The sequence below is a fragment of the Azospirillum humicireducens genome (assembly GCF_001639105.2).
Taxonomy (GTDB): domain Bacteria; phylum Pseudomonadota; class Alphaproteobacteria; order Azospirillales; family Azospirillaceae; genus Azospirillum; species Azospirillum humicireducens.
This window is the reverse complement of the sequence record NZ_CP015285.1, coordinates 1,544,693-1,601,134: the sequence shown is the minus strand read 5'-3', so window position 1 is coordinate 1,601,134 and position 56,442 is coordinate 1,544,693. Positions and strand designations below refer to the sequence as shown.

Genomic DNA, 56,442 nt, shown 5'->3' with positions numbered 1-56,442 from the left:
GCAGGGGAAAGGCCAGCAGAAGCACGATGTAGAGCGGCAGCACGTCCAGGTTGGCCGGGCGGAACTTCAGCAGAAGGGCCTGGGTCAGGGCGGTGACGGGATCCTGGAAATAGCTGGCGATGCCCATCTCTTCCGCGAACAGCGGACTGTCGAAGGCGCGGGCGGTGTAGGCGATCTGCGCGGTGAAGGCGAAGAACAGGATGATGTAGGTGGCATAGAGCGTCCAGCAGCGGTGCAGAACCTGCGCCGCCGTCATCGGCAAGCCCTGACGGTCCAGCGTCCGGCCATAGACCAGCGCCGCGGTGTAGCCGGAGATGAAGACGAAGATTTCCGTGGCGTCGCTGAGCCCGAAGTTGCGCGGCGTCAGCCAGGAGATCTGGTTGGCCGGGATGTGGTTCACGAAGATGAACCACAGGGCCAGCCCGCGGAAGAAATCCAGCCGCAGGTCACGCGCCGCGGCAGCCTCCGCCCCGCGTTCCGTCACAGTCACGTCCTTCATGGCCACTGCACCCGCAAATTCCCGATCTCCCCCATCAACACTCCTGCGCAGTCAAAAGCTCCGCCGCCCGGCATATCCAGGGACCTCTCGTACAGGTGCCGGCCCTGCCTGCAACAGATGGGGACGGCAGCGGCGGTTTCGAGACGCGATGTCGCCGGACCTTGGTCCGACGCCATCCGGCGGGCTTGCGGCCGGGTGGGTTGAAGGGGACCCGCGGCTTCCCGCCGCACCGTTAAACCTCTGAAATACGGTCGTCAATTCCGCTTCGCGCTTGATCCCGACCATTTGCTTCCTGCATAATCCGGTCAGCGAAAGAAAGCTGGGACGGACCGGCTGAAAGGCCGGCGGCAAACCCGGATGGATGGGAGGACGCGCAAGGGACATGGCGGTGCTCCGCGGGATCGGTCGGCTGCCCACGCGCTGGCGCATCCGGTTCCGTGACGGTCCGTTCCGTGACGCCCAACCTCATGGCGCCCCGTCCCGGCCATACCGGGCCGGCCGGTCGTGAATCCCAACCACTCCCACTTTTCCCGCTCAGCCGGTGGCCTTCGGTCCCGTCAAGGGGCCGGCAGCTTCGGTTGCAGGCCGGCTGACCCCGGTCCGGCCACAAGAGCACATAAAACAACGCATAACAGAGAACGGACAAAGGGAGCTTCTGGATGAAACGTCGTGCATTTCTGACCTCGGCCGGTGTGGGCGTCGCCGCCAGCACGCTTGCCGCCCCCGCCATCGCCCAGTCCTCGCCCGAGATCAAGTGGCGGTGCGCCTCCAGCTTCCCGAAGAGCCTCGACACCATCTACGGTGGTGCGGAGTTCGTGTCCAAGCGCGTGGCCGAGCTGACCGACGGCAAGTTCCAGATCCGTGTCTTCGCAGCCGGCGAGATCGTTCCGGCGCTGCAGGTTCTGGATGCGGTCAAGGACAACACCATCGAGTGCGGCCACACCGTCTCCTATTACTACGTCGGCAAGGATCCGACCTTCGCCTTCGACGCGGCGATGCCGTTCGGCCTGAACGCGCGCCAGCAGAACGCCTGGATGAGCCATGGCGGCGGCAAGGAGCTGATGGCGGAGTTCTTCGCCGGCCATAACCTCGTCGCCATCGGCGCCGGCAACACCGGCACCCAGATGGGCGGCTGGTTCCGCAAGGAAATCAAGACGGTCGAAGACCTGAAGGGCCTGAAGTTCCGCATCGGCGGCTATGCCGGCACCATCATGGCCCGTCTGGGCGTCGTTCCGCAGCAGATCGGCGGCGGCGACATCTATCCGGCGCTGGAGAAGGGAACCATCGACGGCGCCGAGTTCGTCGGCCCCTACGACGACGAGAAGCTCGGCTTCAACAAGGTCGCCAAATACTACTACTATCCCGGCTGGTGGGAAGGCGGCCCGCAGGTCTCCATGCTGTTCGGCAAGGAGAAGTTCGACTCGCTGCCGCCGGCCTACAAGGCGGCGCTGCAGGCGGCCTGCGCCGACGCGACGCTGGACATGCTGGGCAAGTACGACGTCCAGAACATGACCGCGCTGAAGCGTCTGGTCGCCGCCGGCACCCAGCTGCGCCCCTTCCCCAACGAGGTGATGCAGGCCTGCTATCAGGCCGCCATCGAGGTGTACGAGGAAGAGGCCGCGAAGAACGAGAAGTTCCGCAAGATCTATGAGGCGTGGAAGAAGTTCCGCGAGGAAGAGTATCTGTGGTTCCGCGTCGCCGAATACAGCTTCGACCGCTTCGTCTACGCGGCCCCGCCGCTTGAGAAGAAGAAGTAAGGGGAAGTTTGGGTGGGGAGGTTCAGGCTATTGCCCCCTCCCTAACCCTCCCCCTCTTCGAGGGAGAGGGGACTGCCGCCACTTCGGCAGTTAAGTCACGCCGACAAGCATTCTACCCCCTCTCCCGCGAAGCGGGGGAGGGATGGGGAGGGGGCACCCCCTAGCCACCCTCAAACCTCGATCACCATCCCGTCATACGCCGGTTCGACCCCCTCCGGCAGGATCCGCCGCAGGCTGTCGTAATCCATCGTGTTGTCCATGTGGGTGAGAAAGGCCCGCCGAGGCTGCACCCGCTCGATCCATTCCAGCGTCAGCGCCAGATGCGCGTGCACCGGATGCGGCGGTTCGATCCGGCCGCAATCGACCATCCAGGTGTCGATCCCCGCCAGCGCCGCGAAGGCCCGCTCGTCCAGCCGCACCACATCGGTCGAATAGGCGAAGCGCCCGAAGCGGTAGCCCACCGTCCGCATATAGCCGTGGTCCTGCTCGAACGGCGTCACCTCCAGGCCCTTCACGCTGAACGGACCGTCGATGCGGTGCGACCTCAGCACCGGGCGGTAGAAGGGATAGCCCTCTGGCAACGGAGCGAAGCAGTAGGGGAAGCGGATTTCGATATCGCGCAGATGCTCGTCCCAGCCATAGGCGTCGATCGGCGCATGCATCTGCCGGCAGATCTCGCGCAGCTCGTCGATGCCGTGGCAATGGTCGGCATGCTGGTGCGTCCACAACACGGCATCCAGCCGCGAACAGCCGCTGTCGAGGAACTGCTGCCGCAGGTCGGGCGAGGTGTCGACCAGAACCGACACGCCGCCATGCTCCACCAGCACCGACGGGCGCATGCGGCGGTTCTTGGGGTTGGCGGGATCGCAGCGCCCCCACTGCCCGCCCGGCACGCCGGCGATCACCGGAACGCCGCGCGACCCGCCGCAGCCCAGCACGGTCACGCGCATCGCGCCCGGTGAAGCGCCGGCTGATGCGCCGTCCACACTCATGCAACCGCCTTGTCTTGGGCGGCCTTAGCGAACAGGCGGAAGAAGTTGTCGGTGGTGACGCGCGCAAGCTCCTCGGCCGACACGCCCTTCACCTCCGCCACGCAAGCCGCGGTGTGGGCGACATAGGCCGGCTCGTTGCGCTTTCCGCGGAAGGGGATCGGCGCCAGATAAGGCGCGTCGGTCTCCACCAGGATGCGGTCGAGCGGCACGTCCTTGACGATGGCGCGCAGGTCTTCCGACTTCTTGAAGGTGACGATCCCCGACAGCGACAGGGTGAAGCCGTACTCCACCGCCTCTTCCGCCAGCGCCCGGCCGGAGCTGAAGCAATGCAGCAGCCCCTTCACCGGTTGCCCGGCGGCTTCCTCCTTGACGATGCGCATGGTGTCGTCGTCGGCGTCGCGGGTGTGGATGATCAGCGGCAGGCCGGTCTCCAGGCTGGCGCGGATGTGCCGGCGGAAACACTCCTGCTGCTGGTCGCGCGGGCTCTTGTCGTAGAAGTAGTCCAGTCCGGTCTCGCCCAGCCCGATCACCTTGGGATGGCGCGACAGCTCCACCAGCTTGTCGACGGTGGTGATGGCGAACTCCTCCGCCGCCTGATGGGGATGGACCCCCACTGTGCAGAGGATGTCGTCATAGCGTTCGGCCACCGCCAGGATGCGGTCGAAGCGGCTGATGTAGGTGCAGATCGTGACCATCCGCCCGATGCCGGCCTGCCGGGCGCGGTCGACGACCGCGTCCAGCTCCTCGGCGAAATCGGGGAAGTCGAGATGGCAATGGCTGTCGACGAGCATCAGCGGAACTCAGGCCTTCGGTTCTTCGACGTAACGCGGGAAGACGCCCTGCGGCGTCGGCAGCGGGGTGCCGGCCACCAGCGCCCCCGCCGGACCCAGCGTGCCGAAACCGCGCGCGTCCGGACCCAGAGCCAACAGGTCGAGGATCTTGGCGGAGCTGTCCGGCATCACCGGCTGGGTCAGGATGGCGAGATGGCGGATCGTCTCGGCCAGCACATAGAGCACGGTCGCCATCCGCGCCGGATCGGTCTTCTTCAGCGCCCAGGGGGCCTGTTCGTCGACATAGCGGTTGGCGTCGCCGACCACGGCCCAGATGGCGTCCAGCGCCTTGTGGAAGGCCTGCGCCCTGATCTCCGCCCGGACGATGTCGAGCATGCCGTAGGCCGAGCCAAGGAGCGTGTTGTCGGCTTCGGTGAAGGCGCCCGGCGTCGGCACGGCGGCGCCGCAGTTCTTGCCGATCATCGACAGGACGCGCTGCACCAGATTGCCGTAATCGTTGGCGAGGTTGCCGTTGATCCGGTTCACCATCTGCTTGTGCGAGAAGTCGCCGTCATTGCCGAACGGCACTTCGCGCAGCAGGAAATAGCGGGTCTGGTCGAGGCCGTAGGTGTTGACCAGCGTGTCCGGCGCGATCACGTTGCCCAGCGACTTGGACATCTTCTGGCCTTCGATGGTCCACCAGCCGTGGGCGAAGACACGGCGGGGCGGCTGCAGGCCGGCGGCCATCAGGAAGGCCGGCCAATAGACGGCATGGAAGCGCAGGATGTCCTTGCCGACCATGTGCAGGTCGGCCGGCCAGTATTTGGCATAGTCGCCCGTGGTGTCGGGATAGCCGACGGCGGTGATGTAGTTTGCCAGCGCGTCGAGCCAGACATACATGATGTGGGCGTCGTCGCCCGGCACCGGGATGCCCCACTTGAAGGTGGTGCGGCTGACCGACAGGTCCTTCAGTCCCGACTTGACGAAGGACATCACCTCGTTGCGCTTGCCGGCCGGCGCGATGAAATCCGGGTTCTGTTCATAGAACTCGATCAGCCGGTCCTGCCAGGCCGAGAGCTTGAAGAAGTAGGACGGCTCCTCCACCCACTCGCATTCGGCGCCGGTCGGGGCGATCTTCTTGCCGGTCGGGCTGGTGGTCAGCTCGTCCTCGCCATAGAAGGCCTCGTCGCGGACCGAATACCAGCCGGCGTAGGAACCGAGGTAAATCTCGCCCTTCTCCTTCAGCACCGTCCACAGCGCCTGAACCGACTTGACGTGGCGCGGCTCGGTGGTGCGGATGAAGTCGTCGTTGGAATAGTTCATCAGCGACACGAGATCGCGGAAGTTCTGCGACACCCGGTCGGTGAAGTCCTGCGGCGCGATGCCGGCCTTCTCCGCCGACTTCTCCACCTTCTGGCCATGCTCGTCGGTGCCGGTCAGGAACTTCACGTCATAGCCGTCGAGGCGCATGAACCGGGCGAGGACGTCGCAGGCAAGCGTCGTGTAGGCGTGGCCGATGTGCGGCACGTCGTTCACGTAATAGATCGGCGTCGTCAGGTAGAAGGTCTTCGGCCCGGCCATTTGCGGCACTTTCTTCCAAAAAGGTTTGTCGGCTCGTCTCGAAAAACGCTAGGCGGCGGCCGTTTCCAGCGCCGACAGGGCGTTCAGGACCACCTGCTTGCGGTCCAGGTTTGCGGATTCCGCGCGCGCGAAAAGACGCTGAACCTTTTCCCACACCTCCACCCAACGTTCAAGACCACGAACATTGGGGTTGGGGGCATTCGCCAGCCGCGCCATCAGGGCGGTCTCTCCCGGCACCACCTCCGCCGGCCAGGACCCGCGGGCGAGCGAGCGGGCGAAGCGGGCCAGCCACCAGACCAGCAGTTCGGTCGCCGTCTCGAACATCCCGTCATCCTGTTTGCGGGTCAGCTTGTCGCCGAAGGCGTGGGCCGCGACGATGTCGATGCGCGGCAGGTCGGACAGCAGCCCGATCATCTCGCGGTACAGCGCCAGTCCGCCGGCATCGGCAAGGTCGATGGCGCGGCCGACGCTGCCCTCCGACAGCCGGGCCAATGCCGGGCGGTCGGCTGCGGCGATGTCGGGCCGGTGCTGTCCCAGCAGGTCGATCACCGTCTCTTCGGCCAGCGGCTTCAGCGTCAGCTTGCGGCAGCGCGAGCGGATGGTCGGCAGCATGCCGCCGGGATTGTCGCTGACCAGCAGCAGCAGGGCGCCGGGCGGCGGTTCCTCCAGGATCTTCAGGATGGCGTTCAGGCCGCTCAGGTTCATGCGGTCGGCGCCGTCGATCACCGCGACGCGCCAGCCGCCTTCCGCCGAGGTGCGGCGCAGGAAGGGACCGATCTTGCGCACGTCGTCCACCGCGATGTCGCGCTTCAGCCGGCCCTTCTTCTCGTCGCGCTGGCGCTCGATGGTCAGCATGTCGGCATGTCCGCCCGACGCCACCCGCCGGAACACCGGATGGTCCGGCCCGATGTGCAGGGACGTGACCGGCGCGGCACCGCCCAAGAGACTGTTGCCGAACAGGCTGTCGCCCGGCTGCTCCTGCGCCAGGACGAAGCGGGCGAAGCGGAAGGCCAGCGTCGCCTTGCCGATCCCCGGCGTGCCGCCGATCAGCCAGGCATGCGGCAGCCGGCCGGAATTCCACGCCTCCAGCAGCAGCCGTTCCGCCTCCTCATGCCCGACGAGGTCCGGGTTGCGCCGGGGGGCGAGCGCCTCTTCGGCGGCGGGTGCCGCCGGGGCAGGGGGGCGCGCCTTGCTCACGACACCAGCCCCAGCCGGCTTGTCACCGCGTCCCGGATGCGGGCCTGCACGGTGTCGAGGTCGGCGTCGGCATCGACCACGGCGCAGCGCTCCGGTTCCCGCCGGGCGATGTCGAGGAAGCCGTCGCGCAGCCGCTGGTGAAAGCCGATGTCCATCCGCTCATAGCGGTCCTCGCCGCCATGGCGTGCCACCGCCCGGCGCAGGCCCGTCTCCACGTCGATGTCGAGGATCAGGGTCAGGTCGGGGCGGAAGCCGCCCAGCGCCGCCGTCTGCAGGGTCTCCACCAGCCCGCGCCCCAGCCCCAGCCCATAGCCCTGATAGGCCATGGTGCTGTCGAAGAAGCGGTCGCACAGCACCCAGGTCCCGGCCTCCAGCGCCGGCCAAACGGTGCGTTCCAGATGGTCGCGGCGGGCGGCGGTGTGCAGCAGCGCCTCGGTGGTCGGACTCCAGCGCCCGGTCTCGCCGGTCACCAGCAGGCCGCGGATCTCCTCGGCTCCCGGCGACCCGCCCGGCTCGCGCGTCGTCACCAACTCAACGCCGCGGGCGCGCAGGGCCTCGCGCAGGGTCTCGGCCAGCCGGCGCAGCTGCGTCGACTTGCCGGCCCCTTCGCCGCCTTCCAGCGTGATGAAGCGCCCGCGATTGCCGGGAACTGAGGCGGTCGGCATGGTGGTCACGGTCACAGGCTGTTGCCGAAGACGAGATACTTGGCGGCGGCGAAGGCGCGGCCGAAGATGCCGGCCTTCGGCACGTCCTGGGCGGCCACCACCGGCACCTCCTTGCCAGGGAAGCCGGGGGCGGTGATCACCAGCTTGCCCACCGTGTCGCCCTTCTTGATCGGTGCCGCGACCGGGGCGCTGCTGACCAGCGACACCTTCATGCCGGGACGGTCTGCCCGGCCCATGGTGACGCTCAGGTTCTGCGGCACGGTGACGGGAACCGTTTCCTGCTCGCCCAGCCAGACCGGCACCTGCTCGATGGTCTCGCCGCCCTTGTAGAGCGTGTAGGTGGCGAATTCGCGGAAGCCCCATTCGATCAGGCGGGCCGATTCGTCGGCGCGCGCCTGCATGCTGGGCAGGCCGTTGACCACCAGCAGCAGGCGGCGCCCCTCGCGCTCGCCCGATGCGGTCAGGCCGTAGCCGCCGGCCTCGGTGTGGCCGGTCTTCATGCCGTCCACGTCCATGCCGCGGTACAGCAGCGGGTTGCGGTTGCCCTGGTTGATGCCGTGATACTTGAACTCCCGGATCGAATAGTAATGGTAGTATTCCGGATAATCCTTGATCAGATGCTCCGCCAGCAGCGCCATGTCGCGGGCGGTCATGTAGTGGTTGGGGTCGGGCCAGCCGGTGGAGTTGACGAAGTTGCTGCCCTTCAGCCCCAGCTCGCGCGCCTTGCGGTTGGCCTGCTCGGCGAAGGAGCCCTCGGATCCGGCCAGCCCCTCGGCCAGCACGATGCAGGCGTCGTTGCCCGACTGGACGATCATGCCCTTGATCAGGTCGTCGACCTTGATGTTGTTGTGAAGCTCCACGAACATCTTGGAGCCCTGCATCCGCCACGCCCGCTCGCTGACCGGCAGCGTGCTGTCCAGCGTCAGGCGGCCGGCCTTGATCGCCTCGAAGGTCAGGTAGGCGGTCATGATCTTGCTCATCGACGACGGCGCCATGCGCTCGTCGGCGTTCTTCTCGAACAGCACGGTGTTCGAGGTCAGGTCGAGCAGGATCGCCTGCTTGGCGATGGTGTCGATGGTCGCGGCCTGGACGGAGACCGCGGTCATGCCGGCGCCTATCGTGGCCCCGGCCATCGCGATTCCGGCCGCCATCCCAACGGAAAGGGCGACGGAACGGCCGAAAACGGCGCACAGGCGGACGACAACAGCGTTCATGGCAACAATCCTCCAAGGGCACTCGGTCACAGGCGCTCGGCAGAGCGGTCGAGGTGGGCGGTCACAGTGGATATCGGCTGGCCGGGATCAATCCACCACGATTTTGGCCTCCGTAAGGCCGGCCTGTATGATCTGGTTGAGCAGGGTGTCGGCACGATCGACGCTGTCCAGCGGCCCGACCCTGACGCGATGCAGGGACAGGCCGCCCGACCGCGTCAGGCTGACGCTGGCGCGCTGGCCCATGGCGGACAGCCGGGCGCGGGCCTTCGCCACATTCTCTTCGCTGCCGAAGGCGCCGACCTGGACATAGATCGCCTCCCGCGGCTTCACCGGCATCTGCGCCACCACCGGCGCCGGGACGAAGCGGCCTTCCGCCATGCTGCCGGCGACGGTGGCGGGCGGCGGCACCGGGGCGCCGACCACCGCAGGGCGTGGCGCTCCGGTGGAGGCCGACACCGTCGTCACCGGTCCGGACGGCCCGGACACCTCGATCCGGCCGCGTGGGGCGGCCTTGGGCGGCGGGCCGTCGGTCTCAGCCAGCAGCGGGGCGGGAGTCCCCTGGCGCGCGGCGGCGGCGATGGCCCGGCTTTCCTCCGCCAGGATCTGGACGCGCACCTTCGCCGTGCCGGGACCGTCGAATCCCAGCAGCTGGGCGCCGCGGCGCGACATGTCGATGATGCGGCCATTGGCGTAGGGGCCGCGGTCGTTGACCCGAACCACGATGGAGCGGCCATTGTCCAGATTGGTCACCCGCACCAGGCTCGGCATCGGCAGGGTGCGGTGCGCGGCGGTCAGTTCGTCCTGGTCGTAGATCTCGCCGTTGGCGGTGGTCTTCTCATGGAAGCCGGGCCCGTACCAGGAGGCGATTCCGGTCTCGTCATAGCCGTAGTCTTCCTTGGGATAATACCAGACGCCGCCGATCTGATAGGGCTTGCCGACCTTGTAGATGCCGCTGGTCGGCAGGCCCGAGCCGGTGCCGGCGGGATTCTGCGCACAGGCGGCGAGCGTTGCCACGCCGACCAGCACGACGATCCTGCCCACCCCGCGCCTGCGACGCATCCGCCAAACCCCTCGATCTCCCGGTCGCCTCGAACCGCCAAGGCGGCGGCACTCTAGCGGAGTGGCACGGCCACGCCAATGGCTGGAAATGCCGGGAAACACGATGACACAGGTGAGGAATGATCCTGAAGATCAGGGCGCCGGGAACAGCGCCTCGGTGCGGCCCATCAGCCAATAGGCGGTCAGTCCGATCCATTCCCGCACCGCATCGTCCAGGATCACCAGATTCTGGCCGAACTCGAAACGCAGATAGGGCCTGGCGCCGGTCCGGGTGCGGTAATCGACGGGGTAGGGGATCACCTCCCAGCCGATTTCGCGGAAGATGCCGACCGACCGCGGCATGTGCATGGCGGAGGTGACGAGGATCCAGCGCTCTCCCGGCGCCGGCTTCACCAGCTCCTTGCTGAACACGGCATTCTCCCAGGTGTTGCGGGAGTCCGCCTCGTAGATCACGCGGTCGGCCGGGATGCCGGCCTGCGCCAGGGCGGCACGGGCGGTCACATCCTCCTTGAATTCCTGCCCCAGCAGCCGGCCGGACCCGCCGGTGAAGACCGCCTTGGCGTCCGCATGGCGGCGGACGAGGTCGGCGAAGCCCAGGACCCGCTCCGCCGCGTCGTTGAGGGAGGGATCGCCGCGGTCGGCGGTGATCGGCGGGTTGAGCGCGCCGCCCAGCATGATGATGCCGTCGATGCGCCCCTCCGGCTCGGCCTTTGGAAAGCGGTTCTCCAGCGGCAGCGCCACCAGCGCACCCAGGCCGGTGTATGTCACCAGCAGCAGCAGGACCGCCGCCAGCGTGACCATCCGCTTGCCCGCCCGCTGCCAGCGCCGCGTCCGCAGCAGCAGCGCCCCCAGCGCCACCGCCAGAACCAGCGCGTTGCCCGGCGCCACGATGCCCCAAAGCAGCTTCGACAGGATGAAGGACAGCACCGGACAGTCCTTGGCCGTGAAAGGAGGGCCACCATAAGCGCGGCGGTCGTCAACAGGCAACAGCATGGCGGCTCCGGCGCGGGGCCGCTGCGTTTGACCGCGCCCTGACGACGCGTGCGGTCACGCCGTCAGGTTCATCACCGCGCCGCGCTTGGCCTCGGCGCCGGTCAGCTTCCGCTTCAATTCCTCGGCGATCTCCTTCTCGATGGCTTCCCGCTTTTCGGGTGACATCGCCTGGAGGTCTTTCTCGGTCATCTTGTTACGGGCAAGCCAATCGTCGCGGATTCGCTCCGCCGGCGTCTTCTTCGCTTCGGCCAGGAACGCATCCGCCGCGCTGGTCGGGCTGGCCGCGACCGTGCCGGTGCCTCCCGCGGCGTCGGACGAGCCGCTGCTGCGCGCCGCGCGGGTCGGACTGGAGTTCTGCAGGCCGTATCCATAGGCCCGATAGCCGTCGATCTGCATCTTGGGATCGTCCGTCTGGTTGCGGCGCCCGGTCAGGGCTGCCCGTCCGATCCAAAAAGCAAAAACCGTGCCATCGGTTGACCGATCGATCTTGCGGAATGGCCGCGGCGGCACCCGGTGGAACTTGCCCGGCGGGCAATTTCTGCCGGCCCGTTCCTGCCGGCCGGCTCGTCACGCCGCCGCCATCACCGCCACCCGCCGCTCCACCATCCGCAAGCCATGGGTCCGATACTGCGCCTGGACGATGGACGCCCAGCCCATGCGGATCAGCGTCAGCTTGACGGCGTCCGACACGTCGTCGCCGGTGACGAGGTCGGTGACCTGCCACATCAGCGTGTCGTCCACCGACCGCGGATGCATCGCCGCCACCCTCAGCAGCCGCGCCATCAGCGCCGCCGTCGACTGACGGCCCAGGCCCCGTTCGGCCAGCGTCAGCGCATCGTTCAACGCCGCCAGTTCCCGCCGCGCCTTGGCAGAGGATTCGCCCGCCGCGCGACCCGTGCTCTTCCCGCCGGTCATGGTTCGTGTCCCCGATTGCGATCCATGCCGGACAGTCTGTCGCCGCAATCCGAGGATCGCTGTGACGGCCGTCACTCCCCCATGGCGGCGCTACGGCATTCACGCATTTTTGGTCATCGCTAAATCTCGGGGACAAAAGAAACTTCGCGTCATCCCCGCGAAGGCGGGGATCCAGAGTTTCCAGGGCAGCGGCTTGCAAAGTCTGGATTCCCGCCTTCGCGGGAATGACGACCGAAAAAAGTAACTTTGTTCCAATAGCTTACATGACGCTGAGACGTGTGAATGTCATAGCATGGCCGCGGGACTGGTTTTCCAGTGCGGGCGTGCTACCTGAAGGCTTTACCGCTATAGTGCGGATGCCGCGGCCTGTCCGGATCGCCCGAAAGCCGCCAGAATGCCGAGGTTTTCCCCGACCGATGCTGTCCGCCCGCTCCAAGACGCCGACGCCGCCCGAAACCCACGCGCCGGCCATCCCCAACAAGCGCGCCATCATCTCCCGCCGCAAGTTGTCGGGGGAGCTTGAGGATCTGGTCGCCGAGCATGGCACCGGCGACAAGCTGCGCCCGGCGCTGATCGCCTGTCTGCGCAAGGCGCTGGCCGAAGGGCGGGCGGAGGTTCGGCGCCGCTTCGACGACGGCGGGTCCGGCGAACAGTGCGTGCGGGAGAACTGCTATCTTGCCGACCGGTTGGTGGGCACCCTGGCCGACTTCACCGTCCGCCACATCTTCCCCACCGCGAACCCGACCTCCGGCGAGGTCTTCGACGTGGCGGCCACCGGCGGCTATGGCCGTGGCGAGCTGGCTCCCTTCTCCGACATCGACCTCCTCTTCCTGCTGCCCTACAAGCGGACGCCGCGGGTCGAGCAGGTGGTCGAGTACATGCTCTATATCCTGTGGGATCTGGGGTTGAAGGTCGGCCATGCCGTGCGCAGCGTCGACGACTGCATCCGCCAGTCCAAGGCCGACATCACAATCCGCACCGCCATTCTCGAATCGCGCTATCTCTGGGGTCCGGGAAAGCTGTTCGCCGAGCTGCGCAAGCGCTACGACAAGGAGGTCGTCGCCGGATCCGGCCCCGAATTCGTCGAGGCCAAGCTGGCCGAGCGCGACAACCGCCACCTGAAGATGGGCGACAGCCGCTATGTGCTGGAGCCCAACCTGAAGGACGGCAAGGGGGGCTTGCGCGACCTGCAGACCCTGTTCTGGATCGCCAAGTACCTCTACCGCGTCGAGGGCGTCGCCGAGCTGGTCGGCAAGAAGGTGCTGACGCCGGAGGAGGCGCAGCGCTTCGCCAAGGCGCAGAACTTCCTGTGGACCGCGCGCTGCCACCTGCATTACCTGACCGGCCGGCTGGAAGACCGCCTGACCTTCGACGTCCAGACCAGCATCGGCGCCGCCATGGGCTATACCGACCATGCCGGCACCAAGGGCGTCGAGCGATTCATGAAGCATTACTTCCTGGTCGCCAAGGATGTCGGCGACCTGACGCGCATCTTCTGCGCGGCGCTGGAAGCGGAATCGAAGCGTCCGCCGAAATTCAACCTGCTGCGGCTGGCCTCGGTCGCCCGGCGCAAGGACGTGGACGGCTTCATCGTCGATGGCGAGCGGTTGAACGCCCGCAGCGACAAGCAATTCAAGGAGCAGCCGATCGACATGATCCGCCTGTTCCACACCGCCCAGATGAACGACATCGACATCCATCCGGCGGCGCTGCGCGCCATCACCCGGTCGCTGTCCGCCATCGGCCCGAAACTGCGCAACGATCCGGAAGCCAACCGGCTGTTCCTCGACATCCTGACCGGCCCGAAGGATCCGGAGATCACGCTGCGCCGCATGAACGAGGCGGGCGTGATGGCCCGCTTCATCCCCGACTTCGGCCGGGTCGTGGCGCAGATGCAGTATGACATGTACCATGTCTACACGGTGGACGAGCACACGCTGTTCGCCCTCGGCATCCTGCACAAGATCGCGTCCCGCGAGCATGCCGACGAATTGCCGCTGTCCACCGAGGTGATCCACAAGGTGGTGTCGAAGCGGGCGCTCTATGTCGCCGTCCTGCTGCACGACATCGCCAAGGGCCGCGGCGGCGACCATTCCGTGCTGGGGGCCCGCGTGGCGGAGAAGCTCTGCCCCCGCCTCGGCCTGACGGCGGAGGAGACGGAGACGGTGGCGTGGCTGGTGCGCTGGCACCTCGCCATGTCGCACACCGCCTTCAAGCGCGACCTTGAGGACGACAAGACCGTCCGCGACTTCGTGGCGCTGGTCCAGTCGCCGGAACGGCTGCGTCTGCTGCTGGTGCTGACGGTGGCCGACATCCGCGCGGTGGGGCCGCAACGCTGGAACAACTGGAAGGCCACGCTGCTCCGCGAACTCTACAACCGCTCCGAAGAGGTGATGTCGGGCGGCATGACGGTGGAGGGCAGGGGACGGCGCATCCAGTCGGCCCAGTCCGCCCTGCGCGCCGAGCTGACCGATTTCGACGACGCCGCTTTCGAGCATCACAAGGGCCTGGGCTATCCCGGCTACTGGCTGGCCTTCGACACTGACACGCTGGCCCATCAGGCCCGCATCGTCCGGGATGCCGAGCGGGAGCAGCGCCCGCTGACGGTGGAAACCCGCGTCGACCGCGGCCGCGCGGTGACGGAGGTGACGATCTACGCCACCGACCACAGCGGCCTGTTCTCCCGCCTCGCCGGGGCGCTGGCCGCCTGCGGCGCCGACATCGTCGATGCCCGCATCTTCACCATGACCAACGGGATGGCGCTCGACGTCTTCTCGGTGCAGGACGCCGCCGGCGGCGGCGCCTTCGAGAGCGGCGACAAGCTGGCCAAGCTGTCGGTGATGATCGAGAGGGTGCTGTCGGGCCAGTTGAAGCCGCTGAACGACCTGTCCACCCGCCGCACCACCCAGGCCAGCCGCACCCGCGTCTTCCATGTGCCGCCGCGCGTGCTGATCGACAACAACGCCTCCACCACCCACACGGTGATCGAGGTCAACGGCCGCGACCGTCCCGGTCTGCTCTATGATTTGACGCGCGCCCTGTCGAACCTGACCCTTCAGATCAGCTCGGCCAAGGTCTCCACCTTCGGCGAGAAGGCCATCGACGTCTTCTATGTGAAGGACGTCTTCGGCCTGAAGGTGACGCATGAAGGCAAGCTGGCGAAGATCAAGGAACGCCTGCTGAGCGCGCTCGACGATCCCACCGGCGACGCCCCGCCGCCGGCGACCGTGAAGCGGACACGCACCAAGGTGTCCGGGGCGTAGAATTGCACCTTCGCCCCGGTGCGCTCCCCCTCTCTCCTCGGGGAGAGGGCAGGGCGAGGAGGACGCAAGGCGTCCTGATCGTGAGGCGAGCGGGCAGAGTTTCGGCTATTCCCACAAAAGCAGCATGAGCGCAGCCAACTCGTCAACTTTTGGGCGTTCAAATTCTGCATGAAAAACAATCTCAGGGAGAGAATTTCCCGAGAGCATCGACGATAATTCCAATGAATTATCGATAAGTCCCCGTGATGGTTGCCGCTTTGATTCAAATAAGTGAAAAATTTCACTACTTTCAGGCATAGCATTCGCCATATGATGCTTATGGTCCGGATTTGATATACCTTTTTATCGATGTTCTGATGCCAAAACCGTCGCGATAGGCGTGTGCCTTCGGGTGCGGTTCCAAAATTTCAACGGAGGTCGGACCATGGCAAACATAAGCGTCTTCAATTTGACTGGTACGGATATTGCCCTTAAATCAATTTCCATCAATGGAACAAGTCTTCCGATAGAAAATAGTCAAATTTCCATGCTTGGCTGCATAGAACTGGATTATCGCTTGACCGATTGGAAGAACTTTTCGGGACTCGTCATAGAGATACAAAAAGACTCCGTTACCTATAAGGCCGATCTCAATAAAGATCATTATTTCGGTGGCGGCGATTATCGGTATCCTGGCTCCGGGTCGAAAGTCCGTTATATCCTGAGCGGCCTGAGTGTTGACGGTAAGAAGATTCAGATGAATTATGCCTATAATTCTCCAGATCTCGAAAAATACAAATACTCCAATGACATGAAATATCTGGATGCCAAATAAATCTGGAATTCTTTCAGGGTTGTTGGGCGTCGGCGAAGATCAACGTTGCAAAATTGGAGATTAATAATGGGAAGCCTCAGCTTCACGAATGTGTGCGGCTCTGCCATCGGTATTTCATACCTCAAGATCAATGACACAATCTTGATTGAGAAAAGCAAACCAAGCGAATATCCAGAGGTAAAAAATAAAATACTTGAGATTCCGGATAAAAATAGCACAATTTTTTCATATGACAATAAAAGCTGGAATGATTTTTCCAGAATATGGCTGTCGATAGAGGTTGGTGGAGATACTTATTCTATAGATCTGAACCGGGATCATTATTTTTACGGCGGTGACTATCGATATCCCGGTGAGGGATCGGCAATAGTCTATATCTTTTCGGGATTTAGCGAAGATAATTCAATGGTTCAGTTGAGCCAAGGGTATGCCAAGGCCGGCGATAACAATATGTTCTATTCCAACGATTTGAAATATCTCAACAAGACCGCTGCGACATGAGGTGATGGGGCGGGATTGGAAAAGGCGGCGGATCGCCGCCGCCTCTCCCCATTCCAATCCCAATCCCTGCCCCTCATCACGGCGCCGTCATGGCGCCATGAACACGCTGGCGTGCTTTCCGGCCTCTCCGCTGGTCCGGTCCTTGGCGATCACTGCGACTTCCGTTGATCCGGACTTCACCGCCGCCGCCGGCACCTTGACGAACACCCGGAAGGTCGCCACCGAGTCCGCCTCCGCCGTCAGCGTCAGGCTGCCGCCGCTGCCGGCTCCCTCATCGCCGGCCACCGACAACTGCGCGTCGCGCAGCCCCTCGACCGTCACCGCATAGCTGCGGGCGATGTGCGTCTTGTTCAGCAGCTTGATGGTGTAGGCGTTCTGCACCGACCCGTCCGACAGCGTCACGAACAGCGGCGCCCGGTCGCGCAGCACGCTGACGTCCAGCGTCGGCCGCAGCATCAGCGCGATGCCCATGGCGCAGGCCACGACCAGCATGATCAGCGAGTAGATCACCGTGCGCGGCCGCACCAGCTTCACCCGCTCCGGCTTGCCGTCGATCTTGGCGATCTGGTTCGACTGGGTGTCGAAGCGTACGAGGTCGATGGGCCGGCCGATCTGCATCATCACGTCGTTGCAGGCATCGACGCACAGGCCGCAGCCGATGCAGGAGATCTGCTGTCCCTCGCGGATGTCGGTGCCGGTGGGGCAGACATGGACGCACTGCTTGCAGTCGATGCAGTCGCCGAGCCCCGCCGCCTTGCGCTCCTCCCAGCTCTGCGACTTGCGCAGCGGGGCGCGGCCTTCGCCGCGCCAGTCCTCATAGGTGACCAGGAAGGTGTCCTCGTCCACCATCGCCGACTGGAAGCTGCGCCACGGGCAGACATAGATGCAGATCTGCTCGCGCGCCCAGCCGGCGAAGAAGTAGGTGGTGAAGCTGAACAGCGCGATGAAGGTCGCCACCCCGCTGGTGATCTGCCCGTGCAGCAACTCGGTCATCAGCGTCGGCGCGTCGTTGAAATAGAACACCCACGCCCCGCCGGTCATCACGGAGATCGCCACCCAGGCCGCATGCTTGGCCCCCTTGCGCGCCAGCTTGGCCCCGGTCATCGGCGCCTTGTCCAGCCGGATGCGGGCGGTGCGCGGCCCTTCGATCTTGCGCTCCACCCACATGAACAGGTCGGTCCAGACCGTCTGCGGGCAGGCATAGCCGCACCAGATGCGCCCGGCCAGCGTGGTGGCGAAGAAGATGCCGAAGGTGCCCAGGATCAGCAGGCCGGTCAGGTAATAGACCTCCTGCGGCCAGATCTCGATCCACAGGAAATAGGCGCGGCGCCCGACCATGTCGACCAGCACCGCCTGGTCCGGAATGCCCGGCCCGCGCTCCCAGCGAATCCACGGCGTGATGTAGTAGATCGCCAGCAGCACGATCAGCGCTGCCCATTTCAGCTGGCGGAAGCGGCCCTTGACGTCTGCGGCATACACCTTCGGCCTGTTCACGAACCAGTGCCGGCCCGGCTCCTCATGCGGTTCGGCGTGGGACGCGGCGGCCGGTTTGGCGGCCTGGGCGGGGCGACGGGTGAGGGTGGAGTCTTCTTGCGGAAGGGACATGGCGTGGTTCCTCGGCCGTCAGCGGCACGGGTGGCGTCAGCTTCGTCCCTTCTCCATAAGACTTCCGTCATGAAGCCGCATTGCGCGATATCAATCCGGCCCCGGCTTTATCCATTCTGCCCGCGCAGTTCCGCCAGCCCGTCGTGATAGGCGCGGTCGAACAGGGCCTCCAGCCTGGCGTCGGTGCCGCGCAGGCCGGCGACCACCGCATGCGCCCATTCGAAATACTCGACCTTGCGGGTCAGCGGCCAGTCGGCGGGCGGGCTGTGCGCCATGGAGCGCAGGTTCGACACCTTGTCGGCCAGCTTCACCAGCTTCGCGCGGGTCGAGGCATGGGGGGCGGCGTCGATCTGGTGCTGCTTGCGCTCGGCCTTCGACATGCGCTTGTCGTCGGTGGTCTCGGCGACGACCTGCACCACCTCCGCCCCGAACAGCTGCTCGATCTCCTCATAGCTGGCGTCGGTGTCCTCCAGCGTGTCGTGCAGCAGCGCGGCGATCACCACGACCGGGTCCTTGCCCGCCGTCGCCTCCGCCACCAGCAGGGCCACTTCCGACAGGTGGTTGACATAGGGTTCGGCGCGCACGCCCTTGCGGCGCTGGTCGATGTGCTTGTGCGCGGCGAAATCCAGCGCCCGCGCGAAATCGAGGAGGGGGGCGTTCGGCAATGAAGCGTTCGGCAGGCTCATGGCGTTCTCTCGGCTGGGGCATTACTCTCCGCTTGGTAGGACCGTGCGAAGGACCGCTCTCATGTTCACGAGTTTCTTCTTCGATCTGCGCAAGGCCGGCGTCCCCGTCTCGCTGACGGAGTACCTGACGCTCATGGAGGCCATGAAGCAGGGCACCGCGTCCTTCCGCGTCGAGGATTTCTATTATCTCAGTCGTGCATGCTTGGTTAAGGACGAGCGCAATCTCGACCGCTTCGACCGCGTCTTCGGCGCCACCTTCAAGGGCCTGGCCGACGACATACCCGCCGCCGGGGAGGTCCCCGTCGCCGACCTGCCGGAGGAGTGGCTGCGCAAGCTGGCCGAACGCTTCCTGACCGACGAGGAGAAGGCGCAGGTCCAGGCGCTCGGCGGCTGGGACACGCTGATGGAGACGCTGGCCCAGCGTCTGGCCGAGCAGAAGGGCCGGCACCAGGGCGGCTCGAAATGGATCGGCACCGCCGGCACCTCGCCCTTCGGCGCCTACGGCTACAATCCGGAGGGCGTGCGCATCGGCCAGCAGGAGAGCCGCCACCGCCGTGCCGTGAAGGTGTGGGACCGCCGCGAGTTCCGCAATCTCGACGACCGGGTGGAGATCGGCACCCGCAACATCAAGGTGGCGCTGCGCCGCCTGCGCAAATTCGCCCGCAGCGGCGCGGCCAGCGAGCTGGACCTGCCCGGCACCATCCGCGCCACCGCCAACAACGCCGGCTGGCTCGACCTGAAGATGGTGCCGGAGCGGCACAACACGATCAAGGTGCTGCTGTTCCTCGACATCGGCGGTTCGATGGACGACCACATCCGTCTGGTGGAGGAGCTGTTTTCCGCCGCGCGCAGCGAATTCAAGCACCTGGAGCACTTCTATTTCCACAACTGCGTCTATGAGGGCGTCTGGCGCGACAACGCGCGGCGCCATACGGAGCGCATGTCCACCTGGGACGTGCTGCACACCTATCCCGCCGACTACAAGCTGGTCTTCGTCGGCGACGCCGCCATGAGCCCCTACGAGATCGTCTACCCCGGCGGCAGCGTCGAGCACTGGAACGAGGAAGCCGGTCAGGTGTGGATGCAGCGCCTGCTGTCGGTCTACGCCAAGGCGGTCTGGCTGAACCCGACCCCGCCGCAATACTGGGACTACACCGAAAGCACCCGCCTGCTCCAGCGCCTGATGGGAGGCCGTATGTTCCCACTGACGCTGGAGGGGCTGGACGGAGCCATGCGGGAGTTGGGGAGGTGAGATGCCCTTTTCGATTGGGCTGGACGTTGTGTCGACGCTTGGGATTGAACGGCCTTATGATCTTGGGGGCGGCGATTTGGCGGCGCCAACATAAGTGCTGGAGCTTAACCCCTTGGTCGACGGATAGAACCAAGTCCATCCCTGGTCAATTGGAAACCCAACAACAGAGAATTTTCCATCAACTGATCTCTGCAGTATACCGGCTGGTGCGCATACCGGCACTTCAATTTTGAGTTCTTTTTGAATGGCATCTGTCAAATTTTGCGCAAAGCAGTCATATCCTTTTCCAACATCGCAGGCCCATAAATGTATTTCCTTGCAGCCTTTGAATCCTCTCATCCTCATGCTGGAGAAAAATTGAGAGGCGTTGTACGCATCAAGAAAACTTGCGCATCCATGTGTATTGAATGCAACGGTGTCGCTGATTCCGATGTCTTTGAACAGGAAAGGTTGTTCGAATTTTTCAAATTTGCTGACACCATATAGTTTGCAAAGTGAATCCTCTCCACCAAAAATTACCCTCTGATCTGACGTTCCTCCCTGATTCATCCAGTGATTTGCGTCCAGGGAAATAGACTTTCCACCGCCGACGTTCATTTTCTCCACTGATAGGCGTGTAACGCTAATTCCAATTGCTACCACGATGCTTTTTTCGCCGAATCCCAACAGGGAGCCAATAGAGCCAAACATTGCTTTCACCCATTAGCTGCATATTGTCACGTTTATGACCAAAAGAGGCAAGCAGCACACCGCGCCATCTCTATTGAGGTATAGATAATAGAATTTTGGCAACTTTTATCCGCAGTATTGGCGAGATCATATAGTTCGATGCATAATTATCTTTTGAGATACATCATCCTGTATGCACTATTTCGACGATTCCAACGGCATGCTCGCGGACAGACGAAGGTCGTGCGGATGCGTCCCCGCCGGCGCCGCTGCCAGTTTGACGTCGAAGTGGGCGGAATATTGCTGAAGAGTGCGAAGCGGCTATTCTCTGGCAATATACGCTGCTGAAAGCGTTGCCAAACAAAACTGCTGGAATGGTCGGGCGCAAGGAAGCGGCAGGTATCGCAATCACTTTTGTGGCTGACGCAAAAAATCCGGCCAAACACCCCCCTCCGCGTCGGCTCGGCGATGAACGCGAGGGCGGGGGTGCTTGCCGGACCGTCATCGGCGGCTGTGGCGCGAGCCATGCCGCCGATGCTTACAGCATTACTTGCAGCTGCTGGCGACCTGGGCGGTCGGGGTGCAGCCCGGGTTGCCGGCGGTCAGCGCGCCGGTGATCGTGCCGTCCGGAGCAACGTTCAGGGCATAGTTGCAGCCGGTGGAGCCGATGGCCTGGGCCGAGCTGACCAGGGAACAGGTCTTGCCGGCCACCTGGACCGTCAGGTTGGGGGTGGTCGGATTCGCCGCCCAGGTCATGCTGGACGAGGGGTTCTGCACCGGCGCGCCGACACTGGCGTGGGAGGAGATGACCACCGTGTCGGCGTGGGCGGCGCCTGCCGCAAAAGCCGCAATGGCCAGAACGGTGCCGATCATGCCAGCCTTGAAAGAAGAATGCATTTCTATGCTCCTGGTTTCTATGACTATCGTTAATCCAACGCACGCAAGACATCGTTGTCCGGTGCAAACGGAATATCATTCCAATTGAATTATTTATCAATGATCAGATTGATTCAAAAAGAATCAGATATCGATGACGAAATGAGTCTCTACATTTACTAATGTATTCAATAAATAATGAACGCTATTGTGTGATCGAGAAAAATTGAAGTGGTGTTATTACAATGGTATGATCGTCATTTGCTCTGACGATAACAGCTATCCTTGATGAGCTTTTGTCTGATTGGATAATTGGCACCGATGATACCCATCGCCTTGAATGACGCCTAAGATCACTGCGATGGCAGGCGCGCAAAAATGGTCGTCTTTTGTAATGAGATGTATCAATCGACTGATTATGTCCAAATCGGACTGATTATCTCATCAACTGCCTTCCACGGCTGTGCCTTATCCGTCGGGCCATGCCCTGGCCGGCCGTGGTGGCGGCGGCCGCCGCCGCCCTGTCCCATGGCGAGGCAGCTCGGCCATCGGACGGGCCGAAGTTGAAAATATGATTTTTATCCTATCATGAATCGGAATTTCCCGCTGAAATAGGAGCCTGTGCCCACCCAACCCAGGAGCCGCCCCATGCCCGACTGCCTGAACCCCGCCGAAGCCGCCGCCTCCACTGCCGGTCCTGCCGACCGCTTCCCCTGCTGGGCCGAAGAGCCGCCGGTCCCGCCCGATGGCTCGCTGGTTCCCGGTTCGCGCTTTCACGAGGAACAGTGGATCATGGCCGCCGGCATGCTGGCGCGCGGCGCCTCTTTCCAGCAGGTCGCCCGTGCCATGGGCTGCAGCCGGACCACGCTGTGGCGGGCCTATTACGGGGCGCAGCATTTCCGCCATCGGGTCTGGTGGGAGAGGCAGGCGCTGAACCGCGAGGCGGAGCTTCGCCTGTCCTCGCTCCGCGCCCTGGTGACGGAGCAGATCGAACGGCTGGTCTCCATCGGCGATCCCGGCACCGTGCGCTGGCTGGCCGAGAAGCTGGGCCTGCTGAAGGATTTCGGCGCCGACCGGTCGGACACCGCCCAGGCCTCCCCCGGCAACCGCGGCCCCGCCGCCGCCGCCCCGGACGTGCCCGCCGCCGAGATGCCGGCCGCGCCCGGCCCCGCGTTCGACGATGACAGCGTTCCCGGTGCGATCCGTGAACGCCGCCAGCCCGAACCGGACGACATCGCCGCCATCCTCGCCCGGCCGGAGGCCGAGGGGCCGAAGGGCGTCTATCCCTGGACCTACAATCCCAGCGATCCGTATCCGAATCTCGGGTCCGCGCTGGAACGGCAGGGCGGGGACGGGCCCTACACCCGCCGCCGGTAAGCAGCCCCCCGGTAAGCGGCCCCCGGTGAACGGATGGAACGGTTGAACGCCGCCGCGAAAACGGTTCACAGCGTTTCAAACGTTCCATTCACCAATATCCGACCGCCTCACCCCGCCGCCTGCTCGATCACCCGGTTCGCCAGGGTCACCTTCTGGGCCAGCGTGGTCGCCAGGATGCGGTGCAGGAGCAGCGCCAGTTCCGGATCCTCGCGCTCCAGCCGGGCCAGGGTCGCGGCGGTCAGGCGGTGGATGGTGGAGGGGGCCTCCACCACCACGTCGGCGCCGCGGGTCTGGCCCAGCAGCAGGGCGATCTCGCCCACCACCGCCCCGGCGGTCATGGTGCGCAGGCGCAGCGGACGGCCGTCGGGCAGGGTGATCTGCACCTTCACCCGGCCGCTGCCGATGATGAAGATGTCGCTGGCCGCCTCCCCGGCGCGGATCAGCAGCTCGTCCGGCTGCATATGCAGGGTGTCGAGCGCCGCCACCGCGTCGGCCAGCCGCGGGTGCGGCCCGGTCATCCCCTCCAGATGGCGCAGCAGCGGGGCGTCGCCGCCATCCCGCCCGGTCTCGGCCAGCAGCGCCTCCTCGCAGGATTCCAGCGCATGGTCCAGGTCGGGGGCGCGGCGCAGCACCGGGTCGCGGTCGGGGTCCAGGCCGCTGTTGCGGAAGGTCTCCGCCACCGCGGCGGGCAGGGCGCTCAGCACCAGGGTGGCGCCGGCCGCCTCCATCAGGTTGCGGATGCGCCTGAACACCCCGGCCGCCGCCGAATCCATGCCCTTGATGTGGCGGAAATCGATGACCAGGAAGCGCAGAGACGGCCCGCCCGCCTGCTCCAGCCGGCGGCGGACCGGGGCGACGATCTGCTCGGCGGTGCCGAAGAACAGGTATCCCTGCAGCTGCATCGCCTCGATGGCCGCACCGGCGCCGGTCAGATGCAGGCTGGCCGCCGGGCTGCGGTCGACGCGGCTGCGCAACTCGGTCCCGCTGTGACGGCCGCGGATCACCGGCAGCCGGGAATAGCTGTAGACGAACATCGCCAGCGACACCGCCAGCCCCAGCGCCAACCCCTCCATGAAGCCGATGCCGGCAATCGCCAGCACCACGGCCAGCACGATCAGCCACTCCGTCCGCGGCAGGCGGTGGCGGGCCTCGATCAGCCATTCCATCAGCAGCTCGATGCCCAGGAACAGGATCAGCCCGGCGGTCAGGAACACCGGCGTCACCGACACCAGCCACCCCGCAACGAACAACCCGCCCAGGATCACCGCCGCGGTCGCCAGCCCGGCCCCCCGCCCGGTGGCGCCCATCCGCCCGGCCAGCAGGGTCATCCCCAGCCCGACATAGCCGGACGGCCCGCCCAGCGCCCCGGCCATCAGGTTGGCGGCGCCGGTGGTCCGCAGCTCCGCATCGGCGTCGATGTCGCGGCCCAGCGCCAACTCCCCCTGGGCCAGCTCGATCCCGCTGACATTCAACAGAAGGCCCAGCATGCCCAGCACCGCGACCGACAGCATCGCCGGCAGCGCCTCCGCCACCCGGCTCCAATCGGCCAGGGCCAGGATCTCGGTCGGCACCGGCAGGCTGAACCCCGCGTCCCCGGCCAAGCCGGGCAGCCAGCCCCAGCCGCGCGCCTGCTCCGCCGTCAGCCCCAGCAGGGGCAGGGCGGCATGGAAGGCCAGCGCCGCCGCCAGCAGAACCAGCGGCATGGAGAAGGGGCTGTCGCTGCGCCGCATCACCGCGACCAGCAGCGCCGCCAGCCCGACCGCCGCCGTCGCGGTGACGGCCATCGCCGGGCTTGCCAACTCCGCGATGCCGGCCGCCAGCCCGTGCCGGCCGCTGACCATCGCCAGCGCGCCCTCCACCAGCAGCCAGCCCGACCCGGCCAGGAACCCGGCCACCACCGGATATGGAAAGAACCGCACCAGCCGGCCCAGCCGCAGCCTTCCCACCGTCCAGAACAGCAGCCCGGTCAGCAGCGTGCTGCCGCCCAGGATGGCGAAGGCGGTGGCGACCCTCACCCCGTCCGGCGCGTCCTGCAGCCCCGCCGCCATGGCCGCGACGGTGGCGGCGAGGATGGCGACCCCCGTCTCCTGCACCAGGGCGACGGAGTTCGGCTGCGTGCTGCGCAAGGCGACCAGCAGGGCCAGGATTGCGGCGCTCAACAGGACCACGCCCACCCCGGCGCCCAGCCCTGCGGCCAGCGGGCCGGTGAACAGAAGTGCGGCAATCGCCAGCCCGTTGCCCAGATTGTCGATGCCGGCGATCAGCCCGATCATCGCCGAAGCGGCCAGCCTTCTGCCGCGTCCGGCCTGTCCGTTCTGCGCCTCTCTGTTCCGGGGAAGGGCGTCGCTCATGATGTCGGGTCTGGTCCGGTGTTCCTGGCCGGGGGCGGCCATTGCTGTCGAGGGCCTGATTTCTACGGCGCCGGCCGTCGGCGCAGGCGTGACAGTGAGCAGATTTCCACGCCCCCGGGCAAGCAGTAAGCGGTGATGATTCGTCTTCCTCCACCCAGCATTGCGCTGCCACCCATCGATGGGCGTCACATGATTCAACGTGTGACAATGTTACAATTCACAATCATCAGGACGCACCATACGCTCCGTCATCGGTATATGATGGAGCATTTCATGAAGAATACATATTTATGGGGCCTGCTGCTGCCCCTCGCGCTGGGCGTCGCGCCGGCCGCCATGGCGGCGGATGCCCCCGCGAAGGGCGGCGCCGAAGCGGCGGGAGAGGCGTTCGGCAACCCGCCGGTCCTGAACAATTCGGCCTCGCCGCGCGCCGGCTCGCTCCTGCTGCGCCAGCCGCAGGCGGCTCCCCGGCCGCACACCGGGCAGGTGCGCAATTACGACCTGTTCGTGACCTTCACCGACGGCTACATCCGCAACCCGGCGCAGGGGCGGCCCGACCCGGTGCGGCTGCGCAGCTACCGCGGCACCGCCGTCGATCCCAACCACCCCTATGTCGCCCCGACCATCGAAGCGACGCCGGGCGACACGGTGCGCATCAAGCTGCAGAATCAGCTGCCGCCCGACCCGGACTGCAACACTCAGGCGCATACGGACATCAACACCCCGCACTGCTTCAACGGCACCAACCTGCACAGCCACGGCGTCTGGGTCAGCCCGACCGGCAACAGCGACAATGTGCTGGTGTCGATCAATCCCGGCGTCAGCTTCGAATATGAATACAACATCCCGGCCGACCATCCGGCCGGCACCTTCTGGTATCACCCGCACCGCCACGGCTCCACCGCGCTGCAGGTGGGCAGCGGCATGGCCGGCGCGCTCATCATCCGCGGCGACCGCCCGCCGACGCGCGATGCCAACGGCGACCTCGACACCCTGCTGAAGAGCCCCAAGGGCGTGGCGATGACCGAGCGGGTCCTGCTGTTCGAGCAGATCCCCTACGCCTGCACCAAGGACGGCAAGCTGAAATACATCGACCCGGTGAAGAAGACCATCGACTGGAGCTGTGCGCCGGGCGAGGTGGGCGAGATCGTGTCCTACGACCAGTTCGGGCCGAACAGCTGGGAACAGTCGGGGCGCTTCACCACCGTCAACGGCCGCGTGCGCCCGATCTTCGCCAATGCCAAGGTCGGCGAGACCGAGCGCTGGCGCCTGATCCATGGCGGCGTGCGCTCCCCCATCACGGTGGAGTTCCGCAAGCTCGACGCCACCGATTTCTTCCAGCGCGAAAAGACCCTCTCGGCCGCCGACCAGGACCGTTTCGCCAAGGAACGCTGCACCGGACAGCCGGTGCCCTACATCCTGGCTGCCGCGGACGGCCTGACCCTGAACGAAGGGCAGGTGCGCACCAGCGTGCCGATGCAGCCCGGCTATCGCGACGACCTGCTGGTCAATTTCCCCGAGCCCGGCATCTACTGCGTGGTCAACAAGCCGTCGGCGGCCAACGCCAGCCCGGACCAGACCGCGACCTCCACCGGCGTGCTCGGCTTCGTCCGCGTGCGGGGCGACCGGGTGGTCAAGGATCCGGTGAAGGAGATCATCCGCCAGTTGTCGGCCAACGCGACCAAATATGCTCCGGCCGTCGCCAAGGAGGTGATCGGCGACCTGAACGCGCGCTGCTTCGGCAAGACGATGGTCGACACCCCCTATTGCCCGCGCTTCACCCGTTTCACCGCCCACCCGCCGATCACCGAGCATGAGGTGGTGCACCAGCCCAAGCAGGAACTGGTCTTCTACATCAACATCCCGCCCAACGGGGCGACGCGGACCAACCCGCTGTTCCAGGTCTCCAACAGCTTCGAGGTGGTGCAGAACCCCGACGGCACCTATGGCCCCAAGGGGGCGTCCGCCTACCAGCCGGGCGTGGTCGACCGGCCGCTGGTGCTGGGCACGGCCCAGCAATGGGAACTGCAGTCCTACTTCGTCAGCCATCCCTTCCACATCCACGTCAATCCGTTCCAGGTCGTGTCGATCATCGGCCCCGACGGGCGCGACGTCAGCGAGGCCGGGTCCGGCGATCCCGACTATGCCGGCATGAAGGGCGTGTGGAAGGACACCATCTGGGTGAAGAGCGACATCACCCAGCCGCTCACCTCCACCGAACCGCCGAAGGGCACCTACAAGGTGACCGTCCGCACCCGGTACGAGCGCTTCATCGGTGAGTATGTCCTGCACTGCCACATCCTCGACCATGAGGACCAGGGCATGATGCAGAATGTCAGCATCGGTGTGCCGGACGGCCGCGGCGGCCTTGCCGGGGCCCATCACTGACCGGTGCGCCCCCCTCTTCCTGCCCCGGCGGGAAGAGGGGGAGCCGCCGTTGCCGGCCGGTTGCTGCGATCCGTCGCTGCCTCCAACCATTGAAAAATCCCCCGGTTTCCGTCTACGGTCGCGCGTCCCCTTGGAGTGAGTGCATGCGCGATATCACCCCCGTCACGGTCGCCCGCGGCGACGGCATCGGCCCGGAAATCATGGACGCGGTGCTTCATGTGATGACTGCCGCCGGCGCGCGGCTGAAGGTGGAAGAGGTTCCGGCGGGCGAGGCGGTCTACAAGCGCGGCCATCCCGGCGGTCTGGATGCCGCCGGCTGGGGGTCGATCCGCCGCACGCGCGTCTTCCTCAAGGGGCCGATCACCATGCCCCAGGGATACGGCAACAAGTCGCTGAACGTCGTCGCCCGCACCACGCTGGGCCTGTTCGCCAATGTCCGACCCTGCGTGTCCTACCACCCCTATGTGCGGACCCGGCATCCGCGCATGGACGTGGTGATCATCCGCGAGAACGAGGAAGACCTCTATGCCGGGATCGAGCACCGGCAGACCGACGACGTGATCCAGTCGGTGAAGCTGATCTCGCGCCCGGGGTCGGAGCGCATCGTCCGCTACGCCTTCGACTTCGCCCGCTCCAACCACCGGCAAAAGGTGACGGCCTTCGTCAAGGACAACGTCATGAAGATGACGGACGGGCTGTTCCTGAAGATCTTCTACGAGATCGCGGCGGATTATCCGGAGATCAAGGCCGACCACATGATCGTCGACATCGGCGCCGCCCGGCTGGCCGACCAGCCGGACCGCTTCGACGTCATCGTGACTTTGAACCTCTATGGCGACATTGTGTCGGACATCGCCGCCCAGCTGACCGGATCGGTCGGGCTGGCCGGCTCCGCCAACATCGGCGAGACCTGCGCCATGTTCGAGGCGATCCACGGCTCCGCTCCGATGATCGCCGGGCAGGGGATCGCCAACCCCTCCGGCCTGCTGATGGCCGCGGTGATGATGCTGGTCCATATCGGCCAGGGCGACATCGCCGCACGCATCCACAATGCGTGGCTGAAGACGATCGAGGACGGCATCCACACCGCCGACATCTATGCCCGCGGCCTGGGCCGGGTGCGTGCCGGCACCGGCGCCTTCGCCGAGGCGGTGGTGGAGCGGCTGGGGCAGACCCCCGTCACCATGCCGCCGGTCGGCTACTCCACCATGCGACCCGCCTATGACGGTCTGAACCGGCTGGCGCCGCGCGTCCGCGCGCTGAAGGAGCTGGTGGGGGTCGACGTCTTCCTGCAATGGTCCGGCGGCCTGCCCGACGATCTGGCGGAGCTGGTGTTGCCGCTGTCGACCGAGGCGTTGACGCTGGCCAGCATCTCCAACCGATCGCAACGGGTCTGGCCGGACGGCAACGCCGACGTCTTCTGCACCGATCATTGGCGCTGCCGTTTCCTGGCGCAGGGCGGGCCGGTGCAGCATGGGGCCATCGTCGAGCTGCTGGGCCGTCTGGCCGAGGCCGGGATTGACTTCACCCAGACCGAGAACCTGTGCAATTTCGACGGCAAGGCCGGCTTCTCCTCGCCGGGGCAATGATTTCATGGGCGCGGCTGGAATAAAGCGCCGGGGCGGGGCGTCATGACCGGTGACGATGCCCTTCCCGGACCTTTGATGAGCCTGCCCGACATGGATGACCGCGCCATCGCCGACCATGTGCCGCGGCTTCGGCGCTATGCCACCGCCCTGGTGGGCAACCGGTCCGATGCCGACGATCTGGTCCAGGATTGCGTGGAAAAGGCGCTGGCCAACCGCCATGCACTTCGCGATCCGTCGAAGCTCGGCGGCTGGCTGATGACCATTCTGCACAATCTGCACATCTCCGGCCAGCGCGGGCGGCGCCGGCGCGGGGCGGAGGTGCCGGTGGAGGATCTGGCCGACGATCTGGCGCTCAGCGCGCCGCCGGCCGACCGCGGGGCGGTGCGCGACTTCGCCCGCGCCTTCGCCCAACTGAGCGACGAACACCGTACCATCCTGCTGCTGACGGGAATGGAGGGATTGTCCTATCGCGAGGTGGCGGAGGTGCTGGAACTGCCGATCGGGACGGTGATGTCGCGGCTGGCCCGCGCGCGCGAGAAGCTGAGGGTCCTCCTGGACGGTGGAACCCAGCAGATGGTCAGGAGGATCAAGTGATGAGCGGCACCCGCAATCCCGTGTCCGAGGCCGAGCTGCATGCCTGGCTGGACGGCGAATTGCCGGAGGAGCGTCTGGCCGACGTCGAGCGCCATCTTGCCGACCATCCCGAGATCGCCCAGCGCTTCGAACGCTACCGTGCACAGCGTGCCATGCTGGGGCAGTGTTTCGGTCCGCTGATCGACCAGCCGCTGCCAGACCGCCTGATCCCGCCCTTCACCGCGCGAGAGCATCCGGAATTCACGTCCAGCCGCTGGAGCGTTTCAGGCTGGGGTAGGGGCGCGCTGTGGCGGACCGCGGTCGCCGCCACGCTGCTGGTCTTCGTTGCCGGCGGGGCAAGCGGCTGGCTTCTGCGCGACCGGATGGCAGGAGCGGGAGAACCTCCGACCGCGGCCTTCATCGCCGATGCCGTCTCCGCTCATCGTGTCTTCTCAGTCGAGGTCCGCCACCCGGTCGAGATCGGTGTGGAGGAGGAGGCGCATCTGGTGAACTGGCTGTCCAAGCGGCTGGGCAAGACCATGCGTTGCCCCAGAGTCACACGAGGGGGATACCAGCTGATCGGCGGGCGTCTTCTGGCCGATTCCGCTGGACCTGTGGCCTTGTACATGTACGAGGATGCGGCGGGGCGTCGCATCACGTTGTATATCCGTCCGACTTCCAACACCTCAGGTTCGGCGTTCCGTTTCGCCCAGGATGGGAGGGTGCGTGCATTGTATTGGCAGGACAATGGTTTAGCATTGGCCGTCACTGGCGAGCTCGATCGGGACACTCTGTCCGGCGTTGCCGAGGAAGTGTATGGCGCCCTGAATTCATGAGTCTACCCACGGACTTATCAACAGGAATGTTGCCGCGCCCCCCTATCGTCAGCGGCCGTCATCTGGTAGCTTCCTCTCCGGCTGGCACAAAATGTTGCGGCTTATGGAAAACGGCACTAGACCGTGACCCGTTTGCCACAACATAACCGGACACCGGATCGGGAGTACTCGGGGATGAGTTGGACGGACGAGCGAATTCAACAGCTCAAGGATCTCTGGTCCCAGGGGTTGAGCGCGAGCGAAATCGCCGACATTCTGGGAGACATCACCCGCAACGCGGTCATCGGCAAGGCCCACCGCCTGGGGTTGTCGGGCCGGCCGTCGCCCATCAAGAAAAAGCCGACGCGCGGCGCCACCATCCTCGCTCTGACGGAGCGGATGTGCAAATGGCCGGTCGGCGATCCCAAGCACCAGGATTTCCATTTCTGCGGCAAGACCGCCTTGCCTGGCATGCCCTATTGCGCCGAACATGCCGCCTTGGCTTACCAGCCTGCTTCAGGCAGCAAGAAGCGTGACGAGGAGCGCAACGTCGGCGCCGCCTGACCCGCCGACCGATCATTCGGAAAAGCCCGCTCTCGGGGGAGAGACGGGCTTTTTTGTTTGGTGGCTGCGCGGGGAAGAACGCAGAAAGCGGGGCGCCGCAAACAGGTCGGGAGCGCATCATGAAGCTCGGATACACCATCATCTATGTTGCCGACGTGCCTGCCACGATTGATTTCTACGAACGTGCCTTCGGCCTGAAGCGTCGCTTCGTGCATGAAAGCAACCTGTATGCGGAACTCGATACCGGTGAAACGACCTTGGCCTTCGCCGGTGAGTCGATGGCGGAAATGAATGGCCTCGCGATCCGCCCCAACCGCAAGGGTGAGATTCCCTCTGGCTTCGAGATCGCTCTCGTGACCGACGATCCCCGAGCGGCCTATGCGAAGGCCATCGCCGCGGGAGCAGATGCCGTATCATCGCCGGTCGAGAAGCCCTGGGGTCAGATCGTCGGCTATGTCCGCGATATGGATGGATGTCTGGTCGAGATCTGCTCACCGGTCGCCGGGGGATAGAGCCGACACCTCGCAACAGGCCGACGGACAACGGCAGCCACCTCGCTCAACGCCAACGATTTCTGCTCTCACCGCCTGTTCGTGCTCGGCGCTCCTCCAACGGAGCTTGATGGCTCCCCGTCGGGCAGGAGACGGTGTGTCGGCACGCAGCGCCTTTTCGGCGGATTCCCGGTCACTCCGCCGCACCGTGATGCGTACTCTGCCGTGGTGGCTCCGTCGCATCTTGAAGCAGCAGTATCATTCCGCGGTGCCCGGCGACCACCATGGCGGTTCCGGCCGGCCGGTCCGGCCCTTCCACCGCCCATAGCGTGTCGCCGACGAACACGCGTCCGTGGCCGTTGGCGATCGGTTCAGTCAGCATCACTGCCCGACCGACCAACTGGCCTGCACGGTCGTTGATCCGTGAGGCGTCGACTTCCGCCGACGCGTTGCGCCGCCGGGCATGGGCAATGGCGATGCCCACTGCGGTGCCCGCGGCGATGGTGAAGAAGCCAGCCTCGCTGATCAGCCCCCAATCGTGCCAGAGTGCAGTGACGAGGCCGGTCAGCAAAGCCGCCCCGCCGAACCAGATCAGGAAGATTCCGGGCAGCACCAATTCCGCTGCAATCAGCAAAGCACCCAGCGCTCCCCACAGCAGCGGCGACATGCGGTCACTCCCCGTCCGCCGAGGACGAAGTCGGTGGCACTGACCACGGATTGCGCGGCGGGGGCTGTGATGCGGCGGGCGTCCGGGGCGGGGTGGCGTCGCGCACCAAATCGCCCAGCCCGGCCAGGGCACCGGCGACGCCAGCCAATTCCACTGGCAGGATCATGGTTTTCTGGTTGGGAGAGGCGGCGAAGGCTTTCAACGCCTCCATGTATTTCTGGCCGAGAAAATAGCCCAGGGCCTGGTTCGATCCCTGTGCCACCGCCTCCGAGACCAGTCGGGTTGCCTTGGCTTCCGCCTCTGCCAGTCGTTCACGCGCTTCGGCCTCCAGCTTGGCGGCTTCCAGCTTGCCCTGGGCAATGCGGATCTGGCTTTCCTTCTCCGCGTCGGCCTCCAGGATTTGGGCACGGCGGAGGCGCTCAGCCTTCAACTGGCGGCCCATCGCCTGCACGATGTCCTCGGGCGGGGTGATGTCGCGCAACTCGATGCGGGTCACCCGCACGCCCCAGGAGGCAGTCGCCTCGTCCACCGCGCGGAGCAGGTTGGCGTTGATCGCTTCGCGCTGGCTCAGCAACTCGTCCAGATCCATGGAGCCCATCACCGTGCGGGTGGTGGTCATCGCCAGCGTCTGGATCGCCCGCTGCAGGTCATTGACCTCATAGGTCGCCTTCATCGGATCAAGCACCTGAAAATACAGCACGCCATCGGCGGTCACCGCGGCGTTGTCCTTGGTGATCACGCTCTGCGACGGCACGTCCACCACCGTCTCGCGCATGTCGACCTTCGCGCGGACGGAACTGATGACCGGGAAAATGACGTTGAAGCCCGGCAGCAGCGTTTCCTGATAGCGGCCCAGCCGTTCGACGATGAAGTTGAACCCCTGGGGGACGATGCGGACGCTGGTGATCGCCAAGATGACGACCAGAACGAACGCCGCAATGACCAGTATGCCGAGTTCCATCGATGGCCGCTCCTGACATGGGCTTCCGATATGGGTGGGCGCCGCGATGGACACCCTCGGCCCATCATGAGGCAATTCGCGGAGCCTGCAAATGCCGCCTCAATAGGCTTGCGTATCGTGTTTCAAGCGCACCAGCTCGCCATTCAGGAGCGACAGCATCAATTGCACGACCATCTCATGAACGATCACCGTGTGATGGTTGCCGGTCTCCTGCATCGCCTTGCGCAGGGATTCGCGGACCGCCGGCACGCCGGTGACATCGATCAGCACGTCCAGTTGCCCGCCCAACCGGGCCAACTCCTGAAAGTCGGTGGTGGTCTTTATGCCATGGTGGCTTGCGAGCCGAATGCCCGGCGCTTCCGGATCGAGATCGGCCACACCCAGCAGTTCGACGAACGGGGCGGCCAGCAGCTTGCGCAACAGGGGCGTTCCGGTCTCGCCGGCTCCGACGACGGCGACGCGGAACAGATCGTTGGACATCGGGTTGGGTCCTTTCCTGAATTGGACAAGAAAAAGGCGGGGAGCCGAAACTCCCCGCCGGAACCCTAGCCGAGCCGCGATCCGGTTTGACCCGGACGCGGCGTCGCACCCTGAGAAAGACAGTGCCGGTCTTACGACCAGGCGGCCATCTTCTTTTCCAGATTGTCCGACAGCTTGTCCAGGAACTGCTTGGTGGTCAGCCACGGCTGCTGCGGGCCGATCAGGATGGCGAGATCCTTGGTCATGTAGCCGGATTCCACGGTCTCGACGCAGACGCGCTCCAGCGTCTGGGCGAACTTGACCACGTCCGGGGTATCGTCGAACTTGCCGCGGTAGGCCAGACCCTGGGTCCAGGCATAGATCGACGCGATCGGGTTGGTCGAGGTCTCCTTGCCCTTCTGGTGCTCGCGGTAATGGCGGGTCACCGTGCCGTGGGCGGCCTCGGCTTCCACAGTCTTGCCGTCGGGCGTCACCAACACCGAGGTCATCAGGCCCAGCGAGCCGAAGCCCTGCGCCACCACGTCCGACTCCACGTCGCCGTCGTAGTTCTTGCAGGCCCAGACGAAGCCGCCTTCCCACTTGAGGGCCGAAGCGACCATGTCGTCGATCAGGCGGTGCTCATAGACCAGACCCTTGGCCTTGAACTGTTCGGCGTAGGACTCGTCGAAGATCCGCTGGAAGATGTCCTTGAAGCGACCGTCATAGGCCTTCAGGATCGTGTTCTTCGTCGACAGATAGACCGAGTAGCCGCGCTCCAGACCATACATGAGGCTGGAGTGGGCAAAGCCCTCGATCGACTCGTCGAGGTTGTACATGCCCATCGCCACGCCGGCGCCGGGGAAGTCGTAGACTTCATGCTCGATCTTCTCGCCGCCCTCGGCTGCTTCCCACTTGATGGTCAGCTTGCCCGGACCCGGAACGACGAAGTCGGTGGCCTTGTACTGGTCGCCGAAGGCGTGACGGCCGATGATGATCGGCTTGGTCCAGCCCGGGACGTAGCGCGGAACGTTGGAGCAGACGATCGGCTCGCGGAAGACGGTGCCGCCCAGGATGTTGCGGATCGTGCCGTTCGGCGACTTCCACATCTTCTTGAGGTTGAATTCCTTCACCCGCGCCTCATCCGGGGTGATGGTCGCGCACTTCACGCCGACGCCATACTGCTTGATGGCGTTCGCCGACTCGACAGTGACCTTGTCGTCGGTCTTGTCGCGGTTCTCGATGCCGAGGTCGTAGTACTTCAGGTCGATGTCGAGGTAGGGCAGGATCAGCTTGTCTTTGATGAACTGCCAGATGATGCGCGTCATCTCGTCGCCGTCGAGTTCGACGACCGGATTGGCTACCTTGATCTTGGTCATGGGTGCGAGATCTCCCCGAACGGGTAAGGGCGTTGTCATTCCTTGGGAGCCGGGCGCGTCGTCCAGCGGGCGCTTGTTGCCGGGGAGCATGCCGCATGGGTGGCTCCCCGGTACCCCGGGCGGAAATCAATCGCGGTTATATAGCATCGCCCCGTGACGGAAAGGAAGGCACGGCAATGCATAGGGCTTCAATGTCGCGGGATTTCTTTCATGTCGCCTGTGTCCGGCAATCAAAGCGAGGAAATTGGTATTACCGGTGGAGGTCGCGGCATTCCATTTTTTATCGCGCGGGCCTATGGAAGAGGTTCGCTCTTATCGGCAGCCGGGGGCCTCGCTTTGGTGGGGCGGCCGTGCCTTCTCGGTGTGCCGGGGGCGCTCAACACACCGTCTGCTGCCCACCCGGTGGGAGATGTGCCGACAGCATCGGGTTCCTCAACCTTAAAGTGTTGATCCTCTCACGAAACGGGCGGAAGGTGTCATTGCCATTTTCAGACTTCATGGTAAAAACGTTGGGGATTTTGCGGGAGCGGAAATGTCTATCCTTCACATTCCAACGACATTCATCATCACTGCTCTATTGAGTTTTTTCCTTGCTTTATCGATCGGTCTTGTTAATTGGAGAAATGATAGTGATGGGTTGTGGGCGTGGTCAATATGATTGTGGACGAACGGCCTTGCCTATATCCTTCTCTATCAGAGAGGGTCAATTCCTGATGAGATTTCAATTATAGGAGGAAATTTTCTTATTTCATTGACGATCTCTTTGTTTTATCGAGCAATGAATTTATTTTTCTCTAGGCGGGTGTGCTGGGTAAGTTTCTGGACACCTCCTGTCTTGATAATATTGATTTTTTTTAACCCTTTCTCCGAATTTGTCAGCCGGCTCATCACCGGAAATATCCTGTTCGTATTCCAGCTTTGCATGATTTTAAGTATCATCGTTATTGAGCGGAGTCAGCTCGTTGGACGTGGTTGGTGGATCGTATTTATCGGCATATCGATCACTGTCTTCGTAACATCTCTTCGTGTGGTGGTTGGCATATCTTCTCCCGACTTGTTGAGTGGCGCTTTCAACGCGTCGCTGATCCAGACCATTACCTACGTGTCGTCTCTGGCAAATCTCATTTTGGTATCAAATGGATTTCTATTGATGGCCGTCGAACGCTCAGCCCATCGCCTGCGAATTGTTGCGATGAAGGACAAATTGACCGATTGCTGGAACCGGTTGCGGGTGGAGGAGGTGGCGCGGCACGAAATGGCGGTTCTGGAACGCAGCGGCCGGCCGGTTTCGATGATCCTCGCCGACCTCGATCACTTCAAATCACTGAATGACCTGCATGGGCATTGGGTGGGAGACGAGGTTATCATCGGATTCGCGGAGATAGCGCGGCGTTCTGTCCGCTCCGTCGACTTGCTTGGCCGCTGGGGCGGTGAGGAGTTTATCGTCCTGCTGCCGGGAGCCACAGTTGCGGAAGCGGTGCCCGTCGCCGAGCGGCTCCGGATACAACTGGAGACTCATGTGTTTCCGGGCGGACAGCGGGCAACCGTCAGCCTGGGGGTCGCGGAATGCCGACCAGGAGACAGTTGGGAGACCTGGATCAGGAATGCCGATACCGCGCTCTACAGCGCAAAGGCAGCGGGCAGGAACCGGACCTGCACTTACGGATGGGAGGCGAAAGCGGTTGTGCCTCCCATCTGAGCGGCCCGCCCTCAACGGGTGGAGCCTGTTAACGGACTGCCATCGCCCGCTCGGGCATGAGCCATGGCTTGCTCAGGGCATGGTGGCTTCCACTGAAAATGGTGTCTGCCCGGGCAGGTCAGTCACGGTCGAAGCAAGCTCCCGTTCCGCATTCAGCATATAGTCGCGCTTGAGTGGCACCGCGCTCAGCGAGCGCGCGAGTTGGATCTGGAACACCATGTGGCCTTGCAGGCGGAAAGACAGTTCGGCACCAGCCAGATAGAACTCCCACATCCGGCAGAACCGCTCATCATACAGTGCCTTCGCCTTCTCCCGGCGGGCTTTGAAGCGGGCGCGCCAGTGGTGCAGCGTTTCGGCATAATGCATCCGCAGAATCTCCAGGTCGGTGGCGAGCAGGCCGCAGCGCTCGATGACCGGCAACACTTCCGACAGGGCTGGGGAGTAGCCGCCGGGAAAGATGTATTTGCGGATCCAGGGATTGGTGCTTGCCGGCCCGTCGAGTCGGCCGATGGAATGGATCAGAGCCACCCCTTCTTCATTCAGCATGTCGCGCACGGCGTCGAAATAGTTGCGGTAGTGTGGCATGCCGACATGCTCGAACATGCCGACTGAAACGATGCGATCGAATGCGGCCGGGTGGGTGCCGGCGAACTCCCGATAGTCCCGCAATTCGAAGGTGACGCGGTCGGACAGCCCAGCTGCCTCGGCCCGCTGCTTCGCCACTTCAAACTGTTCGGAGGACAGAGTGATGCCGGTTACCCGCGCTCCCGTATGCCGGGCAAGATAAAGCGCCATGCCTCCCCAGCCGCAGCCGATGTCGAGTACGCGCATCCCAGGCACCAAAAGCAGCTTGGCTGCGATGTGGCGCTTCTTGGCTTCCTGCGCGTCGTCCAGCGACATGTCCGGTTCGGAGAAGTAGGCACAGGAATACTGCATATCGCGGTCGAGGAAAAGTTCGTAGAACTCGCGCGAAAGGTTGTAGTGATGCTCGACGTTCTGCCGTGATCGCCGCATCGGATTGTACTGCTGCGCACGGCGCAGAATCGGCGACAGCGCTTCAACGGCGCGACCGAGCGCCCCCTGCACCTCGCTGCCACTCATCAGCATCGACAGCAGGTCGTAGATGGTGCCGCCCTCAATGGACAGGCGCCCATCCATATAGGCTTCGCCGAAGTGCAGGCGGGGATTGATCAGCAGGTCCCGTACCACAGCGTGGTCATGGAGCCGAAGCGTCAGTTTGGGTGGACCGGAGCCGATCCGATGGCGTTTTCCATCGACGGTGACAAGGTTCAGGGTTCCGTCGCCCTTGGCGGCGGCAAGCAGACGAACCAGCAGCATGCCGAACTCCTTCCCCGGTGCCGTATCCAGCATGCGCGTGGGGAGGGGGGGGCGACAATCGGTCGATCGGTCAGAACTGCTACCCAAATCGGACGTCACGGATGTATGCATGCGGGTCAGTGCTGAGGTTCCACAGCAGAAACCCGGCCTTAATGCGGAAAACCGCCCGGCCCCGGTAGGGGCGGGCGGTTTCCGGACGAGCGGTACGACGGTGCCGCGGTCTCCCGGACACAGGTCCGGCCAGACTTCGGCAGAAGGGCGATCAGCCCTCCTCTTCCTCGGTCGCGGTCTCTTCGACGAAGGTCTCTTCTTCGTCCTCGTCGTCGCGCAGGTCGGCGGCGGTGATCATGCCGCCACGCTGGGCCTGCAACTCGGCCTCTTCGGCCGAACGGGCGACGTTGACCGTAACCGTGATCGACACTTCCGGGTGCAGGACGACGCGCAGCTTGAACAGACCCAGGGTCTTGATCGGGGTATCGATCTGGACCTGCTTGCGGTCGGTCTTGTAGCCGGCGGCGGTCAGCGCGTCGGAAACGTCGCGGGTGGTCACGGAGCCGTACAGGACGCCGGTCTCGGCGGCCTGACGGATCACGACGACCGTCACGTTGTCCATCTTGGTCGCGACATGCTCGGCGTCCTTGCGGCGCTCGAGGTTCACGGCCTCAAGGTGGGCCTTCTGCTTCTCGAAGACAGCCAGGTTCGCCTTGGTGGCGCGCATGGCCTTCTTCTGCGGCAGCAGATAGTTGCGGGCGAAGCCGGGACGCACCTTCACGACCTGGCCCATCTGGCCGAGCTTCTCGACCCGCTCCAGCAGAATAACTTCCATCACTCGTCCTCCTGACCGGGGGCCGCGGGAGTAAACCGGCGGCGCAGCCCGATCCATTGCTCGATCATGCCCAGGCCGACCAAAAGCAGGATCGGCCACCCGAAGAGAAACAGCATCATGTAGAAGCCAACGAGGATCAGCGTGCGCGCCGACCGGCTGCTGGCGAATACATGAACCACCGAAAGCCCGGTGAAGGCGAAAGGAACCGCCAGGATCAGCGCCAGATTGACCGCCAGGAACCCGACAGTTCCCGGCACGACCGAAGCCGCCGCGACCGATACCGCGAACAGCGGCGCCAGCCAGTTTGGCAACTCCAGTTCGGCCAGACGCATGGCAGGACGCCGATTGCGGCCGAACCGCATCAACGCCCCCTGCGCCAGCACCGCGTTGACGATCGTCATGACAAGCCATGACACCGCCACCAGTCCAGGCAAGACGGCCGCCACCCAGAATGCCTCGGGATCCGGGGCCTGCTGGCCCTGCATGCGAAACGCCGGCTCGACGACTCGGGCCAGGGTCTGCCGCATCAGCCCTTCAAGCCCATCGGGCTCTCCGAGCGTCAGGATCACCGCGGCGAGCAGCGCCGCAACGCCCATCCCGGTCAGGCCCATCAGGACCCGGCCGGGCGGATACCATTCCAGGGTCCCATCCTCCCGCGAGCGTGCCAGAAGCGCCTGCCGCACCACCAGGATCGCCGGGGCGGCCCCGGTCACCAGATAGGACAGCGCAACCAGCATGCTGCCGGAAGTGCCCAGCATCACCGCGGCGGCGCCGGCCAGGCCAGCCACCGTCACGGCAGGCGCCCCCAGCCACAGTCCCGCGAGGAACAGGGGCAGGGGGGCCAGATAGCCCAGGATCAGCGCTCCCATCCCGCCGAACATTACGGACAGGTAGAAGAACGCGCTTATCAGACCGCCGCCGACGGCGACCACCAGCGGACCGGCCGGACCCAAGGCCATGGAAACCCCTTGACTGCCTTCACCGAAACCCTTCGTCCGTGTTTGCCGGGCTTACTTCACCACGTAGGGGAGAAGTGCCAGGAAACGGGCGCGCTTGATGGCGCGGGCCAGTTCGCGCTGCTTCTTCGTCGAGACCGCGGTGATGCGGCTCGGGACGATCTTCCCGCGCTCGGAGATGAAGCGGGACAGCAGCTTGACGTCCTTGTAGTCGATCGCCGGAGCGTTCGCACCCGAGAACGGGCAGGTCTTGCGACGGCGGAAAAACGGGCGGCGGGCGCCGCCGGTGCGGGCGGGAGCGCCCGTGGTCTGCTTGTCGGACATTTACGCGGTCTCCCCTTCGGCGGCGGCAACGTTTTCCTGACGACGCGGCGGACGCGGGCCACGGTCGTCGAAGCGACGCGGACCACGGTCGCCGCGCTCGCCGCGCTCGCTACGCTCGTTGCGGCTCTGCATCATCGCCGACGGGTTGGCATCGAGGGCGTCGACACGCACGGTCATGAAGCGCAGCACGTCTTCGCTGATGCTCATGTTCCGCTCCATCTCGGCGACAGCAGCGGCCGGCGCGTCGATGTTGAAGAGGGTGTAGTGACCCTTGCGGTTCTTCTTGATCTTGTAGGTGAGGGTCTTCAGGCCCCAGTATTCGCTCTTGGCGATCGTGCCGCCGTTGTCGCGAACGATCTGGGCGAACTGCTCAGAGAGCTGCTCGGCCTGGGCGGCCGAAATGTCCTGGCGCGCGATCAGCACGCACTCATAAAGTGCCATTGCACTCCCCATGGCTGTTCATGGTCCGGCGCTGCGCCCATCCCTCATGGATCGGATCAGCCGCCCGGGCCTAGCCGACGGCGGGCCGCCGGCAAGGAGTTATGAAGCGGCGCAGTATGCACAGGCCGGCAGCGGTAGCAAGATAAAATCCGGCCGTTCACAGTGCCACCTTCGGAAAATCTACCCTCTCTCAAGAGAACCGGCTGGATGAGCCCGGGCGCGCCGCATCGACCGTGAGCCGTGCAGGCGCGGTGCAACGGTGGATATCGTCAGGGATAGCCTCAGCGCATTTGAACGAAGTGCAATCGATCTGCGCAGGCGCCATGTTCCGCAAGTCCGCCAAGGCGGAGCTTGCGGTCGGGTCCATCCCGGCCGCTCGGCCAGCCGTCGGCGAGAACAGCCCGGTCTCCGGAGTAAACATGCGCAAGAGTCTATTGCCGTATCATGTGGTGGAGTTGAGGGGGTTGGCCTGCATCCTGCTGGTTGCCTACCATGTGGTCGGCATCCCGGGGGCGGGTATGCAGGTGGCTGATGGTTCGATGTACCGGTACGCCACCGACAGCTTCGAGCTGATTCGCATGCCGCTCTTCACCTTCATCTCCGGACTCGTCTATGCTCTGAATCCGGCCCGGGTCGAGAGGCTCACGATCTTCTTCCTCAAGAAGTTGCGCCGGCTGGGCTTCCCGTTCCTGGTGGTGTCGGCACTCTTCTACTTCCTTCAGACCCATGCCCCCGGTGTCAACGGAACCTTCGTTCCCGATTCGATGTGGCACATCTACGTCTTCCCCTATGCCCATTTCTGGTATCTCCAGGCACTGTTCCTGATCTTCACCGTGGTGGCGCTGTTCGACGCGGCGCACCTGATGGACCGGCCTAGCGGATTCTTGCTGGCGCTGTCAGGCGCGGGCGCCGCCTGCCTGACCGTGCATTTCGACTCGAATGTCCTATCGGTGAACGAGGCCTGCTTCCTCTTGCCGCATTTTCTGTTGGGAGTGGGGGTGACCCGCTTCCGTGCGATGGTGCCGCGCACTGTGCTGCTGGGTGCCGCCGGGTTTGCCCTGGCACTGGGCATCGCGCTGCATCAGGCCTCGCTCTGGGGGTATCTGCCCCATTTCGGTTGGAACAGCGGCGTTGCGCTGCTGTGCGGCATGGGCGGAGCCGTGACCCTCCTCCATGCGATGCCGTCCAGCCGCGCCTTCCGCATGCTGGGAGCGTCGTCCTACGCGATCTATCTGCATCATGCGATGTTCGCCGCGGGAGCCCGCGTGCTGCTGCACCGCATGGATGCCGGCGACGGTGTGATCTTCTGCGTTGCGCTGATTACCGGGTTGATTGGACCGATGGCGCTGGAGGCGTTGGCCCGCTTGAGGCCCTGGACCAGGGTGGCGCTTGTCGGGAAGGCCTGATCGAGGCTCCTGGTCCGCCCTTGATTCATCGTTCAATTGTCCGATTTGTTTGCAGCGCAGGATACAGACCAAGACCCGTCGGACAACGCCCGCGAACATCCCCGTCCACCCTGGGCTTTTTCGTGGGCGTTCTCCCTTAATACGTGGCGTTTTATCGCACCAATGGTGCTTTGGTCATCGCGCGTCGCTTGACTTGTTAAAAAGTGAGGGTATGACTGTCGCCCAATCCATGGTGCCGCCGCAGGGGCGGGGCGCATTCATCCAGGGTTTCACCGAAGCATGACCAGGGCGTTCGTCTTTCCGGGGCAGGGCAGCCAAGCCGTAGGCATGGGCCGCGAACTCGCCGAGGCGTTCGAAGTCGCTCGTCTCACCTTCGAAGAGGTTGACGATGCGCTGAACCAGCGGCTGTCGCGCCTGATGGCCGAGGGCCCCGAGGCCGATCTGACCTTGACCGAGAACGCACAGCCGGCCCTGATGGCGGTCAGCGTCGCGGTGATGCGGGTTCTGGCGAGCGAGGGCGGGGTTGACCTGTCCAAACATGCTGCGTTCGTGGCGGGCCATTCGCTGGGCGAATACTCCGCGCTCTGCGCCGCCGGCGCCTTCACGCTGGCCGATACCGCACGCCTGCTGAAGCTGCGCGGTCAGGCGATGCAGAAGGCGGTGCCGGTTGGCAAGGGCGCCATGGCTGCCCTGCTGGGTGCCGATCTGGAGCAGGCGCAGGGCATCGCAGCAGACGCCGCTCAAGGCGAGGTGTGCAGCATCGCCAACGACAATTCGGTCGGGCAGGTGGTGATATCCGGCAGCGCCGAGGCCATCGACCGTGCGATCGTGCTCGCTGCCGAACGCGGGTTGAAGCGCTCGGTTCGGCTGCCGGTTTCGGCTCCCTTCCATTGCTCGCTGATGCAGCCTGCCGCCGATGCCATGGCGGAGGCGCTGGCGAACGTCACGATTTCCGCGCCGGCGGTTCCCGTGGTGGCCAATGTCACCGCGTCGGCGGTGTCCGATCCCAACACCATCCGCCGTCTGCTGGTCGAACAGGTGACCGGCATGGTCCGCTGGCGCGAATGCGTGCTCTATATGAAGGAGCAGGGTGTCGAGCGGCTGGTTGAGGTCGGATCGGGCAAGGTATTGGCCGGGCTGACCAAGCGTATCGACAAGGATTTGGCGGCTGTGTCGGTCGGCACGCCGGCAGACGTCGAGTCGTTCCTCAAGACCCTGTGACCCTTATCAGCCCCGTGAGGCAATCCATGTTTGACCTGACCGGCAAGTCGGCCCTCGTCACCGGCGCGTCCGGCGGCATCGGCGCGTCGATCGCCCGTGCGCTGCATGCCCAGGGTGCCGCAGTGGCCCTATCCGGCACCCGCGTCGCTCCGTTGGAAGCATTGGCGTCGGAACTGGGCGAGCGCGCCTTCGTCGTGCCCGGCAACCTGTCGGAGGCCGCGGCGACCGAGCAGCTCTTCAAGGATGCCGAGGCGGCGCTGGGCAAGATCGACATTCTCGTCAACAATGCCGGGCTGACCCGCGACCAGATCGCGATGCGCCTGAAGGACGAGGACTGGCAGTCGGTCATCGACGTGAACCTGACGGCGGCCTTCCGCCTGTCGCGGGCCGCCATGCGCGGCATGATGAAGCGCCGCTGGGGCCGCATCGTCAACATCACGTCGGTCGTCGGCGTCACCGGCAATCCGGGCCAGGCCAACTACGCCGCGTCGAAGGCCGGCCTGATCGGCATGTCCAAGTCGCTGGCGGCCGAACTGGCCTCGCGCAGCATCACCGTCAACTGCGTCGCGCCTGGCTTCATCGCCACGGCCATGACCGACGCCCTGAACGACGAGCAGAAGCAGAAGCTGCTCCCCGCCATCCCGGCCGGCCGTATGGGCCAGCCGGAAGAGATCGCCGCCGGGGTCGTGTACCTCGCGAGCGAGGAGGCCGCCTACGTCACCGGCCAAACGCTGCACATCAACGGCGGCATGGCCATGATCTGATGAGGATCTGACGGGGCGGCATCGCCACATGTGAAGAACGGCGCCAACCGGGAACCCTCGCGGGTGCTGGTCAAGGCTGCTGAAATGTGTTATCGGACGGGGCTTTTCGCGGCAGGACGGCACGTTCTTCGCGTGTTGCTCCGACCGGATTATCCCGAGCGGTTTCAAGGATTGGAAGGTCTTAAAAGATGAGCGACATCGCCGAGCGCGTGAAGAAGATCGTTGTGGACCACCTGGGTGTCGAGGAGTCGAAGGTGGTGGAGAACGCCTCCTTCATCGACGATCTGGGCGCCGACAGCCTCGACACCGTCGAGCTGGTTATGGCCTTCGAGGAAGAGTTCGGTGTCGAGATCCCGGACGACGCCGCGGAGAAGATCCTGTCGGTGAAGGACGCCATCGACTTCATCAAGGCCAACGCCGCCGCCTGATCGGGCCGCGGGCATTGAGCCCCCGAGGGCCAGGCAAACCGCAACTGCCTCAACCGCAACGCGGGGCCTGGCCGTCGACGACTGGTTCGTCGACATTATTTTCGAGGAAAGGTCAAGGAACAGCCTCATGAGACGTGTCGTCGTCACCGGCCTCGGTATGGTCACGCCGCTCGGCGTCGGCCACACGCTGAACTGGGAGCGGCTGATTTCCGGAACTTCGGGAATCCGCGGCATCACGGGGTTCGACGCTTCGGACCTTGCCTCAAAGGTCGCCGGGCAGCTCCCGCGCGGAACGAACGAGGGCGAATTCAACGCCGATGCCTTCGTTCCGCCGAAGGATCAGCGGAAGATGGATGATTTCATCATCTTCGCCATTGCTGCGGCGCAGGAAGCAATCAAGGATTCTGGCTGGGCTCCCCAGACCGATGAAGAGCGCGAGCGGACCGGCGTGATGGTCGGCTCCGGCATCGGCGGCCTTCCGGGCATCGCCGACGGCGCCGTGACCCTGAACGAAAAGGGGCCGCGCCGGCTGTCGCCCTTCTTCATCCCGGCCTGTCTGATCAATCTGGCCTCTGGCCACATTTCGATCCAACACGGGTTCAAGGGACCCAACCATGCGGTCGTCACCGCCTGCTCGACCGGCGCGCACGCCATCGGCGACGCCGCCCGCCTGATCATGTGGGACGATGCCGACGTCATGGTTGCCGGCGGCACGGAGGCTGCGGTCAGCCGTCTTGGCGTCGGCGGTTTCGCCGCCATGCGTGCGCTGTCCACGAATTTCAACGACACGCCCGAAAAGGCATCGCGCCCTTATGACAAGGATCGCGATGGCTTCGTCATCGGCGAAGGCGCCGGTGTCGTGGTGCTGGAAGAGTTGGAGCACGCAAAGAAGCGTGGCGCCACCATATATGCCGAAGTGGTCGGCTATGGCATGTCGGGCGATGCGCATCACATCTCGGCTCCGGCTGAAGACGGCAACGGCGGTTTCCGCGCCATGAAGGCTGCGCTGAAGCGTGCCGGGCTGAACCCGTCGGACATCGATTACGTCAACGCCCATGGCACCTCGACGCCGCTCGGCGACGAGATCGAGCTTGGCGCTGTGAAGCGTCTGTTCGGCGATGCCATGGACAATCTGGCGATGTCGTCCACCAAGTCGGCCATCGGCCACCTGTTGGGCGCCGCCGGTGCGGTCGAGGCGATCTATTCGATCAAGGCGATCAACCACGGCATCGTTCCGCCCACGCTCAATCTCGAGAATCCCTCGGAAAGCTGCATGGGCGTGAATTTGGTTCCGAAGGTGGCGCAAGAGCGCCGCGTGCGTGCCGCCCTGTCGAACTCCTTCGGGTTCGGTGGCACCAATGCCTCGTTGGTGTTCAAGGAATTCGCGTAAGCGGAGGCCTTCACCGCCGTTGCGATCTACTGCCTTCAAGAGGTGAGCGATGGGCTGGGGTCTCCGACTATTCGCGGGGACGCTGGCCCTCGCGGCAGCGGCCGCGGGTGGAGTGGGCGTCTGGGGGGTCCAGCGCTACACAACTCCAGGTCCGCTTGAACAGGCCGAGACGGTCGTTATTCCTCGGGGCAGCGGATTGGAGGCAATTGCCATCATGCTCGGCGACTCGGGCGTGATCAGGTCTCCTCTGGTTTTTGCCGCAGCAGCCAAGCTGACCGGTACCTTCCGCGAGTTGAAGGCGGGCGAGTATCAGTTCCCTGCTGGAATCAGCATCGAAGGCGTATTGGAACAGATGCGCCAAGGCCGCACCGTGGTGCGCCGGATCACTGTGCCGGAAGGTTTGACCTCCGCTCAGGTGGTGGCGCTTCTGGAACGCGAGACGGTGCTGACCGGGGAAATCGCGAAGCCGCCGAAGGAAGGCTCCCTCCTGCCGGAAACCTACCATTTCGCTTACGGCGACAGCCGCGCTGCACTGGTCGAACGCATGCAGACCGCGATGACGCAGGCCCTGGCGGAAGCGTGGAAGAGCCGGGAGCCGAATCTCCCCTACGTGACTCCGCAGCAGGCGCTGACTCTGGCATCGATCGTCGAGAAGGAGACTGGCATTGCGGCGGAGCGGCCGAGGGTGGCGGGCGTTTTCGTCAACCGGCTCGAATCCGGCATGAAGCTGCAGTCCGATCCCACCGTGATCTACGCCTTGACCGATGGCAGCGGTGACTTGGGGCGGTCATTGACCCGCAACGATTGGAAGTTCGAGTCGCCCTTCAACACCTATCAGATCAGCGGCCTGCCGCCGGGACCGATCGCCAATCCGGGAAAGGCCTCGCTCCAGGCCGTTATGAAGCCAGAACGGCACGAGTTCCTGTATTTCGTTGCCGACGGGACCGGTGGCCATGTCTTTGCCAAGTCCTTGCCGGATCACAACCGCAATGTGGCCAAGTGGCGTGAGATCCAGCAGGGTCGGCAGCCGGAGCCCGGCGGAACGTCATCGGAATGATGACGGATGACAGAGGCGTAGGACCGATAACCATCCGCTTGGTTGCACCTTCCCCGCAATTTCGGCAGTCTTTGCGGTGCAGCAAACCTGACCACCATTCTCTGGGGAGATGTGATGACCGTGGATGTCGAGCAGCGCATCCGTGACCGCGCCTATGCGATCTGGCTGGATGAGGGCTGTCCGCAGGGGCGGGACGCCGAGCACTGGCTTCAGGCCGAGCGTGCGATCCTGGCCGAAGCAGCAGCCAATGTCGGCCACTCTCCGGTCGTGGCGGTTGTGAAGGCACCGCGTAAGACCACCAACGCCAGGCCGAGGGCGGTCAAGACCATCGAACAGACCGGCGGCGCACCGGAAGCCGTGGCGGACGAGCTCCCCAAGGCGCGCAAGCCACGGTCCCGCAAGACGGATACGGCCTCCTGATCGGTTATCGCCAAGGCAGCCGCGTCAGGCAGCGTTGGAGGCCTGCGGCAGCTGCAGATTCGAGACGACCACGACCCCTGCGGTCGTGCCGTAGGATTTGCGGGCGGCGCGCAGCCCTTCCAGCGCTTCGAGCAGGCTCTCTTCGGCGAAGCCCGGGGCCAGTCCGGCCAGTTCCCGCTCCGTCAAGTCGATGAAAGCGTCCAGAAGGCGCGCGTGGATGCGGCTGGCCATACGGACTTCATCGGCGACCATCTGTGCGGGCATGGGTAGCTCCCTTGGTATCGTGTGGGTCTAATGTTCGGGGATATCGTCTTCTCGGGATTTGGCGTTCCCGCGTGTGGATTAGGCGCGGAATAGGGTTAAAAGAACTTTAAATGCCAGATATCCCTGTTCGGGATTAAGAATTACCACTTACGATATTTGCGCAGTTCCTCGCTTGCGATCTGATGTCTTCGGACTGTCATCAGCTGAATCTATGCGATGTGACGCAAGCTTACGAAAGCTGGGCGTCAGCTGGCCTGAAAGCGCGAGACCTGACGTCTTGTCTCGTCGGCCAACCGGGAGAGATGGATCATGGTCGCGGCGATCTCCTCGGACGCCGCAGCGTTTTTGGAGGCGACGGTTCGAACGCTCTCAACCGACCGTTCGATCTCACGCACGGATGCCTGCTGCTCCTCCATTGCCACGGCGACCGATTGGAACGCGCCGTCGATGCGGTCCACCCGTTCGGCCAACCCGTCCATGCGGCGGCGGGCCTGCTCGGTGACGGCCTTGCCCTCTTCCGCCAGAGCGGCGGCGGCTTCGATGATCTCGGCGATCTGGCGGGCGCTTTCCACCGCACTGTCGGCGAGCTTGCCGACCTCTTCGGCGACGACCTCGAAGCCTTTGCCCTGCTCGCCGGCGCGGGCGGCCTCGATCGAGGCGTTGACCGACAGGATGTTTGTCTTCACCGCGATCTGGGTGATCGCCTCGGTGATGCGGCCGATCCGGCGGCTGTTTTCCGCGATGGTCTGTGACACGCGCAGCAGGCGCGCCATATCTTCCCGGCCACGGTCGGCGAAATCTGCGGCATCCTTCACCATGTCGGAGGCGTCGCGCGTGCTGTCGGTGACGTGGGTGATGGCGCGGGCCGATTGACCGACTGCAGTCGCCACATGGTCGAGGTCGTCGGTCTGCTCCGACGCGCCGTCGGAGACATGGGCGATGGCCGTGCTGGCCTGCCCCGCTGCGACAGCAACCTGTGTTGCCTGCTCCCCGATGGCGTGAAACGCCGCCCCGGTTTCCTGCAGCAGAGCCACCATCTCGCCATAGGCGCCCCGGAATGCCGGCGGGGGCCCTGCTTCAGTGTCATCCACCTGCTTGCCGGACAGCCGGTGCATCTCTCCATGCAGACCGTGCAGCACCTGGATGACGGTGGCGACGGCACGGCCGATGGAGCCCAACTCGTCGCGCCGGCCGGTGTTGGGCACCGCGACCGTCAGATCGCCGTCGGAAAGCCGCTGGACCGCGGCGGTCGTGGCGGCGATCGGGCCGGTCAGGCTGCGGGCGATCAGTATCGACAGCACCGCGCCAACCGCCAGTGCTCCCAAGGCCCCACTCCACAGAAGAAGCACGGCACGCGACCGGCCGGCCTCCCGTTCCGCTGTCTGGGCCTGGACCAACTGAGCGACCTGATCGCTGACGATCGTGGCGGCATCGCGCATCGCCACGCGGGCGGCGCTGCGTCGGACCACGATGTCGGCGACCAGTAGGAATTCGGTTTCCACGCCCATCACGGCGGCGGTCAGCTTCTCCGCTTCGCGCAGGATTTCGGGGGCGCTGGATGCCTTCTGGACATCGCCGACGATGGTCAGCAGCCGGTCGATGGCGGCGTTTGGCGAATTGCGGCCGGACCCGCCCTGCTCGATCAGATATTGCTGGACGTCGAGCAAGGCTCCGCGGGTGTCCTGGATCAGACGTCCGGCGATGGTTGTCAGCAGGGCGGAGGACTCCAACGTCCGCAGAGCGGCTCCGTCGCCGGGATCGGCCTTCAACCGTCCCAGCGCGTCGGCATAGCGCGCCGACTGCTCGTGCGTCAGCGTCTGTGCCACCACCAGCAGGGCCGCCGTCTGCTTGCGGAGCTTCGCCAGGCTGGCGAAGCGCTCGACTTCCAACTGGACCACCTCGTCGAAGGACTTCCGGTAGGCCGTCAGCTTCTCCAGCACCTCCTGCAAGGCGGCGGGGGTGACGGCATGACCGGGCAGGGCCAGCAAAGCCTCTGCTTCGGTCTTCAACTGCTCTGTCAGTTGGCGCACCCGCCGGCTGGCGGATGGATCGACGTCGATCAGGTAGCGTGCCTCCTCCTGCCGCGCGCTGAGCAGAAGCGTATCGAGGCGGGAGGTGCGGGCGGCGATCTCCACCTGCGTGGCATAGGTGTTCAGGCCGCTCCATCCGGCGACGGCGACGGCAAGGGTCAGCAGCAGGACGGCGGCGAAACCGAGGGCGATTCGGGTGGCGATCGACATGCCGGTGGAGGTCCATTCAGGGCCGCGCGGCGGCGGAGCCGGGTTGAGCGGGCAAGACGACGGGCTACCGGAGCCGCGGCATGCGGTATCCGGCATCGCCCGCTGGAATCACCTTGCTTCGGTTGGGGTGCATCCGGCAAGTCATAAGGGCGCGTGTGCCGTCTGCGAGTTGTCGTGAAGCGCCCTTGGTCGATCGTGAGGAGCCGTTACCGCCATGTCCTTTCCGGCCAGCCTGCGAGTTCTTCCCCGGTTCGGCATCGCCGTCCTTCTGCCTTCCGCCTCGGCACTCCTGCCCCTTCTGCTGCCCCACCTGATCCCGGGCATCGGGCTGCAATCCTTGTGGCTGGTCACGGGCGGTGCGCTGGCCCTGGCGCTGGTGATCGCGCTCATGCTGGCGTTCGACCTTTCTGACGCATTTGCCCGGCTGCAGGATGCGGCTAACCGGCTTGCCGACGGCACGGCGGACGATGCTCCCTTACCTTTCCCCCGCGGTGACGAGGTCGGCGCGGTCGCTGCGGCCCTGGCGCGCACGCTGGCGGCACAGGACGTGCTGCAGCTCGCCCTTCGCCGCCTGACGCACGGACTGGACGATGGCGATCGGCCCCTGCCGGCGCTGTCCGGCCGTTATGCCGAGATGGCCACGCTGGTGGATGAAGCTCGCAATTCCTTCCTGCGTATCGGCCAGCAAGCGGCCCAGGTTGCCGTCGCCGCCGGGCAGGCCAGCACGGCAGTGTCCCAGGTTGCCGACGGCGCCTCCATCCAGACGGAGGATCTCGACAGGGTGGTGAATGCCGTCGGCCGGTCCGTCCGCGCCATTGCGGAAGTGACCGACAGCACGCGCGCCGCCTCGGACATGGTGCGCGTCACCGCTGGGTTCGCCGACAAGGGCAAGGTGGAGATGGCTCGGCTCGTCCGGGTGTCGCAGACCATCGGCGACAACAGCCGCCGGATCGGCCGCATCACCGAGGCGATCACCCAGATCGCGGTGAAGACAAACATCCTGTCGGTCAACGCCTCGATCGAGGCCGCCCGCGCCGGCGAGCAGGGCAAAGGCTTCGAGGTCGTCGCCGAAGAGGTCGGCAAGCTCGCCGACAGTGCGGTGGAAAGCGCCCGCCAGATCGCCGAGATCGTCGAGGCTGCCGCAACGATGGCGGAGGAGGGGATGGCCGCGACCGCGGAGGTGGTGCAGATGATGGACGGCATCGCGGAGCGCGTGGCCCAGATCGACCGCATGGTCCAATCTGTTGCCGCCTCCATGGCCCATCAGCAGGACCACATCGTCGAGATCGAATCGAATGTCGGCAACATCCGCACCGTCGCGTCGAAGAATGCCGCCGCGTCCGAGGAGATCACCGCGACCATGGTCCACCTGTCCCGGCTGGCCGACGACACGCGGCGGCTGGCCGAACGCTTCCGGGCGCCGTGAGCGGGGGCGGGGCTCATCTCAACCCGCTCGACGCCCTGGCGCGGCGGCTGCTGGACGATGTCCGGCGCAAGGCGGGTATCCGCCACGACCGCCCGCTGGAACGCAAGCTGGCGCGTATCCTTGCGGCGATGCCCCTGCGGGTGCTTGAGGAGTGGGTGGCGCAGATCGAACGGGCACCGGCCGACAGTCCGGACTGGCTCAGCCTGATCGAGAACCTGACGATCCACGAGACCTATTTCTTCCGAGACCTGCCGCACCACGCCCATCTGCGCGGGCATCTGCTCCCCCGGTTGATCGCCACCCGCCGCGCTGCGCGGACCTTGCGGCTGTGGAGCGCCGGCTGTGCCACCGGGGAGGAGGCCTACAGTCTCGCCATCGTGACGCTGGAGGCGCTGGCCGACGCCGGGGAAGCGCGCCGGACCGGCCATGGCCTGGAAACCGATTGGGACGTGCAGGTGCTGGGGACCGATCTCAGCAGAATCGCCGTGCGGCAGGCCGCCAACGCCTGCTATGGCGGGGAAGGGCTGGGGCCGTTCCGCGAGATGCCTGACGGCTATGACGGTTGGTTCATTCGGCTGGGGAGCGAGGCGCCGCTGTACCGCAGGGTGCGTGCCGACGCCCGCCGGATCGTACGCTTCGCCCGCCACAACCTGATGGATAAGAATTTTCCGGATGGGACACCGGAGGGAGGCTTCGACCTCGTGTCCTGCCGCAACGTGATGATCTATTTCGACGATGACAGCCGCGACAGCGCGCTGGCCCTGCTGACCGCAGCGGTGGCGCCGGGCGGATGGCTGGTGCTGGGCACCACCGACCGTCTGGGGGACGATGATCGGTTCGAGCGTCACCGCGGTGACCGCGCGCTCGCCTACCTGCGGCGGGAGGCTGCGCCATGACGGCCAATGGCTTCCTGACCTTCGACATCGCTGGACATCCCTTCGCCGTTCCGGCCGACCGGGTGGAGGAGGTTGCCGAATCGACCCGCGCCACCCGGCTGCCCTTCGCCCCGCCGCAGGTGGAAGGGCTTGCGACCGTCGGCGGGCGCATCCTGCCGGTTCTGGACATCACCGGATATCCGTCGCTCGGGTTGGCCTGGGCCGGCGGCCGGGGTGGCGGGTTGCTGATCGTCCTGCGTGCCGGAGCGGGGCTGCTGGCCCTGCGCGCCGGCCGGATCGGCGGCACCCTGACGGCGGAGCGGGTGACGGTCGCCGGGGCGGAGCCCGAGGATGGCGGGGCACCGGTCGCCGGGCGCCTGCGCCATGGTGACCGCTCTCTGCGCCTGCTCGACCCGGATCGGATGGAGCTTGGGGGCGGAGCCATCCGGGGGCGGCCGCCGGATGCCGATGCGTTGACCGGGGCTGCCGCCGAACCGCCCGACCAATCGCGTGAGCGGGCCAGCGTCCGCCTGCTGATTGTGGAGATCGCCGGACGACCGCAGGCCTTGGACATGTCCAACCTGCTGCTGGTCTTCCCGCTGGCCGACCTGCGCCCTCTGCCCAACGCGCCGGCCATCGTGCGCGGTGTGGCGCCGGTGCAGAAGCGGTCCGTGCTGGTCACCGATCCGCTGGGGGTGGGCGACCGTCCCGGCGGCTATGCCGCCGTGCTGCGGACGGGCCGCGGCCCCGTTGGTGTGCGGGTGGAGGGCGTGCGTGGGGTCGTCCGCGTGCCGCTCTGCCATGTGCGCGAAGGAGAGTCCGGTGCGCCGGCACAGGTGGTGGACTACGATGGAACTTTGCTCGATGTGAGAAGCGGGGCACACATGCTGGGCGATCATCTCGACGACATCGGCGGCTTTGTTCCGGAGGGAGGCGACCCGGACGACGATCTGTCCGAAAGCCGCCTGCCGCGCCGCTTCTATCGCCGCTTCCTGACCTTCGTGGTGGAGGCGCGGGTCTATGCCCTGGAATTCGAGAAGGTGCGGCGTGTCGTGGAGCCCTCGGACCGCCTTCGTCTGCCGCAAGGCGCGGAAAGTTTCGATGGATTGACCGATGTGGACGGACGCATCCTGCCGGTGCTCGATCTGCGCCGATTGTTGTCGCAAGGACCGGTCGGCGCCGCGCCTGTCACGCCTGGGATCGCGATCCTGGTGGAGATCGACGGCGGAACCGTGGCGGTGATCGCCGATGAGATCCAGCGCATCCGCAAGATTGCCACGGAGGACGTCGATCCACTGTCCGATCGCCTGACCGCCGCCGTCATCCGTCTGGACCATGCGCTGATCCCGGTGCTGCGGCCGGAGGGTCTGACTGCCGCATCTTCCACCGCAACCAGGGCTCTTCCGGACGGGACCGCCGCGCCATGACCGATCCGCGCATCCGCCTGCTGGTGGTCGACGACAGCAACTTCGTCCGCATCGCGCTCCGCAAGATGCTGGAGCCGGCCTCGGACATCGAGATCGTCGGCGAGGCGCGTAATGGAGCCGAGGCATTGCGCCTGTCGCGCAAGCTGAAACCGCATGTCGTTGCCATGGACCTGAACATGCCGATCATGGACGGCATCGAATCGGTGCAGGCCATCGCGGCGGAGAAGGGGCCGCCCTGCATCATGGTCTCCAACGAAACGTCGGAAGGGGCGGCCGCCACCATCCGGGCGCTGGAGACCGGTGCGGTGGATTTCGTTTGCAAGAACAGTTCATTCATCACCTTCGACATGGCGTCCATCGAACGCCAGCTGACCGAGAAGGTTCGCCATTGGGGCCGCTGGCGCATGGCTATGACGGGGGAGGCCGTCCACGCCCGGTCGCCCACCCCCACGGTCGAGCCGGCTGCGGCGGCGCGCTTCGTCACCCGCGGTCATCGCCCCGACCTGGCCGTGGTGGGAGTCTCCACCGGTGGGCCGGTCGCGCTGGCGGAACTGCTGGGTGCTTTGGGACCGCTTCCCTGTCCGCTGGTGGTGGCGCAGCATATGCCGGCGAGCTTCACCGCGGGCTTTGCCGCGTCGCTCGCCCGCTCGCTTGGACGCCCGGTGGTGGAGGGCGGTGACGGCGCGATACTCGATCCCCGTACGGTGACCATCCTGCGCGGCGGCTGCGACTGGGTTGTACGCCGTCAGTCCGCCCGGCAATTCTCCCTCCACGCGGTGGATCCTGCGGAGACCATCTACCATCCCTCCGCCGACAGGCTGTTCCGCAGCGCAGCGGAGGCGGCGGAGTCGCCGGTTGCCGTCGTGCTGACCGGCATGGGCGAAGATGGCAGCAGCGGAGCCTCCGCCTTCGCCGAGCGGCGTTATCCCGTCCTGGTCCAGGATCCGGCGACCTGCGCCGTCGATGGGATGCCGAAGGCGGCGATCCGCGCCGGTGTCGTCACGGAGGTGTTGCCGGTCGAAGGAATCGCCCGCAAGCTGAACGCCCTCTTCACACTCGCCTGACCACCACCCCCGACCTGAACGCCGTTTGGCACTGCAAGCATAGGAAACTGTCCCCCATGGCGAAGCCGACGATCCTGCTGGTCGATGATTCGGTGCTGATGCGTACGATCATCGGCGACATCGTGCGCGCGGACGACGAATTGTCCCTCGTGGGCGCGGCCGAAAACGGCAAGGTGGCCTTGGAGATGGTCAAGAGCCTGAAGCCGGACATCGTCCTGCTCGACATAGAAATGCCCGAGATGTCGGGGTTGGAGGTGATGGAGCACCTGTCGCTGATGTCGCGCGCCAAGGTGATCATCATTTCCTCCGTCGCTCAGGTCGGTTCGCCCGAGGCGACCGAGGCACGCGCGTTGGGAGCGGTGGAGATCATCGCCAAGCCGTCCGGCACCATGAGCCTCGACCTGGCTCACAAGAAGGGTCACGACATCGTCGCCGCCATCCGCCGCGCGGCCGGCCTTCCCCCGCCCGTGAAACCCTGATCCCCGGCCCGATGCCTGCGGAGCGGTGACCCATGACCAGCGAACTGATCGAAACCCTGTGGCGGCAGTTCGGTGTCGAGGCCGGCGAGCATTTCGACCTGCTGGAAAAGCTGCTTTCCGCCACCACCGATGACAGGCCGGACGCCGAGCGGGTCGCTGCACTGTTCCGCTCCTTCCACTCGCTGAAGGGAGCGGCCCGTGCCATGGACCTCTTCGCCATGGAGGCGGTGGCCCATCGGGCGGAGACGGTTCTCGGCCGTGTGCGAACCGGCGCGCTTCCTCTGACGGAGGAGGTCTCCGCTCCGCTGCTGGAAGCACTGGATGCGTTGCGCGGTCTGGCGGAGTCCGGCATCCGCGACCGCCGGGACGGGCAGGCACCGGCCGACCTGCTGATGCGGCTCGACGCGCTGGGTGGAGAAACCCCGGCTGACAAACGGGTTGCCGCATCGCCGCCACCTCCACCGGCGCGGCTGCATGAAAACGAGCGTATGCTCGGTCTCTTCGTCGGGCTGCTGCATGACGGGATGGCGACGCTGACCCGTGCGCTCGACCTCGACAGCCTCGATGGGGAGGGGCTCCGCACCGTCGACGATACCGCCGACCGGCTGGAACTGGCCTGCGAGCGGCTGAACTTCCTGCCCTTCGCCGACACGCTGCGCCGTTTCCGCGAAGCGCTGGCGGCGCGCGATGCCGACGCGATCCTGCGGGAGCTTCAGGGCGTCGCCACCGCCAGCGCCCGCATCGGCCGGCTGACCGGCAAGGACGCCGGGGCGGCGATTCTGGCGACGCTGCTGGCCGACCACAATGCCCAGATCCTCGCCCGGGGCAGCGCTCGTGCCGATGCGTTGCTGTCCGATCCGGCGGCACTGGCCGATGGTGCCTCGGCTGGAGAGCTTGCGGGCCTGCTCGACCGCATGGCGTCGACGCTGGACATCGTTCACCTTCCGCGCGGCTCCGCCCTGCTGCGGGTTCTGGCGGATGTGATGCGCCGGGCTCCCGCCTCAGGTCATGCCGACTGGCCCGTCCTGTTGGCCGACTCCCGCAATGCGTTGGCCGATCTGGCGGAGCGGGTGTCCCGCGACCCGGCCGAGGATTTGGACACCGATGGTGCAGCCTCGCTGGAAGGGCGCCTGCGTGCCTTCGTGGATGCCGTCTCCGCCGACTTGGAGGCGGGAGAGGCGCGCCGCCCTCTGAGCGCGGATGAACTGTCCGCACTCGGGCTCGATCCCAGCCTGCTGCGTTTCCTGTCGCCCGACAGCGCCGCCGACCTGCGCGCCGCCATCGCCGATCCGTCCGTTCGGCTCTATGAGGTCACCGCCTTCCTTGAAACCTCGGCGGAGGTGGCATCCGGCTTCGTCCAATGGATGGGGAGCAAGGTAAGGGCGATCACCAACTGGCCGGAATTCATCGACGGCAAGACCTGGCTGCGGGTGCTGGTCGCCTCGCCGCAGGAGCTTGCCGCGCTGGCCGACGCGCTG

General features: G+C 65.2%; 53 protein-coding genes (2 of these 53 only partly in view). 26 read left to right on the top strand and 27 right to left on the bottom strand.

The genetic code is table 11. The features are described 5' to 3' along the window. On the bottom strand, positions 1–499 hold the start of the coding sequence (locus A6A40_RS07335; RefSeq protein WP_063634826.1) for an OpgC family protein. 680 nt of this gene lie to the left of the window's left edge; 499 of the gene's 1,179 nt are visible here — the first part of the coding sequence; its start codon is at positions 497–499; its stop codon lies off the left edge, out of view. A 659-nt stretch (positions 500–1,158) separates the two neighbouring features. On the opposite strand from A6A40_RS07335, the gene A6A40_RS07330 reads away from it, so the two are divergent. Further along, positions 1,159–2,256 carry a TRAP transporter substrate-binding protein gene (locus A6A40_RS07330; RefSeq protein ID WP_063634825.1) on the top strand — a complete coding sequence of 366 codons (1,098 nt, stop codon included), beginning with the start codon at positions 1,159–1,161 and terminating at the stop codon, positions 2,254–2,256. A 170-nt stretch (positions 2,257–2,426) separates the two neighbouring features. Here the strand turns inward: A6A40_RS07330 and A6A40_RS07325 are convergent, their stop codons facing one another. The 10 genes from A6A40_RS07325 to A6A40_RS07280 all read right to left on the bottom strand — a co-directional run bounded on the left by A6A40_RS07325 (position 2,427) and on the right by A6A40_RS07280 (position 11,642). Then, complete coding sequence (locus tag A6A40_RS07325; RefSeq protein WP_108546639.1) at positions 2,427–3,248, bottom strand: MBL fold metallo-hydrolase; 822 nt, start codon at positions 3,246–3,248, stop codon at positions 2,427–2,429. Then, positions 3,245–4,039: a TatD family hydrolase gene (locus A6A40_RS07320; protein ID WP_063634822.1), complete on the bottom strand. Its 795-nt coding sequence runs from the start codon at positions 4,037–4,039 to the stop codon at positions 3,245–3,247. The genes A6A40_RS07325 and A6A40_RS07320 overlap by 4 nt, the downstream gene beginning before the upstream one ends. Before the next feature lie 9 nt (positions 4,040–4,048). Continuing rightward, complete coding sequence (metG, locus tag A6A40_RS07315; RefSeq protein WP_063634820.1) at positions 4,049–5,599, bottom strand: methionine--tRNA ligase; 1,551 nt, start codon at positions 5,597–5,599, stop codon at positions 4,049–4,051. 48 nt (positions 5,600–5,647) lie between these two features. Beyond that, complete coding sequence (locus A6A40_RS07310) at positions 5,648–6,796, bottom strand: DNA polymerase III subunit delta' (protein WP_063634818.1); 1,149 nt, start codon at positions 6,794–6,796, stop codon at positions 5,648–5,650. Then, positions 6,793–7,461: a dTMP kinase gene (gene tmk, locus A6A40_RS07305; protein WP_063636168.1), complete on the bottom strand. Its 669-nt coding sequence runs from the start codon at positions 7,459–7,461 to the stop codon at positions 6,793–6,795. The genes A6A40_RS07310 and tmk overlap by 4 nt, the downstream gene beginning before the upstream one ends. Positions 7,462–7,472: 11 nt before the next feature. Beyond that, positions 7,473–8,675 (bottom strand): D-alanyl-D-alanine carboxypeptidase family protein, encoded by a 1,203-nt coding sequence (locus A6A40_RS07300; protein ID WP_063634816.1) that lies wholly within the window; start codon positions 8,673–8,675, stop codon positions 7,473–7,475. A gap of 87 nt (positions 8,676–8,762) precedes the next feature. Then, positions 8,763–9,734: a septal ring lytic transglycosylase RlpA family protein gene (locus A6A40_RS07295; RefSeq protein WP_063634814.1), complete on the bottom strand. Its 972-nt coding sequence runs from the start codon at positions 9,732–9,734 to the stop codon at positions 8,763–8,765. A gap of 132 nt (positions 9,735–9,866) precedes the next feature. Continuing rightward, positions 9,867–10,727, bottom strand: a complete 861-nt coding sequence (locus tag A6A40_RS07290) for a YdcF family protein (protein WP_236783766.1) — start codon at positions 10,725–10,727, stop codon at positions 9,867–9,869. Positions 10,728–10,781: 54 nt separating this feature from the next. Next, the gene (locus A6A40_RS07285; protein ID WP_146191547.1) at positions 10,782–11,123 is read right to left on the bottom strand and encodes a hypothetical protein; all 342 of its coding nucleotides are present in this window, start codon (positions 11,121–11,123) and stop codon (positions 10,782–10,784) included. A gap of 171 nt (positions 11,124–11,294) precedes the next feature. Further along, positions 11,295–11,642 (bottom strand): hypothetical protein, encoded by a 348-nt coding sequence (locus tag A6A40_RS07280; protein ID WP_063634812.1) that lies wholly within the window; start codon positions 11,640–11,642, stop codon positions 11,295–11,297. A gap of 416 nt (positions 11,643–12,058) precedes the next feature. Here A6A40_RS07280 and A6A40_RS07275 point away from each other — a divergent pair, with 416 nt between their 5' ends. From A6A40_RS07275 to A6A40_RS30355, 3 genes are all read left to right on the top strand, one after another. Then, positions 12,059–14,905 (top strand): [protein-PII] uridylyltransferase, encoded by a 2,847-nt coding sequence (locus tag A6A40_RS07275; RefSeq protein ID WP_063634810.1) that lies wholly within the window; start codon positions 12,059–12,061, stop codon positions 14,903–14,905. Positions 14,906–15,329: 424 nt separating this feature from the next. Continuing rightward, positions 15,330–15,719, top strand: coding sequence for a hypothetical protein (locus A6A40_RS30360; protein WP_146191546.1), 390 nt, complete (start codon positions 15,330–15,332; stop codon positions 15,717–15,719). 66 nt (positions 15,720–15,785) lie between these two features. After that, complete coding sequence (locus A6A40_RS30355) at positions 15,786–16,220, top strand: hypothetical protein (protein WP_146191545.1); 435 nt, start codon at positions 15,786–15,788, stop codon at positions 16,218–16,220. Positions 16,221–16,307: 87 nt separating this feature from the next. Here the strand turns inward: A6A40_RS30355 and ccoG are convergent, their stop codons facing one another. Both ccoG and A6A40_RS07265 read right to left on the bottom strand, forming a co-directional pair. Next, positions 16,308–17,825, bottom strand: a complete 1,518-nt coding sequence (gene ccoG, locus A6A40_RS07270) for a cytochrome c oxidase accessory protein CcoG (protein WP_063634808.1) — start codon at positions 17,823–17,825, stop codon at positions 16,308–16,310. A 107-nt stretch (positions 17,826–17,932) separates the two neighbouring features. Next, a complete protein-coding gene (locus A6A40_RS07265) occupies positions 17,933–18,511 on the bottom strand; it encodes an HD domain-containing protein (RefSeq protein WP_063634807.1) in 579 nt (192 codons plus the stop codon). A gap of 61 nt (positions 18,512–18,572) precedes the next feature. Here A6A40_RS07265 and A6A40_RS07260 point away from each other — a divergent pair, with 61 nt between their 5' ends. Further along, positions 18,573–19,763 (top strand): vWA domain-containing protein, encoded by a 1,191-nt coding sequence (locus A6A40_RS07260; protein WP_063634806.1) that lies wholly within the window; start codon positions 18,573–18,575, stop codon positions 19,761–19,763. 54 nt (positions 19,764–19,817) lie between these two features. Here A6A40_RS07260 and A6A40_RS30350 read toward each other — a convergent pair whose 3' ends face one another. Next, a complete protein-coding gene (locus A6A40_RS30350) occupies positions 19,818–20,462 on the bottom strand; it encodes a hypothetical protein (RefSeq protein ID WP_146191544.1) in 645 nt (214 codons plus the stop codon). A gap of 516 nt (positions 20,463–20,978) precedes the next feature. Then, positions 20,979–21,329 (bottom strand): hypothetical protein, encoded by a 351-nt coding sequence (locus A6A40_RS07255; protein WP_063634805.1) that lies wholly within the window; start codon positions 21,327–21,329, stop codon positions 20,979–20,981. A 627-nt stretch (positions 21,330–21,956) separates the two neighbouring features. Between A6A40_RS07255 and A6A40_RS07250 the strand changes: the two genes are divergently transcribed. Then, positions 21,957–22,685: a hypothetical protein gene (locus A6A40_RS07250; protein WP_063634804.1), complete on the top strand. Its 729-nt coding sequence runs from the start codon at positions 21,957–21,959 to the stop codon at positions 22,683–22,685. A gap of 107 nt (positions 22,686–22,792) precedes the next feature. Here A6A40_RS07250 and A6A40_RS07245 read toward each other — a convergent pair whose 3' ends face one another. Next, the gene (locus A6A40_RS07245) at positions 22,793–25,036 is read right to left on the bottom strand and encodes an SLC26A/SulP transporter family protein (protein WP_199275892.1); all 2,244 of its coding nucleotides are present in this window, start codon (positions 25,034–25,036) and stop codon (positions 22,793–22,795) included. A 273-nt stretch (positions 25,037–25,309) separates the two neighbouring features. Here A6A40_RS07245 and A6A40_RS07240 point away from each other — a divergent pair, with 273 nt between their 5' ends. The 6 genes from A6A40_RS07240 to A6A40_RS07215 all read left to right on the top strand — a co-directional run bounded on the left by A6A40_RS07240 (position 25,310) and on the right by A6A40_RS07215 (position 31,477). After that, positions 25,310–27,424 (top strand): multicopper oxidase family protein, encoded by a 2,115-nt coding sequence (locus A6A40_RS07240; protein ID WP_063636165.1) that lies wholly within the window; start codon positions 25,310–25,312, stop codon positions 27,422–27,424. Positions 27,425–27,567: 143 nt separating this feature from the next. After that, entirely contained in the window at positions 27,568–29,013 is a 1,446-nt protein-coding gene (locus A6A40_RS07235) for an NADP-dependent isocitrate dehydrogenase (protein WP_063634802.1), read from the top strand. A gap of 42 nt (positions 29,014–29,055) precedes the next feature. Then, positions 29,056–29,607 (top strand): RNA polymerase sigma factor, encoded by a 552-nt coding sequence (locus tag A6A40_RS07230; protein ID WP_063634801.1) that lies wholly within the window; start codon positions 29,056–29,058, stop codon positions 29,605–29,607. Continuing rightward, positions 29,607–30,422, top strand: coding sequence for an anti-sigma factor family protein (locus tag A6A40_RS07225; protein WP_063634800.1), 816 nt, complete (start codon positions 29,607–29,609; stop codon positions 30,420–30,422). The genes A6A40_RS07230 and A6A40_RS07225 overlap by 1 nt, the downstream gene beginning before the upstream one ends. 174 nt (positions 30,423–30,596) lie before the next feature. Then, entirely contained in the window at positions 30,597–30,965 is a 369-nt protein-coding gene (locus tag A6A40_RS07220) for a GcrA family cell cycle regulator (protein WP_063634799.1), read from the top strand. A gap of 119 nt (positions 30,966–31,084) precedes the next feature. Then, complete coding sequence (locus A6A40_RS07215; protein WP_063634798.1) at positions 31,085–31,477, top strand: VOC family protein; 393 nt, start codon at positions 31,085–31,087, stop codon at positions 31,475–31,477. Positions 31,478–31,649: 172 nt separating this feature from the next. Here the strand turns inward: A6A40_RS07215 and A6A40_RS07210 are convergent, their stop codons facing one another. From A6A40_RS07210 to A6A40_RS07195, 4 genes are all read right to left on the bottom strand, one after another. Continuing rightward, the gene (locus A6A40_RS07210; RefSeq protein ID WP_063634797.1) at positions 31,650–32,123 is read right to left on the bottom strand and encodes an NfeD family protein; all 474 of its coding nucleotides are present in this window, start codon (positions 32,121–32,123) and stop codon (positions 31,650–31,652) included. Between the two features lie 4 nt (positions 32,124–32,127). Continuing rightward, entirely contained in the window at positions 32,128–33,084 is a 957-nt protein-coding gene (locus tag A6A40_RS07205) for an SPFH domain-containing protein (RefSeq protein ID WP_063634796.1), read from the bottom strand. A gap of 99 nt (positions 33,085–33,183) precedes the next feature. Beyond that, positions 33,184–33,564, bottom strand: a complete 381-nt coding sequence (locus A6A40_RS07200) for an oxidoreductase (protein ID WP_063634795.1) — start codon at positions 33,562–33,564, stop codon at positions 33,184–33,186. Positions 33,565–33,695: 131 nt separating this feature from the next. Continuing rightward, positions 33,696–34,919, bottom strand: a complete 1,224-nt coding sequence (locus A6A40_RS07195; protein WP_063634794.1) for an NADP-dependent isocitrate dehydrogenase — start codon at positions 34,917–34,919, stop codon at positions 33,696–33,698. A 751-nt stretch (positions 34,920–35,670) separates the two neighbouring features. Here A6A40_RS07195 and A6A40_RS07190 point away from each other — a divergent pair. Continuing rightward, positions 35,671–36,618, top strand: a complete 948-nt coding sequence (locus A6A40_RS07190; RefSeq protein ID WP_146191543.1) for a GGDEF domain-containing protein — start codon at positions 35,671–35,673, stop codon at positions 36,616–36,618. A 72-nt stretch (positions 36,619–36,690) separates the two neighbouring features. Here the strand turns inward: A6A40_RS07190 and A6A40_RS07185 are convergent, their stop codons facing one another. The 5 genes from A6A40_RS07185 to rpsF all read right to left on the bottom strand — a co-directional run bounded on the left by A6A40_RS07185 (position 36,691) and on the right by rpsF (position 40,503). After that, positions 36,691–37,956: an SAM-dependent methyltransferase gene (locus A6A40_RS07185; RefSeq protein WP_063636164.1), complete on the bottom strand. Its 1,266-nt coding sequence runs from the start codon at positions 37,954–37,956 to the stop codon at positions 36,691–36,693. A 262-nt stretch (positions 37,957–38,218) separates the two neighbouring features. After that, on the bottom strand, positions 38,219–38,782 hold the full coding sequence (gene rplI, locus A6A40_RS07180) for a 50S ribosomal protein L9 (protein ID WP_063634792.1): 564 nt from the start codon (positions 38,780–38,782) through the stop codon (positions 38,219–38,221). After that, positions 38,782–39,741: a YybS family protein gene (locus tag A6A40_RS07175; RefSeq protein WP_063634791.1), complete on the bottom strand. Its 960-nt coding sequence runs from the start codon at positions 39,739–39,741 to the stop codon at positions 38,782–38,784. The genes rplI and A6A40_RS07175 overlap by 1 nt, the downstream gene beginning before the upstream one ends. 51 nt (positions 39,742–39,792) lie before the next feature. After that, a complete protein-coding gene (gene rpsR / locus A6A40_RS07170) occupies positions 39,793–40,062 on the bottom strand; it encodes a 30S ribosomal protein S18 (RefSeq protein ID WP_012974291.1) in 270 nt (89 codons plus the stop codon). After that, positions 40,063–40,503, bottom strand: coding sequence for a 30S ribosomal protein S6 (gene rpsF, locus A6A40_RS07165; protein WP_063634790.1), 441 nt, complete (start codon positions 40,501–40,503; stop codon positions 40,063–40,065). Between the two features lie 299 nt (positions 40,504–40,802). Between rpsF and A6A40_RS07160 the strand changes: the two genes are divergently transcribed. The 7 genes from A6A40_RS07160 to A6A40_RS07130 all read left to right on the top strand — a co-directional run bounded on the left by A6A40_RS07160 (position 40,803) and on the right by A6A40_RS07130 (position 47,189). Next, positions 40,803–41,909, top strand: a complete 1,107-nt coding sequence (locus A6A40_RS07160; protein ID WP_236783779.1) for an acyltransferase family protein — start codon at positions 40,803–40,805, stop codon at positions 41,907–41,909. Between the two features lie 279 nt (positions 41,910–42,188). Further along, positions 42,189–43,130, top strand: coding sequence for an ACP S-malonyltransferase (fabD, locus tag A6A40_RS07155; RefSeq protein ID WP_063634788.1), 942 nt, complete (start codon positions 42,189–42,191; stop codon positions 43,128–43,130). A gap of 26 nt (positions 43,131–43,156) precedes the next feature. Next, positions 43,157–43,894 carry a 3-oxoacyl-[acyl-carrier-protein] reductase gene (gene fabG / locus A6A40_RS07150; RefSeq protein ID WP_063634787.1) on the top strand — a complete coding sequence of 246 codons (738 nt, stop codon included), beginning with the start codon at positions 43,157–43,159 and terminating at the stop codon, positions 43,892–43,894. 188 nt (positions 43,895–44,082) lie between these two features. Continuing rightward, positions 44,083–44,322: an acyl carrier protein gene (locus A6A40_RS07145; RefSeq protein ID WP_014247969.1), complete on the top strand. Its 240-nt coding sequence runs from the start codon at positions 44,083–44,085 to the stop codon at positions 44,320–44,322. A 127-nt stretch (positions 44,323–44,449) separates the two neighbouring features. Then, positions 44,450–45,712 (top strand): beta-ketoacyl-ACP synthase II, encoded by a 1,263-nt coding sequence (fabF, locus tag A6A40_RS07140; protein WP_063634786.1) that lies wholly within the window; start codon positions 44,450–44,452, stop codon positions 45,710–45,712. A 49-nt stretch (positions 45,713–45,761) separates the two neighbouring features. Next, entirely contained in the window at positions 45,762–46,769 is a 1,008-nt protein-coding gene (mltG, locus tag A6A40_RS07135; RefSeq protein WP_063634785.1) for an endolytic transglycosylase MltG, read from the top strand. Positions 46,770–46,883: 114 nt separating this feature from the next. Further along, entirely contained in the window at positions 46,884–47,189 is a 306-nt protein-coding gene (locus A6A40_RS07130) for a DUF2934 domain-containing protein (RefSeq protein ID WP_063634784.1), read from the top strand. 24 nt (positions 47,190–47,213) lie between these two features. Here A6A40_RS07130 and A6A40_RS07125 read toward each other — a convergent pair whose 3' ends face one another. Further along, the gene (locus A6A40_RS07125; protein ID WP_063634783.1) at positions 47,214–47,453 is read right to left on the bottom strand and encodes a hypothetical protein; all 240 of its coding nucleotides are present in this window, start codon (positions 47,451–47,453) and stop codon (positions 47,214–47,216) included. Positions 47,454–47,698: 245 nt separating this feature from the next. Continuing rightward, a complete protein-coding gene (locus A6A40_RS07120) occupies positions 47,699–49,693 on the bottom strand; it encodes a methyl-accepting chemotaxis protein (RefSeq protein WP_063634782.1) in 1,995 nt (664 codons plus the stop codon). A 214-nt stretch (positions 49,694–49,907) separates the two neighbouring features. On the opposite strand from A6A40_RS07120, the gene A6A40_RS07115 reads away from it, so the two are divergent. The 6 genes in view from A6A40_RS07115 to A6A40_RS07090 are tightly spaced (at most 56 nt apart) and all read left to right on the top strand, a layout consistent with a single transcriptional unit that may run on beyond the window. Next, on the top strand, positions 49,908–51,119 hold the full coding sequence (locus A6A40_RS07115) for a methyl-accepting chemotaxis protein (protein WP_063634781.1): 1,212 nt from the start codon (positions 49,908–49,910) through the stop codon (positions 51,117–51,119). Further along, positions 51,116–52,015, top strand: coding sequence for a CheR family methyltransferase (locus tag A6A40_RS07110; RefSeq protein ID WP_063634780.1), 900 nt, complete (start codon positions 51,116–51,118; stop codon positions 52,013–52,015). Before A6A40_RS07115 ends, A6A40_RS07110 begins: the two co-directional genes overlap by 4 nt. Then, the gene (locus A6A40_RS07105; RefSeq protein WP_063634779.1) at positions 52,012–53,421 is read left to right on the top strand and encodes a chemotaxis protein CheW; all 1,410 of its coding nucleotides are present in this window, start codon (positions 52,012–52,014) and stop codon (positions 53,419–53,421) included. Before A6A40_RS07110 ends, A6A40_RS07105 begins: the two co-directional genes overlap by 4 nt. Beyond that, positions 53,418–54,485, top strand: coding sequence for a chemotaxis-specific protein-glutamate methyltransferase CheB (cheB, locus tag A6A40_RS07100; protein ID WP_063634778.1), 1,068 nt, complete (start codon positions 53,418–53,420; stop codon positions 54,483–54,485). Before A6A40_RS07105 ends, cheB begins: the two co-directional genes overlap by 4 nt. 56 nt (positions 54,486–54,541) lie before the next feature. Beyond that, positions 54,542–54,964, top strand: a complete 423-nt coding sequence (locus A6A40_RS07095; protein WP_014247959.1) for a response regulator — start codon at positions 54,542–54,544, stop codon at positions 54,962–54,964. A 32-nt stretch (positions 54,965–54,996) separates the two neighbouring features. Continuing rightward, positions 54,997–56,442: the 5' portion of an ATP-binding protein gene (locus A6A40_RS07090; RefSeq protein WP_063634777.1), read on the top strand. Its footprint extends 1,554 nt past the window's final position; 1,446 of the gene's 3,000 nt are visible here — the first part of the coding sequence; its start codon is at positions 54,997–54,999; its stop codon lies beyond the right edge, outside the window.

What these genes read in the sequence shown, in the direction of transcription:
- A6A40_RS07330 (WP_063634825.1), top strand. Translation starts at nt 1,159, where the DNA reads ATGAAACGTCGTGCATTTCTGACCTCGGCCGGTGTGGGCGTCGCCGCC.
- A6A40_RS07325 (WP_108546639.1), bottom strand. Translation starts at nt 3,248, where the DNA reads ATGAGTGTGGACGGCGCATCAGCCGGCGCTTCACCGGGCGCGATGCGC.
- A6A40_RS07320 (WP_063634822.1), bottom strand. Translation starts at nt 4,039, where the DNA reads ATGCTCGTCGACAGCCATTGCCATCTCGACTTCCCCGATTTCGCCGAG.
- metG (WP_063634820.1), bottom strand. Translation starts at nt 5,599, where the DNA reads ATGGCCGGGCCGAAGACCTTCTACCTGACGACGCCGATCTATTACGTG.
- tmk (WP_063636168.1), bottom strand. Translation starts at nt 7,461, where the DNA reads ATGCCGACCGCCTCAGTTCCCGGCAATCGCGGGCGCTTCATCACGCTG.
- A6A40_RS07300 (WP_063634816.1), bottom strand. Translation starts at nt 8,675, where the DNA reads ATGAACGCTGTTGTCGTCCGCCTGTGCGCCGTTTTCGGCCGTTCCGTC.
- A6A40_RS07295 (WP_063634814.1), bottom strand. Translation starts at nt 9,734, where the DNA reads ATGCGTCGCAGGCGCGGGGTGGGCAGGATCGTCGTGCTGGTCGGCGTG.
- A6A40_RS07290 (WP_236783766.1), bottom strand. Translation starts at nt 10,727, where the DNA reads ATGCTGTTGCCTGTTGACGACCGCCGCGCTTATGGTGGCCCTCCTTTC.
- A6A40_RS07285 (WP_146191547.1), bottom strand. Translation starts at nt 11,123, where the DNA reads ATGCAGATCGACGGCTATCGGGCCTATGGATACGGCCTGCAGAACTCC.
- A6A40_RS07280 (WP_063634812.1), bottom strand. Translation starts at nt 11,642, where the DNA reads ATGACCGGCGGGAAGAGCACGGGTCGCGCGGCGGGCGAATCCTCTGCC.
- A6A40_RS07275 (WP_063634810.1), top strand. Translation starts at nt 12,059, where the DNA reads ATGCTGTCCGCCCGCTCCAAGACGCCGACGCCGCCCGAAACCCACGCG.
- A6A40_RS30360 (WP_146191546.1), top strand. Translation starts at nt 15,330, where the DNA reads ATGGCAAACATAAGCGTCTTCAATTTGACTGGTACGGATATTGCCCTT.
- A6A40_RS30355 (WP_146191545.1), top strand. Translation starts at nt 15,786, where the DNA reads ATGGGAAGCCTCAGCTTCACGAATGTGTGCGGCTCTGCCATCGGTATT.
- ccoG (WP_063634808.1), bottom strand. Translation starts at nt 17,825, where the DNA reads ATGTCCCTTCCGCAAGAAGACTCCACCCTCACCCGTCGCCCCGCCCAG.
- A6A40_RS07265 (WP_063634807.1), bottom strand. Translation starts at nt 18,511, where the DNA reads ATGAGCCTGCCGAACGCTTCATTGCCGAACGCCCCCCTCCTCGATTTC.
- A6A40_RS07260 (WP_063634806.1), top strand. Translation starts at nt 18,573, where the DNA reads ATGTTCACGAGTTTCTTCTTCGATCTGCGCAAGGCCGGCGTCCCCGTC.
- A6A40_RS07255 (WP_063634805.1), bottom strand. Translation starts at nt 21,329, where the DNA reads ATGCATTCTTCTTTCAAGGCTGGCATGATCGGCACCGTTCTGGCCATT.
- A6A40_RS07250 (WP_063634804.1), top strand. Translation starts at nt 21,957, where the DNA reads ATGCCCGACTGCCTGAACCCCGCCGAAGCCGCCGCCTCCACTGCCGGT.
- A6A40_RS07245 (WP_199275892.1), bottom strand. Translation starts at nt 25,036, where the DNA reads ATGAGCGACGCCCTTCCCCGGAACAGAGAGGCGCAGAACGGACAGGCC.
- A6A40_RS07240 (WP_063636165.1), top strand. Translation starts at nt 25,310, where the DNA reads ATGAAGAATACATATTTATGGGGCCTGCTGCTGCCCCTCGCGCTGGGC.
- A6A40_RS07235 (WP_063634802.1), top strand. Translation starts at nt 27,568, where the DNA reads ATGCGCGATATCACCCCCGTCACGGTCGCCCGCGGCGACGGCATCGGC.
- A6A40_RS07230 (WP_063634801.1), top strand. Translation starts at nt 29,056, where the DNA reads ATGACCGGTGACGATGCCCTTCCCGGACCTTTGATGAGCCTGCCCGAC.
- A6A40_RS07225 (WP_063634800.1), top strand. Translation starts at nt 29,607, where the DNA reads ATGAGCGGCACCCGCAATCCCGTGTCCGAGGCCGAGCTGCATGCCTGG.
- A6A40_RS07220 (WP_063634799.1), top strand. Translation starts at nt 30,597, where the DNA reads ATGAGTTGGACGGACGAGCGAATTCAACAGCTCAAGGATCTCTGGTCC.
- A6A40_RS07215 (WP_063634798.1), top strand. Translation starts at nt 31,085, where the DNA reads ATGAAGCTCGGATACACCATCATCTATGTTGCCGACGTGCCTGCCACG.
- A6A40_RS07210 (WP_063634797.1), bottom strand. Translation starts at nt 32,123, where the DNA reads ATGTCGCCGCTGCTGTGGGGAGCGCTGGGTGCTTTGCTGATTGCAGCG.
- A6A40_RS07205 (WP_063634796.1), bottom strand. Translation starts at nt 33,084, where the DNA reads ATGGAACTCGGCATACTGGTCATTGCGGCGTTCGTTCTGGTCGTCATC.
- A6A40_RS07200 (WP_063634795.1), bottom strand. Translation starts at nt 33,564, where the DNA reads ATGTCCAACGATCTGTTCCGCGTCGCCGTCGTCGGAGCCGGCGAGACC.
- A6A40_RS07195 (WP_063634794.1), bottom strand. Translation starts at nt 34,919, where the DNA reads ATGACCAAGATCAAGGTAGCCAATCCGGTCGTCGAACTCGACGGCGAC.
- A6A40_RS07185 (WP_063636164.1), bottom strand. Translation starts at nt 37,956, where the DNA reads ATGCTGCTGGTTCGTCTGCTTGCCGCCGCCAAGGGCGACGGAACCCTG.
- rplI (WP_063634792.1), bottom strand. Translation starts at nt 38,782, where the DNA reads ATGGAAGTTATTCTGCTGGAGCGGGTCGAGAAGCTCGGCCAGATGGGC.
- A6A40_RS07175 (WP_063634791.1), bottom strand. Translation starts at nt 39,741, where the DNA reads ATGGCCTTGGGTCCGGCCGGTCCGCTGGTGGTCGCCGTCGGCGGCGGT.
- rpsR (WP_012974291.1), bottom strand. Translation starts at nt 40,062, where the DNA reads ATGTCCGACAAGCAGACCACGGGCGCTCCCGCCCGCACCGGCGGCGCC.
- rpsF (WP_063634790.1), bottom strand. Translation starts at nt 40,503, where the DNA reads ATGGCACTTTATGAGTGCGTGCTGATCGCGCGCCAGGACATTTCGGCC.
- fabD (WP_063634788.1), top strand. Translation starts at nt 42,189, where the DNA reads ATGACCAGGGCGTTCGTCTTTCCGGGGCAGGGCAGCCAAGCCGTAGGC.
- fabG (WP_063634787.1), top strand. Translation starts at nt 43,157, where the DNA reads ATGTTTGACCTGACCGGCAAGTCGGCCCTCGTCACCGGCGCGTCCGGC.
- A6A40_RS07145 (WP_014247969.1), top strand. Translation starts at nt 44,083, where the DNA reads ATGAGCGACATCGCCGAGCGCGTGAAGAAGATCGTTGTGGACCACCTG.
- fabF (WP_063634786.1), top strand. Translation starts at nt 44,450, where the DNA reads ATGAGACGTGTCGTCGTCACCGGCCTCGGTATGGTCACGCCGCTCGGC.
- mltG (WP_063634785.1), top strand. Translation starts at nt 45,762, where the DNA reads ATGGGCTGGGGTCTCCGACTATTCGCGGGGACGCTGGCCCTCGCGGCA.
- A6A40_RS07130 (WP_063634784.1), top strand. Translation starts at nt 46,884, where the DNA reads ATGACCGTGGATGTCGAGCAGCGCATCCGTGACCGCGCCTATGCGATC.
- A6A40_RS07125 (WP_063634783.1), bottom strand. Translation starts at nt 47,453, where the DNA reads ATGCCCGCACAGATGGTCGCCGATGAAGTCCGTATGGCCAGCCGCATC.
- A6A40_RS07120 (WP_063634782.1), bottom strand. Translation starts at nt 49,693, where the DNA reads ATGTCGATCGCCACCCGAATCGCCCTCGGTTTCGCCGCCGTCCTGCTG.
- A6A40_RS07115 (WP_063634781.1), top strand. Translation starts at nt 49,908, where the DNA reads ATGTCCTTTCCGGCCAGCCTGCGAGTTCTTCCCCGGTTCGGCATCGCC.
- A6A40_RS07105 (WP_063634779.1), top strand. Translation starts at nt 52,012, where the DNA reads ATGACGGCCAATGGCTTCCTGACCTTCGACATCGCTGGACATCCCTTC.
- cheB (WP_063634778.1), top strand. Translation starts at nt 53,418, where the DNA reads ATGACCGATCCGCGCATCCGCCTGCTGGTGGTCGACGACAGCAACTTC.
- A6A40_RS07095 (WP_014247959.1), top strand. Translation starts at nt 54,542, where the DNA reads ATGGCGAAGCCGACGATCCTGCTGGTCGATGATTCGGTGCTGATGCGT.